The organism is Pseudomonas sp. C9D1 (genome assembly GCF_056491235.1).
The window spans coordinates 1,009,443-1,062,477 of the sequence record NZ_JBSZIE010000001.1 but is presented as its reverse complement, the minus strand read 5'-3'; the positions used below and the strand labels follow the sequence as shown (position 1 = coordinate 1,062,477).

The 53,035-nt window shown below is 67.3% G+C and carries 60 protein-coding genes and 2 pseudogenes (2 of these 62 only partly in view); 35 read left to right on the top strand and 27 right to left on the bottom strand.

Translation table 11 applies throughout. The features are described 5' to 3' along the window. The 3 genes in view from ACXI0U_RS05040 to ACXI0U_RS05030 are tightly spaced (at most 23 nt apart) and all read left to right on the top strand, a layout consistent with a single transcriptional unit that may run on beyond the window. Window positions 1-496, top strand: partial view of a TolC family outer membrane protein gene (locus tag ACXI0U_RS05040; protein ID WP_263403270.1) — the 3' portion only. 860 nt of this gene lie to the left of the window's left edge; only the last 496 of its 1,356 coding nucleotides appear in the window; its start codon lies beyond the left edge, outside the window; it ends in the stop codon at window positions 494-496. Window positions 497-519: 23 nt separating this feature from the next. Beyond that, window positions 520-2,679, top strand: a complete 2,160-nt coding sequence (locus ACXI0U_RS05035; RefSeq protein WP_479549850.1) for a type I secretion system permease/ATPase — start codon at window positions 520-522, stop codon at window positions 2,677-2,679. 9 nt (window positions 2,680-2,688) lie between these two features. Next, complete coding sequence (locus ACXI0U_RS05030) at window positions 2,689-4,044, top strand: HlyD family type I secretion periplasmic adaptor subunit (RefSeq protein ID WP_316926872.1); 1,356 nt, start codon at window positions 2,689-2,691, stop codon at window positions 4,042-4,044. 6 nt (window positions 4,045-4,050) lie between these two features. Here ACXI0U_RS05030 and ACXI0U_RS05025 read toward each other — a convergent pair whose 3' ends face one another. Further along, on the bottom strand, window positions 4,051-4,638 hold the full coding sequence (locus ACXI0U_RS05025) for an eCIS core domain-containing protein (protein WP_479549849.1): 588 nt from the start codon (window positions 4,636-4,638) through the stop codon (window positions 4,051-4,053). Window positions 4,639-5,298: 660 nt separating this feature from the next. Between ACXI0U_RS05025 and ACXI0U_RS05020 the strand changes: the two genes are divergently transcribed. From ACXI0U_RS05020 to ACXI0U_RS05000, 5 genes are all read left to right on the top strand, one after another. Further along, window positions 5,299-5,580, top strand: coding sequence for a peptidylprolyl isomerase (locus ACXI0U_RS05020; protein WP_111264017.1), 282 nt, complete (start codon window positions 5,299-5,301; stop codon window positions 5,578-5,580). A gap of 182 nt (window positions 5,581-5,762) precedes the next feature. Then, entirely contained in the window at window positions 5,763-6,890 is a 1,128-nt protein-coding gene (locus tag ACXI0U_RS05015; RefSeq protein WP_479549848.1) for a PilT/PilU family type 4a pilus ATPase, read from the top strand. 105 nt (window positions 6,891-6,995) lie between these two features. Beyond that, a complete protein-coding gene (locus ACXI0U_RS05010) occupies window positions 6,996-7,718 on the top strand; it encodes a hypothetical protein (protein WP_479549847.1) in 723 nt (240 codons plus the stop codon). 63 nt (window positions 7,719-7,781) lie between these two features. Continuing rightward, window positions 7,782-8,120, top strand: coding sequence for an FKBP-type peptidyl-prolyl cis-trans isomerase (locus tag ACXI0U_RS05005; protein WP_111264020.1), 339 nt, complete (start codon window positions 7,782-7,784; stop codon window positions 8,118-8,120). A gap of 23 nt (window positions 8,121-8,143) precedes the next feature. Continuing rightward, entirely contained in the window at window positions 8,144-9,037 is an 894-nt protein-coding gene (locus ACXI0U_RS05000; RefSeq protein WP_479549846.1) for an aminoglycoside phosphotransferase family protein, read from the top strand. Between the two features lie 413 nt (window positions 9,038-9,450). Here the strand turns inward: ACXI0U_RS05000 and ACXI0U_RS04995 are convergent, their stop codons facing one another. From ACXI0U_RS04995 to ACXI0U_RS04985, 3 genes are all read right to left on the bottom strand, one after another. Further along, window positions 9,451-10,800, bottom strand: coding sequence for a choice-of-anchor Q domain-containing protein (locus ACXI0U_RS04995; RefSeq protein WP_479549845.1), 1,350 nt, complete (start codon window positions 10,798-10,800; stop codon window positions 9,451-9,453). A 123-nt stretch (window positions 10,801-10,923) separates the two neighbouring features. Beyond that, window positions 10,924-11,097, bottom strand: coding sequence for a hypothetical protein (locus ACXI0U_RS04990; RefSeq protein WP_479549844.1), 174 nt, complete (start codon window positions 11,095-11,097; stop codon window positions 10,924-10,926). A gap of 63 nt (window positions 11,098-11,160) precedes the next feature. Continuing rightward, window positions 11,161-11,724, bottom strand: a complete 564-nt coding sequence (locus ACXI0U_RS04985) for a MarR family winged helix-turn-helix transcriptional regulator (RefSeq protein WP_043245904.1) — start codon at window positions 11,722-11,724, stop codon at window positions 11,161-11,163. Between the two features lie 110 nt (window positions 11,725-11,834). Between ACXI0U_RS04985 and ACXI0U_RS04980 the strand changes: the two genes are divergently transcribed. Genes ACXI0U_RS04980 through ACXI0U_RS04970 form a run of 3 tightly spaced genes read left to right on the top strand, consistent with a single transcriptional unit; the run spans window position 11,835 to window position 12,657 of the window. Further along, window positions 11,835-12,065 (top strand): thioredoxin family protein, encoded by a 231-nt coding sequence (locus ACXI0U_RS04980; RefSeq protein ID WP_479549843.1) that lies wholly within the window; start codon window positions 11,835-11,837, stop codon window positions 12,063-12,065. A gap of 56 nt (window positions 12,066-12,121) precedes the next feature. Beyond that, on the top strand, window positions 12,122-12,388 hold the full coding sequence (locus ACXI0U_RS04975; RefSeq protein ID WP_431483810.1) for a DUF2024 family protein: 267 nt from the start codon (window positions 12,122-12,124) through the stop codon (window positions 12,386-12,388). Continuing rightward, the gene (locus tag ACXI0U_RS04970) at window positions 12,385-12,657 is read left to right on the top strand and encodes a Rho-binding antiterminator (RefSeq protein ID WP_271660378.1); all 273 of its coding nucleotides are present in this window, start codon (window positions 12,385-12,387) and stop codon (window positions 12,655-12,657) included. The genes ACXI0U_RS04975 and ACXI0U_RS04970 overlap by 4 nt, the downstream gene beginning before the upstream one ends. A gap of 47 nt (window positions 12,658-12,704) precedes the next feature. On the opposite strand, the gene ACXI0U_RS04965 is transcribed toward ACXI0U_RS04970, so the two are convergent. Then, window positions 12,705-13,928 (bottom strand): diaminopropionate ammonia-lyase, encoded by a 1,224-nt coding sequence (locus tag ACXI0U_RS04965; protein WP_479550031.1) that lies wholly within the window; start codon window positions 13,926-13,928, stop codon window positions 12,705-12,707. Between the two features lie 66 nt (window positions 13,929-13,994). Next, window positions 13,995-15,245, bottom strand: a pseudogene (locus ACXI0U_RS04960) (allantoate amidohydrolase); the annotation flags it as partial. Between the two features lie 140 nt (window positions 15,246-15,385). On the opposite strand from ACXI0U_RS04960, the gene ACXI0U_RS04955 reads away from it, so the two are divergent. After that, window positions 15,386-15,877, top strand: coding sequence for an Lrp/AsnC family transcriptional regulator (locus tag ACXI0U_RS04955; RefSeq protein WP_021216894.1), 492 nt, complete (start codon window positions 15,386-15,388; stop codon window positions 15,875-15,877). Here the strand turns inward: ACXI0U_RS04955 and ACXI0U_RS04950 are convergent. Further along, complete coding sequence (locus ACXI0U_RS04950; protein WP_431483809.1) at window positions 15,856-17,190, bottom strand: choice-of-anchor Q domain-containing protein; 1,335 nt, start codon at window positions 17,188-17,190, stop codon at window positions 15,856-15,858. The genes ACXI0U_RS04955 and ACXI0U_RS04950 overlap by 22 nt on opposite strands. A gap of 215 nt (window positions 17,191-17,405) precedes the next feature. On the opposite strand from ACXI0U_RS04950, the gene ACXI0U_RS04945 reads away from it, so the two are divergent. Continuing rightward, window positions 17,406-18,671, top strand: a complete 1,266-nt coding sequence (locus ACXI0U_RS04945; protein ID WP_265167901.1) for an OprD family porin — start codon at window positions 17,406-17,408, stop codon at window positions 18,669-18,671. 544 nt (window positions 18,672-19,215) lie between these two features. Next, window positions 19,216-19,608 (top strand): hypothetical protein, encoded by a 393-nt coding sequence (locus ACXI0U_RS04940; protein WP_043244418.1) that lies wholly within the window; start codon window positions 19,216-19,218, stop codon window positions 19,606-19,608. Between the two features lie 54 nt (window positions 19,609-19,662). On the opposite strand, the gene ACXI0U_RS04935 is transcribed toward ACXI0U_RS04940, so the two are convergent. Then, the gene (locus ACXI0U_RS04935) at window positions 19,663-20,553 is read right to left on the bottom strand and encodes a LysR substrate-binding domain-containing protein (RefSeq protein WP_431483808.1); all 891 of its coding nucleotides are present in this window, start codon (window positions 20,551-20,553) and stop codon (window positions 19,663-19,665) included. Between the two features lie 127 nt (window positions 20,554-20,680). On the opposite strand from ACXI0U_RS04935, the gene ACXI0U_RS04930 reads away from it, so the two are divergent. The 4 genes from ACXI0U_RS04930 (at window position 20,681) to ACXI0U_RS04915 (ending at window position 22,385) form a co-directional block, all read left to right on the top strand. Then, window positions 20,681-21,286: a glutathione S-transferase gene (locus ACXI0U_RS04930; protein ID WP_431483807.1), complete on the top strand. Its 606-nt coding sequence runs from the start codon at window positions 20,681-20,683 to the stop codon at window positions 21,284-21,286. Window positions 21,287-21,407: 121 nt separating this feature from the next. Next, complete coding sequence (locus tag ACXI0U_RS04925; RefSeq protein WP_184490746.1) at window positions 21,408-21,653, top strand: hypothetical protein; 246 nt, start codon at window positions 21,408-21,410, stop codon at window positions 21,651-21,653. A gap of 19 nt (window positions 21,654-21,672) precedes the next feature. Next, a complete protein-coding gene (locus ACXI0U_RS04920) occupies window positions 21,673-21,969 on the top strand; it encodes a hypothetical protein (protein ID WP_431483806.1) in 297 nt (98 codons plus the stop codon). Next, window positions 21,966-22,385 carry a DUF4019 domain-containing protein gene (locus ACXI0U_RS04915; protein WP_052351362.1) on the top strand — a complete coding sequence of 140 codons (420 nt, stop codon included), beginning with the start codon at window positions 21,966-21,968 and terminating at the stop codon, window positions 22,383-22,385. The genes ACXI0U_RS04920 and ACXI0U_RS04915 overlap by 4 nt, the downstream gene beginning before the upstream one ends. A gap of 26 nt (window positions 22,386-22,411) precedes the next feature. Here the strand turns inward: ACXI0U_RS04915 and ACXI0U_RS04910 are convergent, their stop codons facing one another. The 3 genes from ACXI0U_RS04910 to ACXI0U_RS04900 all read right to left on the bottom strand — a co-directional run bounded on the left by ACXI0U_RS04910 (window position 22,412) and on the right by ACXI0U_RS04900 (window position 25,710). After that, window positions 22,412-23,266 carry an FHA domain-containing protein gene (locus ACXI0U_RS04910; RefSeq protein ID WP_431483805.1) on the bottom strand — a complete coding sequence of 285 codons (855 nt, stop codon included), beginning with the start codon at window positions 23,264-23,266 and terminating at the stop codon, window positions 22,412-22,414. Window positions 23,267-23,327: 61 nt separating this feature from the next. Next, on the bottom strand, window positions 23,328-24,884 hold the full coding sequence (locus ACXI0U_RS04905) for a serine/threonine-protein kinase (RefSeq protein ID WP_431483804.1): 1,557 nt from the start codon (window positions 24,882-24,884) through the stop codon (window positions 23,328-23,330). Window positions 24,885-24,906: 22 nt separating this feature from the next. Further along, window positions 24,907-25,710, bottom strand: coding sequence for a PP2C family protein-serine/threonine phosphatase (locus tag ACXI0U_RS04900; RefSeq protein ID WP_374980201.1), 804 nt, complete (start codon window positions 25,708-25,710; stop codon window positions 24,907-24,909). 296 nt (window positions 25,711-26,006) lie between these two features. On the opposite strand from ACXI0U_RS04900, the gene ACXI0U_RS04895 reads away from it, so the two are divergent. The 3 genes from ACXI0U_RS04895 to ACXI0U_RS04885 all read left to right on the top strand — a co-directional run bounded on the left by ACXI0U_RS04895 (window position 26,007) and on the right by ACXI0U_RS04885 (window position 27,342). Continuing rightward, entirely contained in the window at window positions 26,007-26,138 is a 132-nt protein-coding gene (locus ACXI0U_RS04895; RefSeq protein ID WP_021216910.1) for a hypothetical protein, read from the top strand. Between the two features lie 173 nt (window positions 26,139-26,311). Then, the gene (locus ACXI0U_RS04890; protein WP_374980200.1) at window positions 26,312-26,845 is read left to right on the top strand and encodes a hypothetical protein; all 534 of its coding nucleotides are present in this window, start codon (window positions 26,312-26,314) and stop codon (window positions 26,843-26,845) included. Window positions 26,846-27,003: 158 nt separating this feature from the next. Further along, complete coding sequence (locus ACXI0U_RS04885) at window positions 27,004-27,342, top strand: DUF2025 family protein (RefSeq protein WP_021216912.1); 339 nt, start codon at window positions 27,004-27,006, stop codon at window positions 27,340-27,342. Window positions 27,343-27,357: 15 nt separating this feature from the next. Here the strand turns inward: ACXI0U_RS04885 and ACXI0U_RS04880 are convergent, their stop codons facing one another. From ACXI0U_RS04880 to def, 3 genes are all read right to left on the bottom strand, one after another. Further along, window positions 27,358-27,543 (bottom strand): hypothetical protein, encoded by a 186-nt coding sequence (locus ACXI0U_RS04880; protein WP_479550030.1) that lies wholly within the window; start codon window positions 27,541-27,543, stop codon window positions 27,358-27,360. A 30-nt stretch (window positions 27,544-27,573) separates the two neighbouring features. Continuing rightward, on the bottom strand, window positions 27,574-29,127 hold the full coding sequence (locus ACXI0U_RS04875; RefSeq protein WP_479549842.1) for a ComEC/Rec2 family competence protein: 1,554 nt from the start codon (window positions 29,125-29,127) through the stop codon (window positions 27,574-27,576). 104 nt (window positions 29,128-29,231) lie between these two features. After that, complete coding sequence (def, locus tag ACXI0U_RS04870; protein WP_043244388.1) at window positions 29,232-29,771, bottom strand: peptide deformylase; 540 nt, start codon at window positions 29,769-29,771, stop codon at window positions 29,232-29,234. A 297-nt stretch (window positions 29,772-30,068) separates the two neighbouring features. Here def and ACXI0U_RS04865 point away from each other — a divergent pair, with 297 nt between their 5' ends. Both ACXI0U_RS04865 and ACXI0U_RS04860 read left to right on the top strand, forming a co-directional pair. Beyond that, a complete protein-coding gene (locus ACXI0U_RS04865; protein ID WP_021216916.1) occupies window positions 30,069-30,278 on the top strand; it encodes a cold-shock protein in 210 nt (69 codons plus the stop codon). Window positions 30,279-30,378: 100 nt separating this feature from the next. Beyond that, on the top strand, window positions 30,379-30,555 hold the full coding sequence (locus tag ACXI0U_RS04860; protein ID WP_021216917.1) for a hypothetical protein: 177 nt from the start codon (window positions 30,379-30,381) through the stop codon (window positions 30,553-30,555). Window positions 30,556-30,667: 112 nt separating this feature from the next. Here ACXI0U_RS04860 and ACXI0U_RS04855 read toward each other — a convergent pair whose 3' ends face one another. Beyond that, the gene (locus tag ACXI0U_RS04855; RefSeq protein WP_374980198.1) at window positions 30,668-31,582 is read right to left on the bottom strand and encodes a LysR substrate-binding domain-containing protein; all 915 of its coding nucleotides are present in this window, start codon (window positions 31,580-31,582) and stop codon (window positions 30,668-30,670) included. Between the two features lie 123 nt (window positions 31,583-31,705). Between ACXI0U_RS04855 and ACXI0U_RS04850 the strand changes: the two genes are divergently transcribed. The 3 genes from ACXI0U_RS04850 to ACXI0U_RS04840 all read left to right on the top strand — a co-directional run bounded on the left by ACXI0U_RS04850 (window position 31,706) and on the right by ACXI0U_RS04840 (window position 33,776). After that, window positions 31,706-32,641, top strand: coding sequence for a DMT family transporter (locus tag ACXI0U_RS04850; protein ID WP_021216919.1), 936 nt, complete (start codon window positions 31,706-31,708; stop codon window positions 32,639-32,641). A gap of 86 nt (window positions 32,642-32,727) precedes the next feature. After that, window positions 32,728-33,186 carry a DUF4124 domain-containing protein gene (locus ACXI0U_RS04845; RefSeq protein WP_021216920.1) on the top strand — a complete coding sequence of 153 codons (459 nt, stop codon included), beginning with the start codon at window positions 32,728-32,730 and terminating at the stop codon, window positions 33,184-33,186. 275 nt (window positions 33,187-33,461) lie between these two features. Continuing rightward, complete coding sequence (locus ACXI0U_RS04840) at window positions 33,462-33,776, top strand: hypothetical protein (RefSeq protein WP_479549841.1); 315 nt, start codon at window positions 33,462-33,464, stop codon at window positions 33,774-33,776. A 174-nt stretch (window positions 33,777-33,950) separates the two neighbouring features. On the opposite strand, the gene ACXI0U_RS04835 is transcribed toward ACXI0U_RS04840, so the two are convergent. Both ACXI0U_RS04835 and ACXI0U_RS04830 read right to left on the bottom strand, forming a co-directional pair. Continuing rightward, window positions 33,951-34,220: a DUF3509 domain-containing protein gene (locus tag ACXI0U_RS04835; protein WP_021216922.1), complete on the bottom strand. Its 270-nt coding sequence runs from the start codon at window positions 34,218-34,220 to the stop codon at window positions 33,951-33,953. Window positions 34,221-34,410: 190 nt separating this feature from the next. Next, window positions 34,411-35,250 carry a CvfB family protein gene (locus tag ACXI0U_RS04830; protein ID WP_021216923.1) on the bottom strand — a complete coding sequence of 280 codons (840 nt, stop codon included), beginning with the start codon at window positions 35,248-35,250 and terminating at the stop codon, window positions 34,411-34,413. Between the two features lie 256 nt (window positions 35,251-35,506). On the opposite strand from ACXI0U_RS04830, the gene ACXI0U_RS04825 reads away from it, so the two are divergent. Both ACXI0U_RS04825 and ACXI0U_RS04820 read left to right on the top strand, forming a co-directional pair. After that, window positions 35,507-37,831 carry an LTA synthase family protein gene (locus ACXI0U_RS04825; protein WP_479549840.1) on the top strand — a complete coding sequence of 775 codons (2,325 nt, stop codon included), beginning with the start codon at window positions 35,507-35,509 and terminating at the stop codon, window positions 37,829-37,831. 130 nt (window positions 37,832-37,961) lie between these two features. After that, window positions 37,962-38,678 (top strand): rRNA pseudouridine synthase, encoded by a 717-nt coding sequence (locus tag ACXI0U_RS04820; RefSeq protein ID WP_021216925.1) that lies wholly within the window; start codon window positions 37,962-37,964, stop codon window positions 38,676-38,678. Between the two features lie 3 nt (window positions 38,679-38,681). Here the strand turns inward: ACXI0U_RS04820 and ACXI0U_RS04815 are convergent, their stop codons facing one another. Then, complete coding sequence (locus ACXI0U_RS04815; protein ID WP_021216926.1) at window positions 38,682-39,305, bottom strand: hypothetical protein; 624 nt, start codon at window positions 39,303-39,305, stop codon at window positions 38,682-38,684. 126 nt (window positions 39,306-39,431) lie between these two features. Then, window positions 39,432-40,721, bottom strand: coding sequence for a phospholipase (locus tag ACXI0U_RS04810; RefSeq protein ID WP_479550029.1), 1,290 nt, complete (start codon window positions 40,719-40,721; stop codon window positions 39,432-39,434). Window positions 40,722-40,925: 204 nt separating this feature from the next. Between ACXI0U_RS04810 and ACXI0U_RS04805 the strand changes: the two genes are divergently transcribed. Continuing rightward, window positions 40,926-41,234, top strand: coding sequence for a hypothetical protein (locus ACXI0U_RS04805; RefSeq protein WP_431483797.1), 309 nt, complete (start codon window positions 40,926-40,928; stop codon window positions 41,232-41,234). A gap of 218 nt (window positions 41,235-41,452) precedes the next feature. Here ACXI0U_RS04805 and ACXI0U_RS04800 read toward each other — a convergent pair whose 3' ends face one another. Next, window positions 41,453-41,851, bottom strand: a complete 399-nt coding sequence (locus ACXI0U_RS04800) for a hypothetical protein (RefSeq protein WP_021216929.1) — start codon at window positions 41,849-41,851, stop codon at window positions 41,453-41,455. A 152-nt stretch (window positions 41,852-42,003) separates the two neighbouring features. Here ACXI0U_RS04800 and ACXI0U_RS04795 point away from each other — a divergent pair, with 152 nt between their 5' ends. After that, entirely contained in the window at window positions 42,004-43,776 is a 1,773-nt protein-coding gene (locus tag ACXI0U_RS04795; RefSeq protein WP_479549839.1) for a S8/S53 family peptidase, read from the top strand. 68 nt (window positions 43,777-43,844) lie between these two features. After that, window positions 43,845-44,138, top strand: coding sequence for a hypothetical protein (locus ACXI0U_RS04790; protein ID WP_265167892.1), 294 nt, complete (start codon window positions 43,845-43,847; stop codon window positions 44,136-44,138). 9 nt (window positions 44,139-44,147) lie between these two features. Here the strand turns inward: ACXI0U_RS04790 and ACXI0U_RS04785 are convergent, their stop codons facing one another. The 4 genes and pseudogenes from ACXI0U_RS04785 to ACXI0U_RS04770 all read right to left on the bottom strand — a co-directional run bounded on the left by ACXI0U_RS04785 (window position 44,148) and on the right by ACXI0U_RS04770 (window position 47,977). Then, the gene (locus ACXI0U_RS04785; protein WP_037020943.1) at window positions 44,148-44,876 is read right to left on the bottom strand and encodes a substrate-binding periplasmic protein; all 729 of its coding nucleotides are present in this window, start codon (window positions 44,874-44,876) and stop codon (window positions 44,148-44,150) included. An 82-nt stretch (window positions 44,877-44,958) separates the two neighbouring features. Then, complete coding sequence (locus ACXI0U_RS04780) at window positions 44,959-46,014, bottom strand: HAD family hydrolase (protein WP_184490759.1); 1,056 nt, start codon at window positions 46,012-46,014, stop codon at window positions 44,959-44,961. Between the two features lie 173 nt (window positions 46,015-46,187). After that, a pseudogene (locus ACXI0U_RS04775) lies at window positions 46,188-46,463 on the bottom strand (DUF1294 domain-containing protein); the annotation flags it as partial. 179 nt (window positions 46,464-46,642) lie between these two features. Next, window positions 46,643-47,977 (bottom strand): DEAD/DEAH box helicase, encoded by a 1,335-nt coding sequence (locus tag ACXI0U_RS04770; protein WP_031286867.1) that lies wholly within the window; start codon window positions 47,975-47,977, stop codon window positions 46,643-46,645. Window positions 47,978-48,177: 200 nt separating this feature from the next. Between ACXI0U_RS04770 and ACXI0U_RS04765 the strand changes: the two genes are divergently transcribed. Next, window positions 48,178-48,723 carry a dihydrofolate reductase family protein gene (locus tag ACXI0U_RS04765; protein ID WP_479549838.1) on the top strand — a complete coding sequence of 182 codons (546 nt, stop codon included), beginning with the start codon at window positions 48,178-48,180 and terminating at the stop codon, window positions 48,721-48,723. Then, window positions 48,720-49,136 (top strand): NUDIX hydrolase, encoded by a 417-nt coding sequence (locus ACXI0U_RS04760; RefSeq protein ID WP_043244400.1) that lies wholly within the window; start codon window positions 48,720-48,722, stop codon window positions 49,134-49,136. Before ACXI0U_RS04765 ends, ACXI0U_RS04760 begins: the two co-directional genes overlap by 4 nt. Here the strand turns inward: ACXI0U_RS04760 and rarD are convergent. The 3 genes from rarD to ACXI0U_RS04745 all read right to left on the bottom strand — a co-directional run bounded on the left by rarD (window position 49,129) and on the right by ACXI0U_RS04745 (window position 51,704). Continuing rightward, window positions 49,129-50,043, bottom strand: coding sequence for an EamA family transporter RarD (rarD, locus tag ACXI0U_RS04755; RefSeq protein WP_479549837.1), 915 nt, complete (start codon window positions 50,041-50,043; stop codon window positions 49,129-49,131). The two genes, ACXI0U_RS04760 and rarD, sit on opposite strands and share 8 nt — an antisense overlap. 576 nt (window positions 50,044-50,619) lie before the next feature. Continuing rightward, window positions 50,620-51,219, bottom strand: a complete 600-nt coding sequence (locus ACXI0U_RS04750; RefSeq protein WP_043244404.1) for an FMN-dependent NADH-azoreductase — start codon at window positions 51,217-51,219, stop codon at window positions 50,620-50,622. A 170-nt stretch (window positions 51,220-51,389) separates the two neighbouring features. Next, window positions 51,390-51,704, bottom strand: a complete 315-nt coding sequence (locus ACXI0U_RS04745) for a hypothetical protein (RefSeq protein ID WP_031286869.1) — start codon at window positions 51,702-51,704, stop codon at window positions 51,390-51,392. A gap of 104 nt (window positions 51,705-51,808) precedes the next feature. Here ACXI0U_RS04745 and ACXI0U_RS04740 point away from each other — a divergent pair, with 104 nt between their 5' ends. Together ACXI0U_RS04740 and ACXI0U_RS04735 are read left to right on the top strand one after the other, a co-directional pair. Next, a complete protein-coding gene (locus tag ACXI0U_RS04740) occupies window positions 51,809-52,735 on the top strand; it encodes a PA3225 family LysR-type transcriptional regulator (protein ID WP_043244406.1) in 927 nt (308 codons plus the stop codon). Window positions 52,736-52,748: 13 nt separating this feature from the next. After that, on the top strand, window positions 52,749-53,035 hold the beginning of the coding sequence (locus tag ACXI0U_RS04735; RefSeq protein WP_479549836.1) for an alpha/beta fold hydrolase. It continues 514 nt past the right edge of the window; the window shows 287 of its 801 coding nt (coding positions 1-287); the start codon lies at window positions 52,749-52,751; its stop codon lies beyond the right edge, outside the window.

Below are 53,035 nucleotides of genomic sequence, written 5' to 3'. Positions count from 1 at the left end.
CGTGCAAGGCGATGAAGGCCACTACAACACCTGGCGAGCCGCCGTGGTGATGAACTACAACCTGTTCAACGGCATGCGCGACAAGGCCCGCCTGCAAGCGGCGGCGCACTCGATCAACCAGTCCATGGACATCCGCAACAACGCCCTGCGGGTGCTCAACGAGAACCTCTCGCTGGCCTGGAACGCCATGGAAAACGCCCGCCAGCAAACCCCCAAGGCGCGTGACTATGCCGACTACACCCAGCGCGTGCGCGAGGCGTACCAGCAGCAGTTCGGCCTCGGCCAACGCACCCTGCTCGACCTGCTCGACAGTGACAACGAACTCTTCACCGCCAACCGGCGTTACGTCGAGGTGCGCTACACCGAAGAGTTCGCCATGTTCCGCGTGATCTCCGCCATGGGCGATCTGCTGCGCCGGCAGAACGTCGTCGTCCCGGCTGAGGCCATCGCCGCTTCTGAAGTGAAGAGCGAAGCCCGTCTGCCGGAAATGAAGTAACCGCGGTTCGGGAGTAGCAGTAGATGACCACCATGGAAAGGGCGGGTGCCGCCGTCGACCCTCGGCAGAGCCACGACGACCCGTTGCTGGACGGCTTGCTGATCCTGTGCAGGCTGCATGAGTGCCCCGCCAGCCGGGGCAGCCTCACCGCCGGCCTGCCGCTGGCGAACCAGCGACTGACACCCGACCTGCTGGCCCGTGCCGCTGCACGGGTCGGCCTGCAAGGGCGCCTGTTGCGCCGGGAACTGGGGGCCATCTCACCGCTCAACCTGCCGGTGCTGCTGCTGTTGAAGGACGGCCGCAGCGCGGTGCTCAACCAGTGGGGCAAGGACGGCCGCGCGCTGATCCTGCCCTGCGAGTCCGACGGTGGCCAGCAGTGGATCGACCCCGAGCTGCTGGCCGCCGCGTACAGCGGCGAAGCCCTCTTCGCCCGCCCCCGCCATGAACTGGAAGAGACCCGCGCGCCCCTGGTGCCCCGGGTCAAATCCTGGTTCCGCGACACCTTGCGGCTGTCGCGCTGGCTCTACACCGATGCGGTACTGGCCAGCCTGCTGATCAACCTGCTGGGCATGCTGGTACCGCTGTTCGTCATGCAGACCTACGACCGCGTGGTGCCCAACCAGGCCACCTCCACCCTCTGGGTACTGACCATCGGCCTGCTCATCGGCACCGGCTTCGACCTGCTGCTGCGGGTGCTGCGCGCGCACCTGCTGGACACCGCCGGCAAGAAGACCGACGTGGTGCTCTCGGCCACGCTGTTCGAGCGCATCACCGGCATGTCGATGAAGGCGCGGCCCACCACCATCGGCGGCTTCGCCCAGAGCATCCACGACTTCCAGGGCCTGCGGGAATTCCTCACCGCGGTGACCCTCACCAGCCTCATCGACCTGCCCTTCTCCATCCTCATGCTGCTGGTGATCGGCCTGCTCGGCGGCTGGCTGGTGGTGATCCCGGTGCTCGCCTTCCCCCTCACCGCGATCTTCGCCTGGATCATCCAGACCCGCCTGCGCGACACCGTGCAGCGCAGCCTGGCCCTGGGCGCAGAACGCCAGGCACTGCTGATCGAAACCCTCTCGGGCCTGGAAACCCTCAAGGCCTGCAGCGCCGAGAGCGAGCGCCAGCACCGCTGGGAACGTACCCACGGCGCCCTCACCCGCCTGGACAGCCACGCGCGCTTCCTCTCCGCCGTGGTCACCAACGGCACCATGTTCCTGCAGCAGTTCGCCGGCCTGGCGATGATCATCGCCGGGGTCTACAGCATCATCGCCGGCAACCTCAGCGTCGGCGCCCTGGTGGCAAGCTACATGCTCAACAGCCGCGTGCTGGCGCCGCTGGGGCAGATCGCCGGGCTGATCACCCGCTACCAGCAGGCGCAGCTGACCATGAAGAGCACCGACTCGCTCATGGGCCTGCCCCAGGAACGGGAGAACAAGCAGCAACCGCTGGAGCGCACCCACATCAAGGGCGCCATCGACGTGCGCGGGGTGAGCTTCAGCTACCCCGACCAGGCCGCGCCCGCGCTGGCCAACGTCAGCCTGCGGCTGAACGCCGGCGAGCGGGTCGGCATCATCGGCCGCAGCGGCTCGGGCAAGAGCACCCTGGCGCGCCTGGTGATGAACTTCTACAGCCCCGAGCAGGGCCAGCTGCTGCTGGACGGCATCGACCTGCGCCAACTGGACGTCGCCGACCTGCGCCACCAGATCGGCTTCGTCACCCACGACATGCCGCTGATCTCCGGCAGCCTGCGCGACAACCTGACCCTCGGCGCGCGCTACGTGAACGACGCGCGGATGCTGGAAGTGGCCGAGCTGACCGGCGTCACCGAACTGGCCCGCCAGCACCCGCAAGGCTTCGACCGCCCGGTGGGCGAGCGCGGCCAGCTGCTCTCCGGCGGCCAGCGCCAGGCGGTGCTGCTGGCCCGCGCGCTGTTGCTGGACCCGCCCATCCTGCTGCTGGACGAACCCACCAGCGCCATGGACAACACCAGCGAAGACATCCTGCGCAACCGCCTGCATGGCTGGGCCCAGGGCAAGACCGTGCTGCTCATCACCCACCGCGCCTCCATGCTCAGCCTGGTGGAACGCCTGGTGGTGCTCGATGGCGGCCACATAGTCGCCGACGGTCCGAAGGACGCGGTGATCGAAGCCTTGCGCAAGGGCCGCGTCGGCCCGGCGGCCGTCTAGGAGCGGATCATGGAAAACACCCGTTCGGTCCGCGACTACTTCGGCGGCATGGGCAGCAAGCCCGACACCGAGTTCATGCCCGAGGTGGACGGCGCGGCACTGGAGGACTCCCCCACCGGCACCCGCATTACCGTCTGGGTGGCCTGCACGCTGCTGATCGTCGCCCTGGTCTGGGCCAAATTCGCCGTGCTGGAGGAGGTCACCACCGGTGAAGGCAAGGCCATCCCCTCCAGCAAGATCCAGGTGATCCAGAACCTGGAAGGCGGCATCGTCTCGGAAATCTTCGTGCGCGAAGGCCAGGTGGTCAGCAAGGGCGACGTGCTGCTGCGCCTCGACGACACCCGCTTCCTCTCCAACAAGGGCGAGACCGAAGCCGACCGTCTGGCACTCATGGCCCGTGTGCAGCGGCTCTCCGCCGAAGCCGAGGACCGCCCCTTCACGGTGCCGGCGGACATCGCCAAGGCCTCGCCGCAACTGGCCGAGGACGAGCTGGCGCTGTACCGCAAGCGCCTGCAGCGCCTGGACAGCGAGCAGCACATCCTCCAGGAACAGCTGCGCCAGAAGCAGCAGGAACTGGCCGAATTCCGCTCCAAGTCGCAGCAGTACGCCTCCAGCCTGGGGCTGCTGCAGCAGGAACTGAACATGTCCCAGCCGCTGGTGGGCACCGGCGCCATCTCCGAGGTGGAAATCCTGCGCCTGCGCCGCAGCGCGGTGGAAATGCGCGGCGAGCTCAACGGCACCAACCTGGCCATCCCCCGGGCCGAGGCGGCGGTGAAGGAAATCGAGCGGAAGATGGAAGAAAGCAAGCTGTCGTTCCAGTCCGATGCCTTCAAGGAGCTCAACGAAGCCCGCACCGAGCTGCAGAAGATCACCTCCACCGGCAAGGCCATCGACGACCGCGTCACCCGCACCACCGTGGTCTCCCCGGTCAACGGCGTGATCAAGCAGCTGAAGGTCAACACCATCGGCGGCGTGGTGCAGCCCGGCAACGACATGGTGGAAGTGGTGCCCCTGGAGGACAACCTGCTGATCGAGGCGCGCATCCGCCCGCAGGACGTGGCCTTCCTCCACCCGGGGCAGAAGGCGATGGTCAAGTTCAGCGCCTATGACTACACCATCTACGGCGGCCTCAAGGCCAAGCTGGAACTGATCGGTGCCGACACCATCACCGACGACAAGGGCAACAGCTTCTACCTGATCCAGGTGCGCACCGACAAAAGCCACTTGGGCAAGGACGACCACCCGCTGCTGATCATCCCCGGGATGATCGCCACGGTGGACATCATCACCGGCGAGAAGAGCGTGCTCGACTACCTGCTCAAGCCGGTGCTCAAGGCCCGCTCGGAAGCCATGCGCGAGCGTTGATCCGCCTCACTCGCCGCGCCGCAGGGCGCGGCTCACCTCCAGCTGCCGGGAATAGGCCGGCGCTTCCACCGCGTTGAAATCGCGGCTGTAGCGCTGGGCGAAACCGGCGCTGCCCCAGTCCCGGTACTGCTGCACGTGGAACAGCTCGTGGGCCCACAGCGCCACGTCGTGCAAGGCCGCGTCCTCGGTGCGGAAGACGATGATGTCCACCAGGGTCACCGCCTTGATATCGGGGTTCTGCAGCATGGTGCGCGCGGCGTTCATCTCGTCGCTGTCGCCCACCTTGTAGCGCACCGCATCCAGCAGCTCGGCCGGGTACCAGGGCAGCAGGCGCTGGCGTATCTCCGCCGGGATCGGCAAGGTGCCCTGCCGCGCCGCCGACTCCCGCGAACGCAGCAGCCAGCCCTCCAGCGCCGACGCCGCCACCGCGCCGGCCCGCTCCTGGTAAGGCGCCAGCACGCCATTGGGGTCGGGCACGCAGATGCAACCGCCGAGGCACACCTCGGTCTCCCCCTCCGCACAGGCGAACGCCAGGGGCGGGGCAGCGGTTACGAACAGGGCCAGCAACAGGGAAACGGGCAAGGCGCGGGGCATGGAGGGTTCTCGAAAGGCCAAGCGGCGATGGTGGTGGATAGGCGCCATTGAGACAACGGCAAACGGTGTTATTCGTCACCGTAGGCGCAACCCTACACCGCCCAGACGGTAGACCTGATTCGCCTATAACTCCGCGCGATGGGTTTCGCTTCGCTCTACCCATCCTACGAGGCGCCACATAGGGCGTGCCGCCCGCACGGAAAGGTGATGCGCACCCCGGCCTACCCGTTGAGGAATGGAGGCTGGGCAGCGACAAACGCCCCTTCCCAGGAGGCCGAGCGAATCGTCGTGGAAGGGGTTGAGCGACATGGATGTCGCGAGAGCCGCGATGGGCCAGGGATGGCCCTTCGCGGCGTGCCCCTGGAAGGACGATGGAGCGAGGGAAGTCTGGCTTCAGCCAGACCCATATGGAGGGGCAAGCTCTTTTGGTTACTTTTGGAGCGACTGCGACTGCGAAAAGTGACTCGCCCGGGGGGGCGAAACCAGAAGCACCAGCAAAGCTCGGAAATCAGCTGAGCTCAAAATACTCCACCAATACGCCAATTCATCTGCCGGGTTTCACCCGACCTCCATCCCTGCGCCATACCACCCACGCCACCGGCCGTTGACGGCTCATTCGATTCCGGTAGGCTCTGCGCTTTCTTCAAGAGGAGTCCTGCCATGCCCCGCGCAACCGCCCGCCACATCCTGGTTTCCAGCGAAGCCAAGTGCAACGAACTGAAAGCCGCCATCGAAGGGGGCGCCGACTTCGCCCAGGTCGCCAAGGACAACTCCACCTGCCCGTCCAGCCGTGACGGCGGCAACCTCGGTTCCTTCGGCCCCGGCCAGATGGTTCGCGAGTTCGACACGGTGGTCTTCAGCGCCCCGGTCAACGTCGTACAAGGCCCGGTGAAGACCCAGTTCGGCTACCACCTGGTGGAAGTCACCAGCCGCCAGGATTGATTCCCGGCCAGGGCGTCGTCATCGCGGCGCCCTTCCCTTCCCCGTTACACCTCCGCTCCCCCCAACTTCACGGCCACACGGCAGGATTGCCCCCGACCAGGTCGCGAACCTGCGGCAATTTCCCCTAATAGCCTCCTGGCCGGAACCACTGCTAGGCTTGCCCCTCGATGAAAGGAGGCAGGATGAGCGACCCGAACGAGACGACGCCCAGCGTCTTCCCCTACCTGGAGCTGCTGCACCAGCACGCCGGCTCGGACATGTTCTTCAGCGTCGGCGCACCGCCGCACATCAAGATCGAGGGCCACGCGCGTCCCGTGGGCGAGCGTGTACTGCAGGCGGGCGAAGTGCGCCAGCTGGCCGCGCAGCTAATCAGCCCACGCCAGCAGGAAGAGTTCGACCGCGAGCTGGAACTCAACCTGGCCATCAGCCTGCCGGGCAGCGGCCGCTTCCGCCTCAACCTCTACCTGCAGCGCGGCGAGGTCTCGATGGTGGTGCGCCTGATCAAGACCACCATCCCCAGCCTGGAAAGCCTCGGCCTGCCGCCGCTGCTGGAGAAACTCGCCCTGCAGGATCGCGGCCTGATCCTGGTGGTGGGCGCCGCCGGCTCCGGCAAGTCCACCACGTTGGCGGCGATGCTCGACCACCGCAACGCCCAGCGCAGCGGCCATATCGTCTGCATCGAAGATCCCATCGAATTCCTCCACAGCCACCGCCGCTCGATCATCGACCAGCGCGAGGTCGGCCTGGACACCCACAGTTTCTCCGCCGCCCTGCGCAACGTGCTGCGCGAGGCGCCGGACGTGATCATGCTCGGCGAGGTGCGCGACGCCGAAACCATGCAGCACGCCCTGCACTACGCCGAGACCGGCCACCTGTGCGTGGCCACCCTGCACGGCACCAGCGCACGCCACGCGGTGGAACGCATCACCCGCTTCTTCCCCGACGAGGCGCGGCGCCAGGTGCTCGGCGACCTCTCGCAGAACCTCCTGGCCATGGTCGGCCAGCGCCTGGTACCGGGCATCGACCACAAGCGCGTGGCGGCGGTGGAGCTGATGCTGGGCACGCCCCACGTGCGTGACCTGATCCTGCGTGACGAGCTGCATGAGCTGAAGAGCGCCATCGAGAACGCCCTGGAAAGCGGCTCCTGCAGCTTCGACCAGAGCCTGTTCAAGCTGGTGGAGGCCGGGCGCATCAGCCTCTCCGAAGCGCTGAAGTTCGCCGACTCGCGCACCGACCTGTCGCTGAAGATCAAGCTCGAACGCGGCTTCGCCCCCCAGGACAGCGAGCGCAAGGTGCTGCGCGACCATTGATGGCCGCGCTTTACTACACTCAGCTCATCCGTTGACCCGCCCGGTCTCCGCCCCAAGCCCCCACATGGAGACTTTGAAATCGCCATCCGTCGACGCCTTCCAGCCGTGGCCGCCCTGCTGCTCCTGTTCCAATCCGGCTTCGGCGGCGCTGAGCCATCCCTGCCGTCGCTCCGGGTCAGCTTCATCGACGACTCCACGCTGTTCCAGAAGAACGACGGCAGTCGCGAAGAAATCCGGCACCTGTTCGCCAGTGCAGGCCTGGAGGTGGAACTGGTAACCCTGCCGGCCAAGCGCATCCTCTGGCAGATACAGAACGAGCACCGCGCCCATTGCTCGGTTGGCTGGATACGCACTGCGGAACGTGCGCGCTTCGCCCACTTCAGCCTGCCCATCCGCCCGCCCCTGAGCCTGGTCGTGGTCACCAGCCGCACCGCCCTGCCCCGGCTCGGCGGCTTCAAGAGCCTGCGCCAACTGATGGCGGACCCGCAGCTGCGCCTGGGCGTGTCCGAAGGCTTTTCCTATGGCGAGGAACTGGACCGACGGATCGCCGGCATGGGCAAGGCCGTGGTGCCCAGCAACCAGCCGCCCATCGACCAACTGCGCCTGCTGGCCTCCAACCGCTTCGACTACACCCTCACCGACCCCTACGACTTCCGCTGGGCCGCAGGCCAGCCCGGCTACGCCCTGCAGGAACTCGTCCGACTGGAATTCCCCGACATGCCCCCGGGTCGCCCGCGCCACCTGATGTGCAGCCATGCGGTGAGCGCCGACACACTGGAGCGGATCGACCAGGCCATCCAGCGCATCGGCAAAGGCAGAGACCACTGAGCCCCCTTGCCAAGCGCCGCGCTTCCTGCGAAAACGCGGCACCCCAACGGCGAGCGAGCAGCCATGAGCGACGAACTGAAGATCGAGGACATCCATCCGGGCGACGGCAAGGCCGTGGTCAAGGGTGCACTGATCACCACCCACTACAACGGCTGGCTGGAGGACGGCACCCTGTTCGACTCCTCCATCGAAAAAGGCCGCCCCTTCCAATGCGTCATCGGCACCGGCCGGGTGATCAAGGGCTGGGACCAGGGCCTGATGGGCATGCAGGTGGGCGGTAAACGCAAGCTGCAGGTCCCCGCGCACCTGGCCTACGGCGAACGCCAGGTGGGCAGGATCCCGCCGAACTCGAACCTGCTGTTCGAGATCGAGCTGCTGGAAGTGCTGACCCGGGACGATTGACCCCACCCTCACGAGACCACGCCATGCCCCCCGCCCCCTCCCTCGCCGAGGCCGAAGCCCTTTTCGCCCCCTACCTGCAACGCTGGCGGCTGACGCCGGACGGCGAGGCGCTGCTCACCCCCAGCGGCGCGCTGCTACCGGTGCGCCAGGATGGCCAGGCCGCGATGCTCAAGGTCAGCCAGAACGAGGACGAACGCCTCGGCGCCCAGGTGATGCAGGCCTGGAAGGGTGCAGGCTCGGCGAGGGTGCTGGAGATCGACGGCGATGGCCTGCTGCTGGAGCGCGGCGGCGACCCGTTGATCGCCATGGCCCAGGACGGTGACGACGACCTGGCCACCGCCCTGCTCTGCCGCGCCCTGGCCCGCCTCCACGCCTACGACGGCCCCCGGCCCAAAGGGCTGAAGGACCTGCACAGCTGGTTCGCCGACCTGGCACCTGCCGCACGCCGCCACGGCGGCTTCCTCGTCGAAGCCGATGCCCTGGCCCGCCAGCTGCTGGGCGCGCCTCGCGAACAGCGGCTGCTGCACGGCGACCTGCACCACGGCAACCTCCTCGACTTCGGCCCGCGCGGCTGGCTGGCCATCGACCCCAAGGGCCTGGTGGGCGACCGCGCGCTGGACTATGCGGTGATCTTCGCCAACCCCGACCTCTGCGACCCCAGCCGCCCGGTGGGCACCGACCCGGCCCGCTTCCAGCGGCGCCTGGCCATCGTCTGCCGCGAATCCGGCCTGGAACGCCAGCGCCTGCTGCAATGGCTGGTGGCCTGGTGCGGCCTCTCCGCCGCCTGGTTCCTCGACGACGATGACCCGAATGCCGATATCGACCTGGCGGTGGGGGCCATGGCGCTGGAGGCGCTGGCGACGCAGTCGCGTTTCTGTGCCGGAGATGGGCAGCCCTACGGGCTGCTTGGCGACTGAAGTCGCCCCTACAGGGACGGTGCATCCGGCGTGTTCGGTGCATCGAGGGCTGTAGGAGCGAATTCATTCGCGAAAAGTGCACCGCGGCCCAGGCGTCGGTCCAGCGCCATCACCCGCTCCGCCTGGTGGATGAGAAGAGCGTCATCCACCCTACACCCCGGCATGCACCGTGCGCTGTAGCACGGTGCTTCAGGCGAGCCCCTGCGTCGGAGATGAGCAGCCCTGCGGCTGCTTGGCGACTGAAGTCGCCCCTACAGGGACGGTGCATCCGGTGTGTTCGGTGCATCGAGGGCTGTAGGAGCGAATTCATTCGCGAAAGGCGCAGCGCGGCCCGGGCTTCGGTCCAGCGCCATCACCCGCTCCGCCTGGTGGATGAAAAGAGCGTCATCCACGCACCGGCACGCTTCGCCAACCTACGGTTTCGGCCGCTCGTACGAACCCAGGTCGCAGCGGGCTACGCCGTCGCCATCGCCGTCACGGGGGCGCTTGGAGCCGCGCTGGTCGTGGGCGGTGCAGCTGCCGATGCCGGCGTCCACCGCCGGGCTGCGCGGGCGCAGGGCGTGGGTCTGGGTCAGGCCGTTGTTGTCCGCCAGGGGGTAGAGCACCTTGGTGAAGACGTCGGTCTGTTCCACGTACAGGTCGCCGGTGCAGTTGCCGGGCCCGGTTCCCAGCAACAGGCCGATGGCCCTGTATTGCGCCTGGGCGCCCTGGTTGTCGCAGTTCATCGGCGTCTCCAGGCCCTCGTCGAGGTTGCCGGCGATGATGCTGTTGCGCAGGGTCACCGAGCCCGTGTTGATCAACCCGTAGCCACCGCTGTTGTTGGCGATGGTGACGTTGACCAGCAGCGCCTCCGGGCTTGCGCTGATCCAGGGCTGGCCGTTGTTCAGGGTGGCCTGGGCCCGGTAGTACTGGGTGTTGCCGCTGAGGGTCGAGTTGGCGAGGGTCAGCTTGCCGTCGTTGCCGATGGCCGAGCCGAAACTGGACCCGTTGCCGCTGAAGGTGGTCCGCGCCACGTCGGCCGTGCCACGGTTGTAGAGGCCGCCGCCGTAGCCGGCGTCATCGTCGTCGCTGGCGGAGTTGCCCTGCACGCTGCTGTCGCGCAACAGCAACTCGCCGGTGTTGTAGATGCCGCCACCCAGGCCGAAGTGGCCCTCTCCGGCCCCGGCGCGGTTGTTGGCGATGACCGAGCGGTGCACGGCCAGGCGCCCGTCGTTGGCGATGCCGCCGCCATTGCCGGGGCTGAAGGCACCGGTAGAGCTGTTGCGGCTCACCTCCACCTGGCGCAACACCACCTCGCCATGGTTCTCCAGGGCGCCGCCGTAGGTGGAGCTGTGGCCGCCGGTGAGGCGCAGGCGCTCCAGCACCACGCGGGCGCCGTCGAACACTTCCAGCAGGCGGTCGTTGGCCTGGGGGGTGCCGTTGATCACGGTGGCGGCCGGGCCCTGGCCGATGATTTCCAGGGCGTCGTGGATGTCGAGGTCGCCATTGAGGTTGTCGTCTTCGTCGACGACGTCGCCCTCCTCGTCGCGGCCGGCCGGCAGGCTCAGGCGGTAGGTCTGCGCCTGCAGGACGATACGGTCCGGGCCCGGTGCGGCGTTGGCGGCGGAGATGGCGTCGCGCAGCGAGCAGTGGGCATCGCAGACGCCGTCGTAGCTGTCTTCGGTCTGGTTGACGATGAAGTCGGCGGCGTGGGCGGCCTGGCTGCCCAGTACCAGGGCGACGAGGGTGGCAGTGGCGAGGGGGGAGATGAGCGGCTTGTGCATGAGCTGTCCTGCGTGTCGAGGACAGGGCGTCCACGGGACGCACGGCGGCCCTGCCCTGTCGATTCCTTGGGGCGCGGACACGACGCGGCTTCCGCTCCAGCCGCGCAACGCCTCGTTACGCGGCTAGTGATGGACCGGGCGTTTTCGACCTTGGTTCCGGTGGATTTCGCCCACTGGTCGCTCCGGGTCCTTGAGGAAGGGATCGGGCTCCGGGTCGCGGGCGCTGCCACCGTCGGGCAGGGTTTCGGGTGGGCGGCGGGCCGGGCGACGGCCGGCCTCGATGGGCGTGGGGTTCATGGCGCTCTCCTCGGGCTCACGGAGGGTGGAGTCCGCCGCTGCGCCCGGGGTCCAACCGCGCCGCTAGGCGGGCTCCTGGTGCTCGCGGCAGATCAGCGCCTCGTCGCCGGCGGCCAGGGGCTCCTCGGTCAGCCCGCAGAAGGGCAGGCCGTCCACCGTGCGGTGGAAGCGGCAGGTGCGGCACAGGCCGAACGAGGGCACGTCGACGCTGCGCTGCACGTTGCGCAGCAGGTCGCCCAGCAGCGCTTCCAGGTCCCCGGCGGCGGGGCCCATGCGCGCCGTGGCGGCGGCGAGGAAGTCCGGCGGCAGCACCGCCCCCAGCAGCTCGCGGGCCGGTGCGGTCAGCTCCAGGTGCACGCTGCGGCGGTCCTGCTGGTCCGGCCGCTTGACCAGCAGCCCCTTGGCTTCGAGGGCCTTGAGCGACTGGGACACGGTGCCCTTGGTCAGCCCCAGGTAGTCGGTCACCGCCAGGGGCGTGTCGGAATAGCGGTTGCAACGGGCCAGGTAGAGCAAGGCGCTGAACTGGATGGGCTGCAGCTCGGCCAGCAGCGGGTGCTGGCGGAACCAGACGCGGGTGAGGCTGGAGAGGCGTTCCAGCAGGTCGAACAGCACGGCATTTCCCTCCATTGATTTCGTCGATAGATAGTATCGAATAAAAACTATATCGACAAAACCTCATTGGTCGTAGCCTTGCTCTCTAACGGTATCGATCCGATACCAACTACCGGAGAAACGCCATGACCCAAGCTCGCTACTACCACGCTGGTTGCCCCGTCTGCGTCGAAGCCGAACGCACCCTCATCGGCCTGCTCGACCCGAAGGTAAAGGTCGAGATCGTCCACCTCGGCGATGTGCCGGCCCGCGTCGCCGAGGCGGAGGGCGCCGGCGTGAAATCGGTTCCCGCCCTGGTGGTGGACGGCCAGGTGCTGCACCTGAACTTCGGCGCCGCCATCGCCGACCTCAAGTAATCCGCCGGCGGGTCGCGGCCGCCATCGCGACCCGCTTCACCCAGGAGCAAGCCACCATGCAAATCAAGGTATTCGACACCCACGTGCGCACCCGCGACGGGCGCTACCTGCACTTCGACGTGCTCATCGACTCGGCCGAGCAACACCGCGCCGAACGCTTCGCCCGCGACTGGCTCGGCAGCCTCGGCCTGGCCGACGCCGATATCGCCCAGAGCCAGTGCCTGTACTGCCACAGCGAGTCGGCCCCGGAGCCGGTGGCCGCGGCCATGGCGCGGGACGGCTACTTCATCATCCCGCTGCAAGGCTTCGAGGCGGCATCGTGAACACCTACCGACCGCTGCACTGCGATCTCCACGACTACCTGGAGATCGCCTGCCTGCACGGCTACCGGCTGCGGGTGGAGCTGAGCGATGGCGAGCCCTTCGAAGCCCGCGCCCTGACCACTCGCACCGCCGCCAGCAAGGAGGAATTCCTCCGTTTCGACGACCAGCGCGAGGTGCGTCTCGACCGGCTGCTGGCGATCACCCCGCTGGACCCCGGCGCCCGTTTCGGCCGGGTGCTGCTGGCTGGTGCGGCCTGTTCGATTCCCTGATGCAAGGCCGCATCTCCCAGTAGGTCGGGTGCAACCCGACAGCCTCCTCAACGCCCCAGGTTGGCCGCCGCCCAGTCGCGCTGGCGGGCCAGCACCGAGGCGACGGGTTCGCCCACCAGTTCCTCGTAGACCGAGGGGGCGGTGGCGCCTTCGGTGTTGATCAGCAGCACCCGGGCGTTGGCGTCCAGGCCCAGTTCGGCAGCGCGCTCGGGTTCGGCCAGCAGGCGCAGCAGCCCGGCGAGACCAGCAGCGCCGGACTCGCCGGCGATCACCGGGATGTCCCGTGCGCTGCCGGTGGCGAGCACGCCCATGGCGGTGACCGCGTCGGCGTCCTCGACCTTGAGGAAGGCGTCGATGCTGCCCTCCAGGAAGCGCCAGGCCAGCGGCGAGGTGGCGCCGCAGGCGAGCCCGGCCATCACCGAATCCACCGAGCCCGTGGCCCGTGCCGGCGCTCCCGCGAGGGCGCTCTGGTAGAGGCAGTCGGCCTGGCTCGGTTCTACCACCAGCAGGGTCGGCCGGGTGGCGCCGCAGCGCTCCCAGTAGTAGCTGGCGATGCCCGCCGCCAGGCCGCCGACGCCGCCCTGCAGGATGATGTGGGTGTAGGCGTCGACGCCGGCGGTTTCGATCACTTCCTCGGCGATGATGCCGTAGCCCTGCATCACATCGCGGGGGATCTCCTCGTAGCCCTCCCAGGAGGTGTCGGCCACCACCTGCCAGCCATAGGCCAGCGCCAGGGAGGCGGCCTCTTCCACCGAATCGTCGTAGTTGCCGGTGATGCGCCGCACCTGTGCGCCGTAGGCGGCGATGGCGCGCTCGCGCTCCTCGCTGACGTTGGCGTGGAGCACGATCACGCAGTCGCAGCCGATGCTGCGGGCGGCGGCGGCCAGGGCGCGACCATGGTTGCCGTCGGTGGCGCTGACCACGGTGAAGCCGGCCAGACGCGAACGGTGCTCGCCGGCCAGAAGGCTGGCGGCGTCGAAGTCCTGGGCGGGGAAACGCCGCAGGATCAGGCGCACCAGGGCGATGGGTGCGCCCAGGGCCTTGAAGCTGGCGAGCGGCGAGCGCAGGGATTCGTCCTTGATGCACAACCGCGCGATGCCCAGGCGTGCGGCCAGGTCGGGCAGGCTCCACAGCGGCGTGGCGCGGGGGCTCAGTTCGGACCAGTTGGCGAGCCAGGCGCGGTCCTGGCTGGCCTGGTTGATGTTCATCAGCGCGCGCAGGTCGGTGGGGTAGCCGCCATGCACCGCGCGGCGGTTGAGCAGGAGTTCCAGTGGCGCGACCTGCTGCGGGTCCGGCAGCTCGGGGCCGGGGCTCCGGGCCGGGTGACGCTGGGCCTGGCGGGCAGCGCCGAGGCGGTCGATCACCACGTCCAGCAGCACCTGCGCGCCGGCCAGCAATTGCCCGTCCTCGGTGAACTCGCGGGGGTTATGGCTGACACCGCCACGGCTGGGCACGAAGATCATCGCCGCCGGGGCGATGCGCGCGATCATCTGCGCGTCGTGCCCGGCGCCGGAGGTCATGCGCCGGTAGCTGAGCCCCTGGCGCTGCACGGCGGCCTCGATCGCCGAGACCAGCTGCGGGTCGAACACCACCGGTTGGGTGCGGGCCAGGAGCTGGCTGTCGATCTGCACGCCACGGTGCTCGGCGAGGGTGGTGAGGTAGCCCTGCAGGCGCCGCTCCACGCTCTGCAGGCGCTGCTCGTCGGGGTCGCGCAGGTCGACGCTGAAGCTGGCCAGCCGTGGGATGACGTTGATCAGGTTGGGCTCGAAGCGCATGCAGCCGACCGTGGCCAGGGTGGTGCCGGCCTCGTCGGCGATCAGCCGCAGCTGCTGGACGACGGTGGCGGCCACCAGCCCGGCGTCGTAGCGCAGGCGGGTCGGTGTGGTGCCGGCGTGGTTGGCGTGGCCGCGCACCGTGACCTGCTGCCAGGAAATGCCCTGGAGGTTTTCCACCACGCCGATCTCGAGGTCTTCCGCCTCCAGCACCGGGCCCTGCTCGATGTGCAGCTCCAGGTACTCGTGCACGGGGATGGCGCCGGGCTCCATGTCGCCGGCATAGCCGATGCGGCGCAGTTCGTCGCCCAGGCGGCTGCCGTCGCTGCCGGTGATGTCCAGCGCCTGCTCCACGGGCAGGCCGCCGGCGTAGACCAGGGAGCCGAGCATGTCCGGCTGGTAGCGCACGCCTTCCTCGTTGGTGAAGGCGGCCACGGTGATCGGCCGCACCGGCTCGATTCCCGCTTCGCGGAAGGCCCGCGCCACCGCCAGCCCGGCAAGCACGCCGTAGCAGCCGTCGAGGGCACCGGCGTTGGCGACGCTGTCGATGTGCGAGCCGATCATCAATGTCGGCGTCCCCGCCGCACCGCCCGGCAGGGTGCCGAAGATATTGCCGATGCGATCGATGCGCACCTCCAGCTCCAGCTCGCGCATCCAGCCCACCACCCGGTCACGGCCGGCCTTTTCCGTGTCGCTGAGGGCGATGCGGGTACGGCCGCCGCTGTCGTCCGCGCCCACCTCCCCCAGTTCGGCCAGTTGTGCCAGGAGCCGCTCGCCATCGAGGCGGGGCAAGGGGGCTTCGCGGTGTGCTGCCATGTGTGGGTGCTCCGGGTTGGGTGGGAAATACCGAGGTGGTGAAATAATATTTCCCACTCGCCGCCGTTCTTTTGCGTTATCAGCCGCTCAAGTGGAATTTCATTTCACCTGCCGGCGCTTCCTGACTAGGGAATTGCAACATGACCCTCGATGACTATGACCACCGCCTGCTCGCGGAAATCCAGCGCGATGCGACGCTGCCGCAAAGCGAGCTGGGCGAGCGGGTGAACCTCTCCGCCGCGGCGGTGAACCGACGCCTGAAGCGCTACCGCGACGAGGGCATCGTGCGCCGCCAGGTGGCGCTGGTGGAGCCGGAGCAACTGGGCCACCCGCTGACCCTGGTGGTGCAGGTGGAGGTCGAGAGCGAGCGCATCGACCTGCTCGATGCGATGAAGCGCAGCTTCGCCCGCTGCCCCCAGGTGCAGCAGTGCTACTACACCGCCGGCGAGTGGGATTTCGTGCTGATCCTGGCGGTGCGCACCATGGAGCAGTACACCGAGCTGACCCGCAGCCTGTTCTTCGAGAGCAACAACGTACGGCGCTTCAAGACCCTGGTCTCCATGAGCAACGTCAAGGTGGGGCTGGAGATACCCACTGGGTTCGACGCGCCTCAGGGCGCCGCGCGCTCGTAGGCGCCCAGGTCGCAGCCGGCGACGCCGTCGCCATTGCCGTCCTGGGGCCGCGGGAGCTTGCGCTGGTCGCTGGCGGTGCAGGTGCCGACCCCGGCGTCGATGGCCGGGCTGCCCGGGCGCAGCGGGTGCAGGGCCGGCGCCCCGGGTGCGGCGCTCAGCGCCTCGAGCACCTCGGTGAAGGTGCGCGCGTCGTCCAGCGGCAGGTCGGCACTGCAGCCGTGGCCGTCGCTGCCCAGCATCAGCCCGCGCACGTTGAAGTAGCTGCCCTGGTTGAGGCAGTTGCGTACGAACACCTCGCTGTCGTCGTTGATGTAGCGGTTACCGGCCACCAGGCTGTTGCGCACCGCCATCGAGGCGAAGTTCATCAACCCGTAGTTGCCGTTGTTGGCGACAGTGACGTTGCCCAGCAGCGCCTGGGCGCCCTCCCCGCCCTGGCCCTGAGGCCGGCCGTTGACCAGCACGCCGCGGCCGAAATAGGTCTGGTTGGCGCTGAGGGTGCTGTTGACCAGGCGCAGCACCCCGGTATTGAGGATGGCCGCGCCAAGCCCGCCTTCGCCCTGGCTGTTGCGCACCAGGGCGCTGCGGGCGATGTCGGCGTAGCCCTGGTTGTAGAGGCCACCGCCAAAGCCGTTGTCGACGCCGTTGGAGCTGCTGTTGTGCTCCAGGGTTGAGTTGCGCATGCGCAGCTGGCCGGCGTTGTAGAGGCCGCCGCCCCGGACTTCATCGGTGGTTTCGGAGAAGGCCTGGTTGTCGATGAGCCGCGAGGAGCGGATGTCCAGCCAGCCGTAGTTGGCGATGGCGCCGCCCCAGCCATGGTCGGGGCCGGAGTCGATGGCGTAGACGTGGTTGTCGCGCAACTCGACGTGCTCCAGGGTCGTTTCGCCCTGGTTGAGCAGCGCGCCGCCCCGGCTGGCGCTGCGGCCGTTGCGCAGGCTCAGTTGCTCCAGGTGCAGGCGCGCGCCCTCGGTGACGCTGAACAGGCGGCCGTTGCTGCCGCCGTCGATCATGGTGCTGCCGGTGCCGGCGCCGATAAGGGTCAGCTCGCCGCTGACCACCAGCCCCTCGTCGGCAGTGCCCCGGGCCGCATCAATGGCGTCGAGCACGTAGCGCCCTTCCGCCAGCTGGATGCGGTGGCTGCCGGGTTGCGCGGCGGCGTAGGCGATGGCCTCGCGCAGGGAGCAATCGGCGTTGCAGACGCCGTCGTCGCTGTCGCCGGTCTTGCTGACGCGAATGTCTTCGGCCAGGGCCGCCGGGGAAGCGAGGCCAAGGAGCAGGGAGAGGAACGCGGTGCGGGTGGACGGATCGGTCGCCATGGAGGAGTCCTTCTTCAGGGGCTGGAATCGTGCGGAGCCGCCCTTCCCTGGGCCGACCTGGAATGGACCGCGCGACGCTGCGGTTATCCCCCCTGCTGGTGCGACGCGCCGACGACAGGTCGTCACGTGCACGCCACCCGGCTCCTAGACGGTCTTGAACCCACCGTGCGACTTGTTCAGAATCGCCGCCTTTCGAAAACCGAGCAGTACCTACAATGAAAAAAAACCTGAGCCTGATCGCCCTCTGCATCGCTGCCTCTGCCCCCGCCTTCGCCAATGAGCAGGCGCAATCCAAGGGCTTCGTCGAAGACAGCAGCCTGAACGTGCTGCTGCGCAACGCCTACATGAACCGTGACTACAAGCACACCAAGTCCGACCGCATGGAGTGGGGCCAAGGCTTCATCGGTAACTTCAGCTCCGGCTTCACCCAAGGCACCGTAGGCTTCGGCGTCGACGCCTTCGGCCTGTACGCCCTGCGCCTGGACGGTGGCAAAGGCCGCGTCGGCGCTGCCGGCATCGACTTCTTCAAGCCCGGTGACAGCGGCCACGCCCAGGACGACATCGCCCGTGCCGGCGCCGCCATCAAGGCCCGCATCTCCAACACCGTGATCAAGGTCGGCGACCAGATGCCCGCCCTGCCGGTACTGAGCTACGACGACTCCCGCCTGCTGCCGGAAAGCTACACCGGCACCCTGATCACCTCGAAGGAGATCGAAGGCCTGGAACTGAACGTCGGCCGCTTCAACGCCGAAGCCCAGAAGAGCGCCGAGGCCCGCGACAGCGGCGGCCTGAAGCGCATCGACGTGTACGGCGGCAGCTACAAGTTCAACGACCAGTTCAGCACCTCGCTCTACGCCTCCGACGTGAAGGACGTGCTGAAGAAGCAGTACCTGAACCTGAACTACATCATCCCGGTGGCCGACGACCAGTCCGTGACCCTGGACTTCAACGGCTACAAGACCCGCCTGGACAAGGAGTTCGCCGCCAGCGACGCGCGCGACAACCGCATCTGGAGCCTGGCAGCCACCTACGCCCTGGGCGGCCACTCCTTCACCCTGGCGCACCAGCGCAGCAGCGGTGACATCGGCTACCTGTACGGCGGCTACCAGAGCGGCGACTACATCGGCGACGGCGGCACCACCATCTGGCTGGCCAACTCCTACTGGTCCGACTTCAACGGCAAGGACGAGAACTCCTGGCAGGTTGCCTACGGCCTGGACTTCGCCGAATACGGCGTACCCGGCCTGAGCTACCGCGTGGCCTACGTGCGCGGCGACAACATCGACGCCGGCCAGGGCGGCCGCGGCCAAGAGCGCGAAATCTTCAACCAGGTGCAGTACGTGGTCCAGGAAGGCCCGGCCAAGGACCTGAAGATGAAGCTGCGCGGCTCCATGCTGCGTGCCTCCAACAACATCAGCACCTACGTCGACGACGGCAACGAAGTCCGCGTATTCGTCGAGTACCCGGTCAACATCTTCTGATCGAGCCCTCGTGAACAAGAAGCCCCGGCGTGAAAGCGCCGGGGCTTTTTTGTGGAGGTGGGAGCGCCAGGCAAGTGTGCTACCTGCACCACCCTCTTCCAGTGGGAGCGAATTCATTGGCGATCAGCTCTTCGCGGTTGAAACCGCTCCCACCGGGCCGGCGGAGCTTCGCTTTCGTAGGTCGGGTGCAACCCGGCATGGGTGCAGGGGGATGCTCCGGCAATAGGCTGATGCTCCGATAAGCGGTGGGCTGAAGCCCACCCTACGCACCACCCTACGCGCCACCCTACGCCCCCCCTACGCTCCACCCGATGCATGTCCCTTGAAAGCATCGCGGATGAATCCGCTCACACAAAAGCGCGGAGGTCGGCGCAGCGGGGCTTGCGGCTCCCCGCTTCAACCTCGACCGACGCACAAAAAAGCGGCCGATCGGCGGCGCAACCGACTAATGGCCTGGCGCCATCAGCGAAAGATGGGCAACATGCGCGCCCGGCGGCCTGGCCGCCCTGGATGAAGTCGTACCCATAAAGGAATGGATGTGAAGATGTTCAAGCGCACGGCCGCCATCGTCGCGGTGGCCCTGGTCGCGGGGGGTTGCTCCACCCGTACCTATTTCAAGCTCCCGGAAGACACCAAGGTTTCCGTCTACGAGCGTCCCCAGCAGTTCAGCCAGGGCATGGTCACCACCCGCCCGTTCTTCTGGAGCTCCGCCGGCGGCATCCCCTACAAGCTGACCGACAGCCACGGCACGCTGGTTCAGCAGGGCAAGCTGCGCGCGCGCTTCCGCGTGGCGTCGATCTTCTGGCCGCCCTTCGCCATCATTTACTGGCCCATGGGCTTCGGTCAGCGTTGCTACGACCTGACCTCCACCCAGCCGCAGCAGTGCACCAAGGGTGACCTGCTGCAGCTGCGCCGCGACCAGCGCCTGGCGGACTGACGCCCCGCGCTACGCAAAAGGGAGCCCCAGGGCTCCCTTTTTATTGCACGCCGATCATTCGATGGACGCGCGATAGAGCGCCGCCTCCTCGTCCAGCCAGGTGCCGAAATCCTCGTGCTTCTGGCCCACGCCTTCGCCCGGTTGCCACACCAGCCAATAAGGAAAGGCGTAGGGCACGCTGATGCCGGTGAGCTGCACCAGTTCGCCACGGGCCAGCGCGCCCTGCACCAGGCTGCGCCGTTCGAGGGCGATGCCCTGGCACAGGCGCAGGGCTTCCAGCACCAGGTTGGAATCGTTTATCCACAGGCCCAGGTCGGCTGGCGGCTCCTCCACCCCGGCGGCCTGGCACCAGCGCAGCCAGGGTTCGGCGGTGCGGATCAGCGGCAAGTGCAGGGCTTGCTGGGGCGTCTGTGGCAGGTCGCCGCCGTTGAAGCGCGGCGAGGCCACCAGCAGCAGTTCGTCATCGAAGAGCCGGCGTCGCTCCAGCCCCTCCCAGTTGCCCTGGCCCATGCGGATAGCCAGGTCGATGCCCGACTGGCGCAGGTCCTGCAACCCGAGGCTGGCCTGCAGGTGGATGCGGTAGAGCGGGTGGCGCGCCTGGAAACGCGGCAGGCGCGGCAGCAGCCACTGGGCGCCGAATGATGGCATCACCGCGATGGTCAGCGCCTCGCGCTCGGGGCGATCACGCACCAGGCGGGTGGCTTCGCCGATGTCCTCCAGCGCCCGGCGGATCTGCAGGGCATAGAGGCGGCCGTCCTCGTTGAGGCGCAGCCCGCGCCCTTCGCGAACGAAGAGCACCAGGCCCAGCAACTGCTCCAGCTGCTTGATCTGCTGGCTGATGGCCGAGTGGGTGACGTGCAGTTCGGCGGCGGCCCGGGTGATGCTGCCCAGGCGCGCCACCGCCTCGAAGCTGCGCAACGAGGCCAGGGGAGGCAGGTTTTTCATGTAAGCGAAACTAACAGGAAACAGCAGAAACTATCGATATTCGCGGCGCCTGCGAGCGGCTATTTTTCAGCTCCTGGCCCGTCCCAACGGCCACTGGACTCCCCGCCACCCGCCAAGGAACCTGTTAATGAAACTGATCGGCATGCTGGATTCACCCTATGTCCGCCGGGTCGCCATCAGCCTGCACCTGTTGGACATCCCCTTCGAGCACGAGGCGGTTTCGGTGTTTCGCCACCTCGATGCCTTCAAGGCGATCAACCCGGTGGTGAAGGCGCCCACCCTGGTGCTCGACGACGGCACCGTGCTGATGGACTCGGGCCTGATCCTCGACTACCTGGAAACCCTCGCCGGCCGCAGCCTGCTGCCCGCCGCAGCGGCGCCGCGCGCCCAGGCCCTGCGCGTGGTAGGCCTGGCCCTGGCGCTGTGCGAGAAGGCGGTGCAGATCGTCTACGAGAAGGAACTGCGCCCCCAGGAGAAGCAGCACGCGCCCTGGCTGGAGCGGGTGCGCTACCAGCTGCACGCGGCCTGCCGCGAACTGGAGGCAGAGCTGGCCCGGCGCCCCCTGGCGGAAGGCCGCGAGATGGGCCAGGACGGCATCAGCCTGGCGGTGGCCTGGGGCTTCGCGCGCCTGGTAATCGCCGAGGAACTGGAGCCCGCGGGCTACCCATTGCTGGCGAACTTCGCCGAACGCGCCGAGCGCCTGCCGGCCTTCGTCGCTACTCCCATGACTTAACAAAGCTTCACAGTTCCCCGACAAAGCAGGCAATATTCCCCCGCCGTGGCGGCCTAGGATTGGCAGCTCCGGCGGCCTGCCGTTCGTGCAGGCGACCACCATTCCGACAGGGACAGTCGCCATGACCCTCACCCGCGCTTTCGACCTGCTGCTGGCCATCGCCGGCCTGGCAGCGCTTACCGGCACCTTGGCCGCCGCCGATTGGCAGGCCCTGGCCCGCCTCGACAAGGGCCACGCCCAGGACCTGTATCTGCCCACCACCACGACGCAAAGCCCCGCCCCCGTGCTGCCGTTGAGCCTGGAGTTGCCCCAACCCGGCCCGCTGGCACGGACACTGCTTGGCAGTCCCGCGCGCTATGTCTTCTGAGCCCCGGCCCGGAGGCCCCATGGCGCGAAAACCGGAACATGGCCTGGCGGACCTCGGTCAACTGCTGGGAGAGATCAGGAACTGGCCGCGCATCAGCGAGCCGCGCCCCGGCAGCTTCTACCTGGGGCAGCAGCCGTTCTGCCATTTCCGCATTCGTAACGGCCGGCACTGGGCGGACATCCGCTCGCGGCGTGCCTGGCTACCCCGCTTCGACCTGCCCCGGGACGACGCACAAAGCCGCCTGGCGCTGCGCATCGTGCTGCACCAGGTGTATCGCATCGGCGGGCAAGCCGCCGGCTCAAGGAGAGAAGGATGAAGATGTTACGCAGCGCCCTGTTGGCCTTCGGCCTGCTGGCCTGCACCCTGGCCCAGGCCTCGGAAGCGCAGAAGATCGAGCAGGCCAAGGCCGCCGCGCGCGCCTGGCTGGTGATCGCCGACCGGGAGGATTACCTGAGCAGCTGGCAGCAGGCGGCGAGCCTGTTCCGTCACTCGGTGACGCGTTACGACTGGATCAACCTGGCGGTGGACCTGCGCTCGCCGCTGGGCCCGGTGCGCGCCCGCATCCTGCAGTCGGCCAAGTACGCGACCCAGTTGCCGGGCCTGCCGGACGGCGAGTACGTGATCCTGGAATACCGCAGCAATTTCGAGCACCACAGTGATGCGGTGGAGACGGTGACGCCGATGCGTGACACCGACGGCACCTGGCGGGTGGCCGGCTACTACGTCGACTGAAGGTCGCGCAGGCCGGCCAGCGGGCCTTACAGCAGGAACTTGGCAGCCACGGCGGCAGCGCCGAGCACGGCCAGGACGATGCCGCCGATCAGCACCAGGCGCCCGGTGCGCTCGTCATCACTGGCCGTCGCGGCCGGGGCCTCGGCGGCGGGTGCAGCGGCGTGCAGCGGGTTGGCCACCGCCGGCTGGCTGGCCGGGCGCGGTGTGGCAACGGGCTTGGGCAGGTCGATCACACGGACGAACTGGGTGGCGTCTTCGTCGGCAGCCTGGCGCACCTCCACCTTGGGCCCGATCACCAGCAGGGTGACCGAGGCCATGCGCACCTGGTCGCCCGGCGCCAGCACGGCGGTGCCGACCTTCTGCTGGTTGACGAACACGCCGTTGGCCGAGGCCAGGTCCTTGATCTCCAGCACGTCGTCCTTGAGGAAGAACTCGGCATGGCGGCGGGACAGCTCCAGGTCGCTGAAGCACAGCTCGCACTTCACCGAACGGCCAAAGGTCATGGAACCGGTGACGTGATACTTCTGCCCTTCGTGCTCGCCCTTGATCACCTGCAGGAACCAGCGCGCGGTGGGTGCGGCCTTGGGCTTGACCTTGGCCGGGTCTACCAGCAGCAGTTCCAGGGTGCCGATGCGCACGCGGTCGTCGGAGCGCAGCTGGTAGCGCGCGCCGATGCGCTCGCCGTTGACGAAGGTGCCGCTGCGGGTGCCGCAGTCGGTGAGGTAGTAGAGGCCGTGGTCCTGGCGGATTTCCGCGTGGAAGGGGCTGACCTCGACCTCGTTCAGTACCAGGTTGTTGCGCGCGTCCTGGCCGATGGTGAAGCGTTCGTCCACCAGCCAGACCGGCTCCTGGCGATTGTCTGCGAAGTGAATCCTGAGCATGTCCGAAATCCTTGATCCTGGTTGCGCCAAGCCGATCGCCCAGCTGACCTGTTAACGCGCATCAGTCGAAGATGCGATTCCATAAACGCTTGACCGGGTTGGCGGTCTGTTGCTGCTGCCGCGCCTGGCTGGCGTTGCGTACCACCTGGGCCTTGCGCACGCGCTTGTCGTGGTCGGCCTGCAGCTGCAACAGCTGCGGGTCTTCCGGCGCCACCGCAAGGCCGCCCTTGATGTATTCCTGGGCCAGGGTGAATTCACGGTGGCCGTAGGCGTCCTCGGCCAGCAGGGCGAAGCGCCGCGCCACCTGCTCGAGGCCCGCGAAGGCGCGCGAGTTCTCGGGCTGCAGGGCCAGCGCCTGCTGGTAGTAGGCCACCGCGCTGTCGCCCTCGGGCTGTAGCAGACGGTCTTCGGCCAGGCGCTGGTCACCCAGGGCCACCAGGCCGTCGACCCGCGCTTGCAGCACACGGGCCAGGCCGGCGGTGGCGGCGGCGTTACCGGCATCCAGGGCCAGCACCTGGTTGAAGTAGTGCTCGGCGCTGTCACCGGCCGGCTCCACCAGGCTGCCGGCGCCCAGGCGCAGTTCGCCCTGGGCCAGCAGGTCGTCGATCTTCTTCTGTTGCAGCAGGTGGTAGCCGAAGCCGCTGCCGACCGCGAGCAGGATCACCCCCAGCAGCGCCCAGCCCCACACCGGCAGGCCACGGCGCGGCGCGGGTTGCGCGGCAGCCTGCGGCGTGGTCGCTGCGGCCTTGCGCGGGCGCGTGGCACGCTCACGGGTATCGGGCTTGTGCGTCGGGGTCAGGCGCGTGTGGTCCATCTCGCCCTCGTTGAGCTCGGCCAGGCTGGCCAGCAGCACGCGGCAGTCGACGAAGCGCTCTTCGGGGTCCTTGGCCAGCATGCGGTCGAGGAGGAACTGATAAGGCTCCAGGGCACCGACCAGGCGCGGCAGTTCGAGCTGCACGTGGTTCATCACCGTCTGGGTGTAGCTGGAGCCACGATAGGGGTTGGCGCCGGTGAGCATCTCCAGAAGGATCACGCCCAGGCTGTAGATGTCGCTGCGCGCATCCAGCGGCTGGCACTGGGCCTGCTCGGGGCTGCTGTAGGCGGGGCTGCCGACGGCGACGTTGTATTGGGTCAGCTCGCTGTCGAGCTCCAGCTCCTTGGCGATGCCGAAGTCGCTGAGCACCGCGGTGCCGTCCTCGCGGAAGAGGATGTTGGCCGGCTTGATGTCGCGGTGGACCATGCCCTTGTCGTGCACCACCACCAGCGCGGCGGCGATCTGCCGGACGATGTCCAGCGCCCGCTGCGGCTCGAAGCGCTCGCCACGGTACTGGGCCAGGTCGCCACCAGCGACGAATTCCATGGCGATGTAGTAGCGCCCGTCGGCGAGCTGGCCGATGTCGTGGATGGTGATGATGGAGGGGTGATGCAGGGAAGCGACCAGGTGCGCTTCCTTGACGAAGCGCTTGCTGAAGGATTCGTCGTCGAGGCGCTGCAGCACCTTGACCGCCACCTGGCGATGCAGCGACTCCTGGGTCGCGAGGTAGACCTCGGCCATGCCGCCCTTGCCCAACCGGCCGTGCACGCTGTAGCCGGGTATTTCTAGCAAGCTGTCATTCATAGGGAGTCGATGCGCGTCGGATTCATCGTTGTTTTCGGGGGTTGAACAAGCGGCTGAGGAAGGAGCGCGGCGGGGGTTCCGGCGGCGCTTCCTGCTCCTGCGCGGGCAGGCCCAGCACGATGCAGGTGATATTGTCCCTGCCGCCATGGCTATTGGCTAGCACGATCAGCTGATCGACCATGCCGTCCAGCGTCCGGGCCTTGTTGCACTGGGCGTGGATCTCCCCGTCCTCCAGCTCGCCGCTGAGGCCGTCGCTGCACAGCAGCAGCAATTCGCCGGGCTGCAGGCTGCCGTTGAGCAGGCCCACTTCCAGCTCTTGGTCGTCACGCCCCAGGCATTGGGTGATGACGTTGCGGCGGGCGTCGACACGGGCCTCCGCCGGCGTCATCTGGCCGGCATCCACCAGGGCCTGGACCCAGCTGTGGTCGCGGCTGATCTGGTGGATGCCGGCGGCATCGATGCGGTAGGCGCGGCTGTCACCGACCCAGGCCAGCTCGAAGTCGCTGCCCTGGAAGCGCACGGCCACCAGGGTGGTGCCCATGCCCCGGCGTTCGTCGTCGAGGCCGGCGGCGGCCTCCAGCACGGCACGGTTGGCGCCGTGCACGGCCACTTCCAGGGGCAGGCCGGCGGCCAGTTCGCGCTCCAGGGTTTCCAGGGCGATGGCGCTGGCCACCTCGCCGCAGCTGTGGCCGCCCATGCCGTCGGCGACCGCCCAGAGGCCGAGCGCCGGCCTGCACAGCAGTGCATCTTCGTTGTGATCGCGAACCCGACCTGCGACCGATTGCGCCGCATAGCCCAGGGGTTCCTGGCCAGGCGTCATTCCCATGCTGTTCCGTCCGTACTGCCGCCGCGTGAAGTCATCCGGCGCGGTTCCGAGAGGCTCGCCCCCGGCCCGCCACCGCAACCCGGCATGATGCGACCCCGGGCGGGCGCTGTCGCGGCTTTCCATGCCCAAGTGTTAAACAGTCGAGGCTTTGTCGCGGCCTGCAGAGCGCCACTTCCCGACTATGCTTTCTGGGTGTAGCAGCAAATGGCCGGCTCGGGCAGCCGAAGGAGGTGCGGGTGATCAAGAGCGTTCCATTGCACGGATGCGTCACCCCGACCACCTGACGGAGAAGCGACATGAGCAAAGGCATGAATGCGAAGAAGGAAAGCAAGAAGAAGCCGCTGAAGAGCGCCCATGAGAAGCGCATGGCCAAACGCGACAAGAAGCATGGTGACGGCCTCCTGGGCAGCCATGCGGCGTTGCCTTAGGCAGCCAGCGGACAGGGGGACGGCGGGCTGAACCAACAGGGCCGCCATCCAGTGGATCAACTTCTATCAGCGCTCGGTACCGGAACTCCGGTGCCGGGCGCTTTCGCATGGCGGCGAACCCAGCGCGGCGGCGGGGGTCGAAGCACCTATTCTCCGGGGTCCGAGGACGATCGATGGTCTACCAACGTGTCAACGCATGGATGCTCGCGCTGGGCCTGCCGCTGCTGGCCGGCTGCGCTTCCCAGTCCTGTGATGAGCCGATGTCCGGCGAGCAGTGCCGCGAAGAGCGCCTGCTGTACCAGAACGACATGCTGCAGGCGAAGATCCTGGTCGCCTCCGGCGAGCCGGACAGCTTCGAGCTGGCCTCGGCCCTGCTCAGCCGTGCAGAGGCCGAAGACCGGCGCGGCGAGGTGCCCTTCTACCAGGCGGTGCTGAAGATCCACGAAGGCCCGCAGGTGGACGAGGTGCTGGGCCTGCTGGAACAGGCGGCGGCGAAGCACCACCCCCATGCCACGGCGCTGCTTTACAAGATCTACGCCGAGCCCTTCCTGATCACCGAGGCCGACCCGCTGAAGGCCGAGCTGTACCGTGCCGACTACGCCAACCTGGATGTCGCCAAGAGCGGCTACCCCTCCTTCGAGAAAGCCCTGGCGGTGGTCAATGCCCTGGTTGCCCCGCCGCCGCCCGCAGCGTCGCCGGAAGAATGAGCCCCGGCCGGACGGCAGCCTGCGGCAATACGCCGTCCTCCCGCCTGGCCTTTCCTGCTGCACAATCCCTCGCCGAGCCCGGCGCCAGACCGGGCCATCGCTTCGCCTGCGCGTGTAGACCAGACCCGGGTCCAAGGACCCTCCAGCGAGGTTTACCCATGAGCATCACCTCCAGCGGCATCTGCGCCGCCGCCGATCAGCTGGCCGGCTTCGTCGGCTTCAACACCAAGACCGGGCACCACATCGTGCGTTTCAGCGAAGACTCCTTCGGCATGGACGTGGACAACGACAGCATCATGCCGGCCTGCGAATTCGTCTGGCAGCCCCACGGCGACCGCACCATGACCCTCAAGCGCGAGCTGATCCAGCTGCTGCTGGAGCAGAACATCGACGACCGCCTCAATGTCACCGAGCCGCTGCGCGTGTACATGCGCCGCAAGGACCTGCCGGAAATCACCGCCGAGCGCTGCCTCAAGCCCACCACTCTGGAGGCCTGAAGCCCCCGTCCCGGCTCAGGCGCAGCGCTTTTCCGCCCGTCGCTGTTCCAGCCAGGCACAGAGCCGCGCGGCGATGCGTTCGCTGGCGTGGCCATCGCCATAGGGGGTGAAGGGCCGGCTCATGCGCTCGTGCAGCTCGGCATCCTCCAGCAGCAACGCCGTCTGGTCGACGATGCGGTGCACATCGGTGCCCACCAGCAGCGCGGTGCCGCCCTCCCCCCAGATCCCGGCCTAGACCTTGATCACCACCGCCGGCCGGGGCACGCCCTCGGCGTCCAGCTCGTAGCAATAGGCCTCCTTGAGCTCAGCCTTGCCGCTGTCGGTGTAGACCAGCAGGCGCTTGCCGTCGGTGCGGGTCTTGACCAGGCCATAGGCGCTGCGGCTGAAGGCATAGAAGTCGCCGCGCTTCTCCGCCTTTTCCTTGTCGCTGAGGTGCGCCCAGCCCTCCAGGCGGAAGAAGGCCACCAGCTCGGTGACGAACACCAGCGGCTCGTCCACCCGCGAGTAGCGCCCCAGGGCGCCCATCAGGGTGGCGCGGGGGTGGATGTATTCGTTCATCGGGTCGTCGCCGCTGGAGACGATGTTGACGATGGGCTCGACGCGCTTGAAGAAGCCGCCGGAGAAATCCGCCGAGCCGTGGTGGGGCACCTTGAATAGTTCGGCGCGCAGGCTGATCTCGCCCTTGTCGTGCTGCCGCGCCAGGGTACGCCCGGCCTCGTCATTGAGGTCGCCGCAGAACAGGTAGCTGAAGCCGCCGTAGCGCAGGCGGAAGACGATGGAGTGGCCGTTGATGGTGTGGGACGCGGAATAGCCGGCGAAGCCCTCGGCGCCGATGTCCAGCGACTCGTGGCCGATACGCGGGCCGGAGGGCGGGCTGCCGAGAAAGGGCAGGCCACTGGCGCCGCCGGCCTCGCTGAGCAGGGGGCCGAGCACCTGCACGTCCAGCCCCTCGTCACGGAGGAAGTCGAAGGCATCGTGCTGCCCCTGGGACAACCGGCGGAACTCGATGGGAGCACGCCCCAGCCGCTCGGCCCGCGCCTGCCAGGCCTCCAGCGCCTTGCGCCAGGCGCGGAAGTCGGTGTTCATCTCCTCCGCCGGCACCTGCAATGGGCTGTCCAGCAGCGGGGTGAGCAGCTTGAGGCCGTCGGCGTCCAGGGTCGGGCCGAGTAGTTCGGTTTCCTTGCGCCCGCTCTTCGAACGCTTCACCAGGCCGTTGTGGTAGATGCGCCGGGGCTCGATGAACAGCCGCTTGCGCGGCTCGGCGTTGGTTTCGGAACGCTGGATCTGGGTCAGGCCGGAGAAGTGATCGGCATCGCCGTGGGTCACCAGGATGCAATCGATCGGCCGCGGCGCATCATCGGAGGTGCCGCGATAACGCGCCGCCAGGTAACGGGCGAACATCTGGTTGTCGCCGCCATCCACCAGCATCACCTTGCCGCCGGGGCTCTCGACCACCGCGCCATCACCCTGCTGCACGTCGACGAAGTTGACCTTGAGTACGCGGTTTTCCGCGCGCGGCAGCACCAGGTCGGCCGGCTTGAGGCGACCACCGTTCGCCCGTCGCGCGGATTTCGGCGGCACCAGCCAGGCCTCCGTGGCCACCGGCAGGATGCTGCCGTCGGAACGCTCCTGGTAGGTGTGGGTGGCGATGCGCAGGTGGGTGTCGGTGACCTCCAGCACATCGACGAAGTCACCCCAGGCCAGGGTGTAGAGCAGCTTGCCGCCCTTGGGGGCGTCGTAGACGTTGGCCAGGTCGACGGCAAGCACGGCAGCGGTGGTGGTCATGCTCAGGCTCCTTTTGCGCATGGTCGGGCGCGCAGGAGCATAGAAGAGGTCACGCCGGGTTGCCGGGCGCAGCGGCGCTTCCCGACCAAGGTCGGGCGGCGCGGTCAGTCGTCGGCGGCGGGATCGAGCCCGGGGAACAGCACCTCGGTGAAACCGAACTTGGCGAAGTCGGTGATGCGCGACGGATAGAGGCGGCCGATCAGGTGGTCGCATTCGTGCTGCACCACCCGCGCATGGAAGCCTTCGACGCGGCGGTCGATGACATTGCCCTGCGGGTCGACGCCCTGGTAGCGGATGGCCCGGTAGCGGTTCACCGCGCCGCGCAGGCCGGGAACCGACAGGCAGCCCTCCCAACCCTCCTCCAGTTCCTCGCCCAGGGGCGTGATCACCGGGTTGATGAGGATGGTCGGCGGCACCGCCGGCGCATCGGGGTAGCGCTCGCTGCGCTCGAATCCGAAGATCACCAGCTGCAGGTCGACACCGATCTGCGGCGCGGCCAGGCCCACCCCGCCGACGTGGTGCATGGTCTCGAACATGTCGTCGATCAGGCGTTGCAGTTCATCGCTGCCGAAGAGTTCGGCGGGGACCGGAGGCGCCACGCGCAACAGGCGCGGGTCCCCCATCTTGAGGATTTCTCGGATCATCGGTGAGCGCTCGACGAGGTCAGGGCAAAAGTGGATGAAGCCTGTAACCACGCGGCGTTGCAAGGCATCCGCGAAGCGCGGCGGGAAAGCGGAGCGACAGACGGAAGGAGCCTTTTTCGCCGATGCGAATAAAACGATAGGCAATCCCCGCGCGGACGGGTATGGTGTTGCGCACTGTGCTGCATGTGTCACCGTAAATCGATCCACGGTTTCAAGCCTTCGATTTATCCACTCTTTGCGCTCAGTCCGGCCTGGAAAGTTCCAACGCCGTGTCAACTTTGTTCAAGGAGTTTCAAAATGGCTGATCGTCAAACTGGCACCGTCAAGTGGTTCAACGATGAAAAAGGCTTCGGCTTCATCACCACCGATAACGGCCCGGACCTGTTCGTTCACTACCGCTCCATCCAGAGCGCCGGCTTCAAAAGCCTGAAGGAAGGCCAAAAGGTTTCCTTCATCGCTGTGCAGGGCCAGAAAGGCATGCAAGCCGACGAAGTACAAGTGATCTAATCACTGCCGTACAAAGAAACCGGCCTTCGGGCCGGTTTTTTTTTCAGGGTATTTATTCCACCGCCGAGCCCTGCGGCACTGTCCTGATAAGGAGCCCCCAATGCGCATCAAGAACTCCCACAGCAGCAAGCCCAAGCCTCCGCCCGCCGTCGAAACCAGCGAATCGATCGCCGAGCAGGTTTCCGCCTTCCTGAAGTCCGGTGGCGAAATCCAGAAGATCGCCAAGGGTGTCAGTGGCCAGGCCGCTCCCAGCCGCCACATCCGCATCGGCAAGTAACGCCCTCCGCGCCCCCTGGCGAGTGAGATGACTCATTCGCCGGGCGCAGCTCCACCCCCGCAGTTCCTCCCTCGCCTCTCTCGCCTTTCCTGCCTGCCGCGACCCGCCTGGGTCAGATATCGGCGGCGCTGCTGCGTGCCTCTGCCACAAGCCAATCGATCAGCCGCCGCAGCCGCTCACCGGGCGTGGCCTTGCGGCTCCAGGCCAGGCGGTATTCCCAGGGCGTGGTGATGCGGCACGCCTTGCCGAAGGGCAGCACCAGGCGTCCCTGGGCGATGTCATCCCCCGCCAGGGCCGTGGAGCCCAGGGCGAACCCCTGGCCGGCGACCGCCCCCTGGATCGCATGGCCGATCAGGCCGAAACGCATGCCCGCCGACGCGTCCACGCCGGGGCCGACATGCTGGTCGAACCAATCCCCCCAGCTGGGGATGCTCAGCTTCGACGCGCTCTTCCAGGTGGCGTGGATGAGCCGCGCCCCCACCAGGTCGGCAGGTTCGCGCAGCGGGTGCTGTTGCAGATAGGTCGGGCTGCACACCGGGAAGAACGCCTCGCGAAACAGCAGCTCGCTCGACGGCAAGCGAGTGCCGGCGGTTACGAAGCGGATGGCCAGGCTGGCCTCGCCCCGCTCCAGGTCGATGAGTTCCTCGGTGGACTCCAGGCTGAGGGTCACGTCCGGGTGCACGGTGGAAAACTGGTTCAGGCGCTTCATCAGCCAATGGGTGGCGATGGAGGGCGCGCAGGTGATGTGCACCGGTCCCTCGCGCTGCCCACGCAACGCATCGGCGCCGTGCGCCAGCAGTGCAAAGGCTTCAGACACGGTGGCCGCCAGGCGCCGGCCATTGTCGTTGAGGGTCACCGTGTTGCGGGTGCGGTCGAACAGGCTGACGCCGAGCTCTTCCTCGAGCAGGCGGATCTGCCGGCTGACGGCGCCGGGGGTGACCGAAAGCTCGCTGGCCGCCTCGGTGAAATTACGGCAACGGGCAGCGACCTCGAAGGCGCGCAAGGCGATGAGCGATGGCGTACGCATGGATTCTGCTTTGAGTTGAAGTCAAAGCATGATGACAAAACATCGTTTGAATGCAAGGCGGCGTGAAGCGATTCTGCCCGCCTTGGCCGCCTGCTTCGCGGCCCCTGCCTTGCGAGACCATCGATGAAAGCCCGCCGCCTGCCCCTGGATCTGTTCGCCTGCAGCCTGATGCTGGTGCTGTGCCTGATCTGGGGCTTCCAGCAGGTGTCGATCAAGCTGGTGGACGACGACGTCTCCTCGATCATGCAACTGGCCATCCGCTCCGGCGTCGCCGCCCTGGTGCTCGGCCTCATCACCCTGTGGCGCGAAGGCCGTGGCGCCTTCAGTGACGGCACCCTGCTGCCGGGCCTGGGCGTGGGCCTGCTGTTCGCCCTGGAATTCCTCTTCATCTCCGAAGGCCTGGTGCGCAGCACCGCCTCGCACATCGGCGTGTTCCTCTACACCGCCCCGATCTTCGCCGCCCTCGGCCTGCACCTGATCCTGCCGGAGGAACGTCTCTCGCCGGTGCAATGGCTCGGCGTAATGGTGGCCTTCGGCGGCATCGCCCTGGCCTTTCTCGGCAACCCCGGAAACGACAGCGGCGCCACCCTGCTGGGCGATGCCATGGGCGTGATCGCCGCCATTGCCTGGGGGGCCACCACCGTGCTGATCCGTGGCTCCTCGCTGTCCGAGGCGGCACCGGTGAAAACCCTCTTCTATCAGCTCGCCGGCGCCGTGGTGCTGCTGCTCAGCGTGGCCTTCGCCACCGGCAAGACGCAGCTGCACCTGAGCGACAGGGCCCTGCTCAGCCTCGGTTTCCAGGTGCTGGTGGTAGCGCTGTTCAGTTACGTCGCCTGGTTCTGGCTGCTGCGTCGCTACCTGGCCTCGCGCCTGTCGATGCTGTCGTTCATGACCCCGCTCTTCGGCGTCGGCTTCGGCGTGCTGGTGCTCAACGAGCCGCTGACCTCCAGCTTCGTCTTCGGCGCTGCGCTGGTGCTGGCCGGGCTGCTGCTGGTCAGCGGCGCCGAGCTGCTGCGCGAGCGCCTGGCCCGGCGCCGGGCGGCGAACGCCGGCGCCTGAGCCCTTGCGGCGAGTTGCCACCTCTTTCGTGCGCATCGGCCGGCTGCTAGCCTGTCGGCCGTTTCGAACGAAGTGAGGGAAGCACTTTGAGATCCGCCCTGTTCGGCCTCTGCCTGCTGCCGGTCCTGGCACAGGCCCAGGTCTTCAAATGCGTCGGCAACGACGGCACCACCAGCTACTCCGCCGTTCCCTGCCCGGCCAGCGAAGGCCAGTCCACCCGCATCATCGAACCCGCTGCGCCCTCCGGCGTGGCGCCGCCCCCGGTCAACCTGCCCCAGGTCGATATCCAGGGCAGCGCCGAACAACCGCGCCCGCGCAACGAAGAGCGCGACGAAGGCAGCCACTCCTCGGGCCGGGGCTCACGCGTCACCGTGATCGAAGACAGCGCCAGCAGCAGCCGCGATGCGCGGGTCAGCGAGATGCGCGAAAGAGCCGAGCGGGAAAAGCGCGAAAGCTATGACCGCGACTACGACCGCAAGCGCATGCAACAGATGGAACAGCAGATCCGTCAGTTGCAGGAGCAGAACAAGAACAACCCGCGCTGAGCGACCGCCACAGAGCGGCTGATTGGCGCTCGTTGGGAACCTTCCCCGTCGCCCGCCGGTCAGTGAGTACGAGGCCGGCTGACCGACGGCCTCAAAGCCTCGGGCCCAATACAGTCGCCGCTGGGGGCCCGAGGCTTGTTCCACCCTCCCCGCCTGTCATCTCCGCACACAGTTTCCCCGCAGCGGGGCGTTCCAACGCGAGCCGTCCTGTTCGATCATGCCGCGCGTCCATGGGCCACGTTCACCGGGCCCGGCCACCACGGAGTAGTACCCAGATGAGATCCGCTTCCCGCCTCACCTCCTTCGCCCTGGGCGGCGCCCTGCTGCTGGCCCTGGGCGGCTGCGACCTGGCCGAAGAGTCGGCCAACAAGCTCGCCGACAAGGCCCAGCAAGCCGCCGAAAACGTTGCCCGCGAAGCGGTGGATCAGGTCAACAAGCAGGTGGACGAGGCCCAGAAGTCCACCCAGGACTGGCTCGGCAAGCCAAAGCAGGAACAGGGTCAGCAGGACCAACCGCCGCAGCAGGCCGACAAGCGCGAACCCGGGGAAGACGAACAGATGATGCCGCCCGTGCAGGGCGTCGAGACCTGATCGAACGGGAAGGCCATTGGCGCGTGAGCTCCTCTGTGGGACAGCGGCGCTGCGCGCCGTGGGCGACTGAAGTCGCCCCTACACCCCAACGCCGCCCTTCCCTCTTGGAGAAAACGCAGGCACAAAAAAACGGCCATCAACAGAAGTTGATGGCCGTTTTCGCGCCGCTGGTGATCAGGCGTTGAAGTAACGCGGCAGGGGCGTCTTGCGCAGGCTCTTGAGCGACTCCACCGGCGGCACCTCACCCAGTTCCAGGGCCATGTCGCGCTTGATGGTGCTGATGGTCCACTCCAGTTGCTCGGGCACCTTCAGTGCCGGAACGACCCGCTGAAAACGCGTGCCGTCCTTTTCCAGCGCAACCACGTAGCCGCCATCGGGGCGCAGCTGCGCACTGAACTCGTAGTCCGGAAAGGCCTTGGCCAACTTCTTGATGTCGAGACCCATATCGTTCACTCCCAGTGAGCTTTTTTATCCTGAGGGGGTTCATTGCAGTCATCGTGCCAGCTCTCTGACAACGGCAATCCCAGATAAATCAATGGGTTGAGCGAATTGAAGCGCAGCGGTTTCGTGCATATCGCCCGATCGAGCAGAAATCGACCGGGCGAAATGCAATGCCGCGAAGGGTGGGCGGGGTTCAGCCGACCAGTTCGATGCGGTCGTCGTGGATGCGGATCAGGCCCTGCTTGTACAGGCCGCCGATGGCCTTCTTGAAGTTGCCCTTGCTCACGCCGAACAGTCGCGAGATCACCTCAGGCGGGCTCTTGTCGCTCACCGCCAGGGAGCCGCCTTCTTCGCGCAGCTTGGCGATGATCTGTTCGTTGAGGCCCGTGGCCAGTTGCTCGCCCACCGGTTGCAGGCTGAGGGCGATCTTGCCGTCGGCGCGCACTTCGCGGATGAAGCCCTTCTCGCGCATGCCGCTGCGCAGGAACTTGAAGATCTCGTTGCGGTGGATCAGGCCCCAATGGCGGTCATTGATGATGGCCTTGAAGCCCATGTCGGTCTCATCGGCCACCAGCAGGTCGACTTCCTGGCCAACGCTGTAGCGCGCCGGGGTGGTGTCGAGGTAGCGGTCCAGCCGCGCGGTGGCGGTGATGCGACGGGTACGGCGATCGAGGTAGACGTGCACCACGCAATAGTCGCCGACCTGTAGCGGGCGCTTCTCTTCCGAGTGCGGCAGCAGCAGGTCCTTGGGCAGGCCCCAATCGAGGAACAGGCCGATGCGGTTGATCTCCACCACCTTGAGGCTGGCGAAGCCGCCCACCTGCACCTTGGGCTTCTGCGTGGTCGCGATCAGGCGGTCCTCGCTGTCCAGGTAGACGAAGACGTTGAGCCAGTCACCGATCTCGGTGGGCTGATCTTTCGGGATATAGCGCTTGGGCAGGAGGATTTCGCCGTCCTGGTCGCCGTCCAGATACAGGCCGAATTCGGTGTGCTTCACCACCGGCAGGGAATTGAATCGCCCGATCAGAGCCATCTTGCTTACCTCAATGAACAAGGCCGGCATTCTACAGGCGGGCGCGCCACCGGGCCATGCACGCCGCCCACCGGCCTTTCCCCACCACTCGTCGCCAGGTTGCAGAAACGACTCGGCACACAGAATTCGATGCGCGGCCGATTGTCTACTGGCCGTAAGCACAACGATGTTTCAGAATCATGTCGGCGAACCACCATCGCCTCTTTTTCTGTCCATCACCCCCATGGATTCTCGCTGTCTGATCTCAGGAGTTCCTGTGCGCCCTTCCAGCCGCTGGCTGTCTTCACCGCTGCACCTTTTGCCCCTTGGCGTTCTATTCCTGATCATTCCGCTCGCCGCCCGCTGGTGGCTGGGCTGGAGCGACGGCTTCGGCTACCTGTCGGACCTTGCCATCGGCTCGCTGCTGATCGCCCTGCTCTACCGGCGCCCGCTGTGGCTGGCGCTGCCGGTGATGGTCGCCTCCAGCCTGATCACCCTCGGCACCGCCGAACTGGTCGGCGCCGTGGGCCGCATGCCCGAGCCCAGCGACCTCAAATACCTGATGGACCCGCAATTCGTCGGCCATTCGACCCAGGGCGGCGGCCTCACCTACCCCTGGCTGGCGATCGCCCTCGCCGTCGCGCTGCTGGCCTGCGCCCTGCTCTGGCGCCGCCCGCAACAGCGCCCCTCGCGCGCCTGGCTGGCCGTGCCCGTGGCCCTGCTGGCCAGCCATGCCGCCATCCAGTACCTGCGGCCGAGCGAAGCCGAGCAGTGGCAGCAGTTCAACCTGCCCCACAAGCTGCTGGCCGGTGCCCTCAACAGCGGCCAACTGGCGGTGGAAGACTGGCTCGATGGTGACCAGCCCGACGCGCCGCCGGATATCGCCGGCCTCGCCCGCCTCGACCTCGACGGCGCCCCGCTGCTGGCCGAGGCCGGCCGCGCACGCAACGTGCTGGTGATCACCCTGGAAGGCATCCCCGGTGCCTACATCGCCGCCAACCGCGCGGCGATCAACAGCCGCTACCAGGAATCGCTGATGCCGCGCCTCAGCCAATGGGCCGAGCGCGCCATGACCACGCCGGACTACGTGCTGCACAGCCACCAGACCATCCGCGGCCTCTACTCGATGCTCTGCGGCGACTACAGCAAGCTGGACTCCGGCACGCCCAAGGGCCTGGAGCTGCTGAACAACCCCTCGCGGGCCAAGGACTGCCTGCCCGCCCAGTTGCACCGCCACGGCTTCGCCACCCACTTCCTGCAGGGTGCCGGGCTGCGCTTCATGGCCAAGGACAAGATCATGCCGGCCACGGGCTTCGACAAGACCCTCGGCCGCGACTGGTTCCGCAACAAGGCCTACCTGGAATTCCCCTGGGGCATGGACGACAAGGCCTTCTTCGAAGGCGCGCTGGGCTACGTGAAGCAGATCCGCCAGCAGAAGAAACCCTGGATGCTGACCCTGCTCACCGTCGGCACCCACCAGCCCTATTCGGCACCCGATGAGTACCTGGCGCGCTACCCCGACGCCAAGAAGGCCGCCATCGCCTACCTCGACGACGCCGTCGACGCCTTCCTCACCGGCCTGGAGAAACAGGGCGTGCTCAAGGACACCCTGGTGATCATCACCTCGGACGAGTCCCACGGCATCGACAAGGTCCGCCTCGCCTCCGCCTGGGGCTTCAACCTGGTGCTGGCGCCGGAACAGGCCTCGCTGCCGCCGATCAAGAGCGGCGTGTACGGCCACGTCGACCTGACCACCTCGATCCTCGACTACTTCGGCTACAAGGTGCCGCAGAACCTGGCCGGCCGCTCGCTGTTCCGCGACTACGAACGCGGCCGCGAAATGATCTCCTACACCAACGGCATGCTGCGCCAGCACGACGGCCGCGGCACCTTCACCGAGTGCGACTTCCAGCAGGTCTGCCGCCGTTATCAAAGCGAGGGCTTCATCGCCGACGAAGCGCGCTTCCTCGGTCGCTTCAGCGGCAAGCAGGCGCGCCTGGTCAGCCAGCGCGCGGCCCTGCTCGACCAATCACTGCTGGGCGGTGCCCTCGGCCAGGAATACCAGTTCGCCACCCGCGAGCGCATCCGCCTGAAGGACAAGGCCCGCGACGACTGGGCCGACAACCTGATCGGCGCCCAGTACATGGAACTGCCGAAGAACAGCCGGACCACGGTACGCCTGGGCATCAACGTGCTGCAGATGGACCGCCAGGGCGCGCAGCTGCAACTGAAGACCAAGGAGTTCGAGCGTGACGTGGCCCTGCCCATCCCCGAGCTGCCCGTGCTGAAAAAGGGCAAGCCGGTGTCCATCACCTTCGCCTTCGACAACCCGCAGGCGCGCAAGGCGTTCTCCTTCCACCTGCTGGCGGCCGGGCGCGGCACCATCCAGATCACCGACTTCAAGGTGGTCACCGAAATGCTGCCCGAGCCGGTGGAAGCCGTGGAAGGCGGTGCCCAGCTCGCCGAAGGCGCCAAGCCCCATCACCCGATGTCGCGCCTGCTGGGGCTGTTCGCCAACCAGCCGGAAAGCGCCGAGAGCGCCATCGAGGGCGACCTGGAAACGCTCGACGTGCCCCAGGAAGTGGAAATACGCGTGCACTGATCGCCTCCCCGCAGCACCCCATCGGGCCGGACTCTTCCGGCCCGATGCCATTCGGCCGCCCCGCCCGCATCGGCGCGCCGCCGCAGCGCTTCCGCGGTTACAATGGCCGCCCCTCTTCCGGTACCCCGTCATGTCCGAACCCGTGCGCCTGTCCAAACGCCTTGCCGAACTCGTGCCCTGCTCCCGTCGCGATGCCGAGCTGTATATCGAGAACGGCTGGGTGACGGTGAACGGCAAGGTGGTCGAGGAACCGCAATTCAAGGTGCTCGACGAACAGGTCGTGCTGCTGCCCAATGCCGTGGCGGCCACGGTGGAGCCGGTCACCCTGCTGCTCAACAAGCCCGCGGGCTATGGCATCGGCATGGGCGCCAACTCGGTGCTGCAACTGCTGGTGGCGGACAACCTCACCCCCGACCAGCCCGGCATGCGCCCGCTGAAGAAGCACTTCATCCGGCAGAACCTGCTCACCCCGCTGGAGACCGACGCCAGCGGCCTGATGGTCTTCACCCAGAACTGGGGCGTGACCCGTCGCCTGGATCACGCCAACAAGGTGGAGGAAGAGTTCATCGTCGAAGTTTCCGGGCAGATCATCGAGCACGGCCTCAAGCGCCTGTGCCACGGCCTCAGCTACAAAGGCCAGGCCCTGCCACCGATGAAGGTCAGCTGGCAGAACGAAACCCGCCTGCGCTTTGCCCTCAAGGGCTCCCAGCCGGGGCAGATCCGCCACATGTGCGAAGCGGTGGGGCTCACAGTGGTGGCGATGAAGCGCATCCGCATCGGCGGCGTGGCCATGGCCAAGCTGCAGCCGGGCCAGTGGCGCTACCTCAACGCCAACGAGAAGTTCTAGGGCTCAGAGCAGGGCGAGCATTTCCTTCAGGGTCACCGCCCAGGTGCCCTTGGCATTGATGTAGCGATAGCCGAAGCGCGAGCCATGGGCCTCGCTGGTGAGGATGGCGTTCCAGGCCAGGCCGGGCTGCAGCTCATGGGCCGGGTCGAGCAGGAAGAACGCATCGTCGCTCATGCCGATGGCCAGGCCCCAGTGGCGGATGTCGCTGCCCTTGTGGCCGTGGAAGCCCAGCAACACCGGGAAGTCGTCCTCCAGGTGGGCGCGGGCCTGGCGCACCATCTCCACCCCGCTGCCTGTCACCACCCGGTGCTCCTTGTCGTTCACCTCACGCAGCAGGGCCAGCAGGTCATGCCCGGTGGTGCCGACCCGCACCAGGGTCTCGTGGCGATTCAGCGCCTCCATCAGGCGCCCGTAGCGGGTGCGCGAGTCCACCCGTTCCAGCCCCTTGGCCTGGCGCCGGCTGAGCTGGTTGCGCGCCAGCATCGCCATCACCAGACAGTAGGGGCCGCAGGCGCCGTCCATATCGCCCTGGCGCAGGTGCACCTTCTCCCCGCGTTTGTTGCACAGGCCGCCGGAGCCACCGGGTTCGGTGCTCCACTGCAACCCCTCGATCAGCTTGATGCGCATGCCGGCCTCCATCGGTCACCTGGAGTTGTGACCGCTGGGCTTGGCACGGGGTTCGCCCACTCGCCAATGGCAGCCTAGGTCGGGGGCAACCCGACGAGCCGCCAGGCCCGGTGCGCCGCGCCCCTCTCAGGGGTTCTGCAGGGTGGTGCGCACCAGGTTGCGGCTGTGGCCGGCGAAGTGGCGGATCAGCTGCACCAGCACCGCATCCAGCTCGGGATCGGTGGCTGGCGGCTTCAACTGGTTGCCCTGGCTGAAGTCGGCACCGGGCTGCCCCTTGGCCAGCCAGGCGCCGATGCGATCGTCGAAGCCGTCGGCGGCGTCATAGGCCTCCAGGGACACCACATCCCGCAGGTAGCCCAGGTCGAAAGGCGGGTAGTCGGCGTCCACCGAGCGGTCGAGGTAGGCGGCCAGCAGCGGGCTGTCGTTGCTGCCTTCGCGCAGCAGGCGGCGCAACCAATCGGCCTGGTACTTCTCCACCTCGGTGTGGCGGGTGGCGACGCGCTCGATGGCCGCCTCCTTGTCGGCGGTGTCGCCGGCGGCGGCCTTGATCGCCGTCCACATCAGAGTGGCGGTGCTTTCGCCCGGCAGTGCCTTGGAGTGGTAGGGCTGGGTCAGGTCCTGGACGTAATGCAACGCCCAGCCGAGGAAGCGGTAGCCCCAGTAGTCGTGGCCGCTCTCGAAGGCGAAGCGTGCCAGGCCCAGGTACTGCTGCACGCGCATTTCCGGGTAGGTGCGGGTGAGGAAGGGCGCGGCGCGGAAGATCAGCTCTGACTCGTGGTAATAGCCGATGTGGAACGGCGCCTGGGAGGAGTACTCGAAGCGCGAATCGCCGAACGGCTGGGTGCCGAAGCCATAGCGCGCGCCCATCTCGCCCGGGTTGTCGCTGAACAGGTTGATGTCGTGGCCGTAGTCCGGCTCATCCGCCGCGCTGGCCAGCACCGCCAGCGGGCTGATGCGCTCACCGGGTTCAATAGCGATAAAGCGCCACTCATTCCACAGGTTGAGCTTGCGGAACACCAGCACCTGCTCGGCGGGCAGGAAGCGATGGTCCGGCAGCTGCAGCCCCGGCAGCGCCTGGACGAAACTGGCCAGGCGGATCTCCGGGTTGACCCGCAGTGCCATGAGGAAGGCGCGACGGCGATCACCGCCCGAGTCGGGCAGCCAGCGTAGGTCATCGGGGCGGGCCGGGTAGCCGGGGAAGTTATCCCGCGCATAGGCCTCCTGCTCGTCCAGCAGCTGCTCCAGCGCCACACCCTCGGCGGCGAGGAAGGCCTCCAGCGACTCCACCTGCACCGGCTCGGCCTGGCGCAGCTCCTGGAGATCGGACAGGGCCAGCCAGGTACCCAGGGAGTGATTGGACCAGGCCAGCAAGGTGGCGGGCGCGCAGGCGAACAGGCAGGACAGGGCGAGCAGCAGGCGTTTCATCGAAGCTCCGAAACCAGGAGCGCCGTCTTGCGCGGCGCTTGTCATCGAAGGGTAACAATCCCGGGGCGCGCTGGGCACTGTCCAGGCGGGACAGGCGACTCACCAAATCGGCCGCCTGCAGTTCGTCACCCCGGTGGAACCGCCTCCCCCCGTCCTGCTGTCCACCTAACTCATGCACTGCAGCCGGAGACTGCCATGACCACGCCAATCAGCCTGGACACTGCCATGCGCCTGGCCACCGAAGCCTTCCTCCCTTACGGTTGCAAGGCCCTGGCCCATGAGGAAGACGACAGCTTCAGCCTCACCGTGACCGACCTGCACGGGGAGAAGGTCCTGGATATCGGCCACATCCGCAGCACCCAGTACGCCAACCCGGTGCGTCTGGCCGGGGTGCTGGAGCAGGCGCGGATGGACCTCGCCCACCAGGGCCGCAACCTCGACCCCTGGGCCATGCCCTTCATCCCCGACCCGGAAGTGCTGCCGGAAACCCCGCCGATCTATTGATGTAGTCGCTGCAGGTTGGCGCGTAGGTTGGCGCCGAGCGCAGCGAGGCCCAACGGTTCGGCGTTTCCCCGACCGGAAATGCCCGAGCCACACCCATCGCGAATGAATTCGCACACAGGGGAAGCTCCGACGGCGTTTTTTGCAGGGGCGACTGTAGGGGCGACTTCAGTCGCCCAGCGGCGCGCAGCGCCGCCTCAGCACCGCCTAGGCCTAGGCAATCAAGCCCGCGCCGCCCTCGCCGACAATTCGTCGAACACTTCCGGCGTCAGCGCCGCCTGGCCCTTCTCGGCCAGTTGCTCGCGGAACTGCAGGTTGGCCGGCAGGCTGCTGTTGGTCAGCTCCAGCAGGCGGCTGCCGCGCTCGGTGAGGACAAAGTTCTCACCATTGCCGCCCTCGCTCTCCGGGCGGGACTCGATATAGCCGCCCTGCAACAGAATGCGTTCGTAGTCGGCGGCAAGCATCTTCAGGTGGTCGAGGGTGCCGCCAATCTGGCGCCCCGCAGCCTGGCGCTGCTCGGCCAGTTCGGCGGCGTATTCACGGGGCGCGAAGTTGACGTTGGCCGACTCCTGCACCTTGTGCAGCAGCAGTTCGATGAGCTCCCAGTCGTAGCTGTTCATGGCATTTCTCCAGGTGTGGGGGATGGGGCGTCCTGTGGTTTCCGACTGCTCGCGCGACGCCATGGTTCGACCTTATGGGTGAACGGTCAGCCTGAACGAAAGCCGGGGGCGGGCGGTCGGAACAGCAGGACAACCTCTACCAAGGCCCGCCCATGCCGCTGCACCACGCCCCCGTCACCGCCCTGCTCCTGGCCCTCGCCAGCCCCTTCGCCAGTGCCGAAGAACCTTTGCGCATGGAGGCCCTGCAACGCTGCGGCGACCTGCTGGAGCACAAGCGCCAGGACTGGTGCCTGCGGGTCAGCGGCCTGGGCGAGGCCACGCCCCGGCTGCTGCTGGACGGCAAGCCACTGCCCGCCGATAGCGTGACCCGCAACAAGGGCGGCCTGAAACTGCGCCTGGACCACCGCGAGCACGAAAGCGGCCCGCTCTGGCTCGAGGACGGCGAGCGCACCAGCAACCCGGTGTGGCTGTCGCTGAACGGCAGCCATGTGCTGGCGGCCGGCCCCGCCGAAGTGGCGAAGAATATGGATGGGCTGACCACCTACGTCGACCTGGTCAGCCTGCTGATCGAGGAAAGCCACGACGGCCGCAAGGAGGCCGAGCGCCTGGCCGGCAAGTACGGTGCCAAGGTGGTGGGCGCCATCCCGCCGCTGAACATCTACCAGCTGCGCCTGCCGGTGAAGAACCTCACCGAGCGCGACGCGCTGATCCTGCGCATCGGCAGCGAGACCAGCGTCGACGCGGTGGTGGTGGAGGAATCCGCTCCCGAGAAGGGCGAGGAGGCCGAGGCCGCGCGGGAGGAGCCGAGCAAGCCCGGCAAGGACTCGGACGAGTGGGCCGCCAACCGCTTCATGGATGCGGTGAACTACTACCAACGGCGCATCCCCGCACGCCAGGCGCCGGTGGACACACGCCCGCTGCGCATCGGCGTGATCGAGCGCAACGTCGACTTCGACGCCCCCGACTTCGCCGACTACCTCGGCGGCTGCAAGGGCGAGCAACCACGCACCTGCCTCTACGCCCGTGATGCGGCCAAGCCCGACAACCATGGCTCCACCGTCGCCGGCATCCTCGCCGCGCGCTGGGACCAGGGCGGCAACACCGGCTTCCTACGCGGGCTGGACAAGGCCAGCAACGGCTTCGAGGTGATAGTGGAGCGCAACTCCGACGCCGGCATCACCGCCAACGTCGCCGCCTCGGTGAACCTGGTGGAGGACGGTGTGCGCGTCCTCAACTGGAGCTGGGGCATCCACCGCGTCGGCGCCAAGAACGTCAAGGGCGACGAAGTGGACTCCCTGGTGCGCTCGGGCATCGCCATGAGCGGCTACGAGGAACTGCTGGAAGAGTTCTTCCTCTGGCTGCGCAAGGAACACCCGGACGTGCTGGTGATCAACTCCGCCGGCAACGGCGCCTCCTTCTCCGGCACCGACGAGTACCGCCTGCCCTCCTCCTTCATTACCGACCAGTTGCTGGTGGTGGGCGGGCACCAGCGCAGCGAGCGCGACGACGTGGGCATCGACGACCCGGCCTATGTGGTCAAGCGCGACTCCTCGAACATCGACATGCGCGTGGACATCACCGCCGCCGCCTGCGCCCGCGCTTCCACCCGGGGCGAGAACGAGACCGGCGAGGTGCATTGCGGCACCTCCTACGCCACGCCCATGGTCACCGGCATAGTCGCCGCCATGCTCTCGATCAACCCGCGCCTGCAACCCGAGCAGGTACGCATGCTGCTGCGCCGCAGCGCCATGACCATCGGTGGCGACTACGACTTCGAACCCATGGACGCCGAGGACCTCACCGCGCCCATCCTGCCGTCGGAACGCAACTACCAGCTCAACGACAAGGACGTGGGCCGCTCGGCGCGGCTGGACATGCAAAAGGCCCTGGACCTGGCCGTGCAGAGCCGCGACCGGGTGCGCTGAGAGCCTGAACTTTTGTCCCGCGCGGGCGCTCCACCCTAAGGAGTGCGATTCACCCGAAGGAGAACACCATGAACCGCTTACTGGCATTGAGCGCCACCCTTGCCCTGCTCGCCCCCCTGCCGGCCCTGGCCGTGTGCAGCGCCGAGGAGGCCACCGCCAAGCGCGAGCAACTGGCGGCCGAAGTGCACCAGGCCACCGAGAGCGACCCGCAGAAGGCCAAGCAGGTCAACGAAGAGCTCAAGCAGGACAAGCTCAAGACCGATGCCCGCGAGGGTGACGACGAGTGCAACGTCACCGAGCAGCGCAAGCAGGAAGTCGACAAGGCCGGCGACGAAAGCGATGCCAAGCAGAAGCAGGAGTGAGCGGGCGCCTCAGTAGTGCTCGTACTTCTTCTCGATGGCGCGGTATTCGCCGCTGTCGCGGATCATCTGCAACCCCTTGTTGAAACGGTCGCGCTGGTTGGCGTGGAGGAAGCCGACCTTGTAGGGGGTGGGCGGGAACAGGTCATACCAGATGATCGGCTGGCTGATGTCCACCTGGCTGACCACCTCGCGGTTGAGGTAGTCGATGATGCGCTTGTCGCCGATCACCACCTCGATGCGGCCTGAGTAGAGCAGGCGATTGCGGGTGATCTGCTGAGCTTCCTCGCGGTAACGCGGGTTTCCCTCCACCATGGCTTGGAACTCGTCGCCCAGCAGGTAGCGCGCCCGCTGGAAGGCACTGACCGAGTGCTTGCCCAGATCGGCAATGCTTTCCAGGCGGAAACCGTTTCGGGCCAAGGCGATGGCGTAGTTGTGGTACTGGATATAGGGCTCGGAATAGAAGGCCGGCACACCGCTGTGCTCGCTGGTGGTGGCGATGCCATCCAGTTCGCCGCGCCCCAGCAGCAGGTGCAGGCGCTCCGCCGGCAGGTAGTGGTACTGCAAGGTGAAGCCCGCCGCCTTGGCGGCAGCGGTGATGATCTCCAACTCCAGGCCACGCTCCTCGCCCTCATAGACATAGGGCGGTTTCTGGGTACCGAAACCGAAGCGCAACTCCTCCCCCAAGGCCAGCCAGGGAAGCCCGAGCAACAACACGCCACATAGCAGCCTTCTGCCCATGCCACCCCCTTGCGTTACAGCTCGCAGCATAGCCGCTGACGGGGCGGTTGCGCAGGGGGATGGCAGCGTGGCGGATGGCCGGCTACTGGATTTCCTCCGGCGTCACCACCACCCAGTTGCGGTCGGCGGTGACCGGCAGGCCGAGCTTCGCCTGGGCCTCGGCGTTCTTCTTCTGCATGGCGGTGATCTGGTCCATGTACTTGGCCTTGCGGTTCACCCACACGCGCAGCCCGCCCTTCTCCACGTCGGTGCCGTGGAAGAGCATGTAGCCATCGCTGTCCGGCGTGTCACCGCCCACCAGGATGGGCTTCTTCCATTCATCGATGTAGGTGAGGATGGCCGCCTGCTTGCCCGCCATCCAGGTGGCCGGGGTCCACAGGTAGGGGGTGATCTCCAGGTCGAGGTTGGCCTTCTCGTCGTACTTGCCTTCCTCGATCTGCTTGCGCGCGGTGGTCAGGGCGCCGGTCTTGCGGTCCTTGAGCAGCGTGGTGACGCCGATGACATTCTCCGGTTTGACGTTGTAGCCGTACTTCGGATCGGCGGCGACCATGCGCACCAGTTCCTCCAGCGCAGCGGTCATGATGTACACCTCGATGCCGTTCTCCCGCAGCTTGTTCATCAGCTCCTGCTGGCCGGTGAACAGCTTGGGCGGGTTGATCTCGATGGTCTTGACCTCGTCGCCTTCGTAATAGGTGGCCGGCACCGGCTTGCCGGAGGCCAGCAGCTCGTCGACGTAGCCCTTCAGCTCACGCAGGGTGAAGCCGGAGAACACCTGGGCCACCCAGGGGTAGCAGACCAGGTCGTCGAGTTCGCAGAGGCGGTAGTAGTAGCTGTTGAGGCTTTCCTTGTGGCCCTTCACGTCCTTGAAGGGAATCAGCTTGAGCGAGGGGTCGAGCTTCTCGCGGGTCAGCACGCCCTTGGCTTCGAGGAAGGGCAGCAGGGACTCCTCCAGGTCGTAGCGGTAGCTGGTGTTGTCCATGTCGAACACCGCGTAGGCGCCCTTGTTGGCGTTGGCCGCGATCAGCGCGTCGAGCTGCTTGGCGGCCGGCGCCGGCCAGTGCTTGAGTTCGGTGGCGAGGGTGGTGCCGGCCAGGCCCATGCACAGCGCGGCGGCGAGAATCGTCTGGGTAAGCTTCATCGGGTGGGGGTCCCTACGGTTGATGAGCGGGTGGGGAGCAGCCTTGCTCCAGCTCATCGACCCTAGCAAAGCCTGGCAAGCTTGCACGGGCCAATCCCGACCTTGACCGTCCTCGCAGCGGCGGCCTAGTGGGCGCCTCAGTGTCCCAGTAGCCACCAGCCGAGCACGCCCAGGTGCAGGGCGACGATCAGCCAGAACTTCACCTGGTAGGACAGCTTACGGTTCTTGTGGCGGATCAGCCGCTGCGCCAGCAGGCCGCCCGGCCAGCCACCGAGCAGCTCGTACAGGTGCAGCCGCGACTCCGGTGTGCGCTGGGCACCGGCCACGGCGAAGCGCTTGTCACGCCAGTAGGCGATGAAGCAGACCAGGCTCATCGCCAGGTAAACCAGCGCCAGCAGTTGCCAGAGGCTGAGGCCGTAGGGGATGAACGCCGGGGCGGCGTCCAGGAGGGAATGCAGGGAGGGCAGGCCGTCGACCAACCCGCCCGAGCGGGAGGGTTCGAGGGTTCCGCAACCGCGGTCGGTGAACTCCACCCCGCCGTCGGCCCGGGTGCAGCGGTACACCTGGGCCTCGGCTGTGGCCAGCCACGGCAGCAACGCCACCGGCAGGCCACGCGCTAACGGACGGATCACTCGGCCGCGGGCTTCTTGCGCTTCAGCGGCGCCAGGCCGTCGGCGCTGACCACCTTGGACTCGTCGCGGCGCGGGCCGGACGGCTTGCGCTTGGCGGCCGGCTTGGCCGAGGCCTTCTTGTCGCCGGCTTTCTTGTCGGTCTTTTTCTTCTTAACGCCGGCCGCCTTGCCGGAGGCCTTGACCTTCTTCGGGCCGCTGTAGCTGCCCTTGAGCTCCTTGATCACACGGCGCTCGAAGCTCTGCTTGAGGTAGCGCTCGACGCTGGACATCAGGTTCCAGTCGTTGTGGCAGATCAGCGAAATGGCGGTGCCTTCGCCACCGGCACGGCCGGTACGGCCGACACGGTGCACGTACTCGTCACCGGAGCGCGGCATGTCGAAGTTGATCACCAGGTCCATGCCCTGGATGTCCAGGCCACGGGCTGCCACGTCGGTGGCCACCAGCACCTTGGTGCCGCCCTCGCGCACTCGGTCGATGGCCATCTTGCGGTCCTTCTGGTCCTTGTCGCCATGGAGCACGAAGGCCTTGTAACCGGCCGCCACCAGGTGGCCGTAGAAACGGTCGGCCTGGGCACGGGTGTTGGTGAAGACGATGGCCTTCTGGTAGTCCTCGTTGGCCAGCAGCCAGCGCGCGATGGCCTCTTTGTGGGCGATGTCGTCGGCCGTGATGATCTGCTGGCGGGTCGACTCGTTGAGCTGCTCGACGCCGTTCAGGCGCAGGTGCAGCGGGTCGTTCAGCACCTTGGCCGAGACGTCGCGCAGCGCAGCGCCACCGGTGGTGGCGGAGAACAGCAGGGTCTGCTTGCGGTTGGCGCACTCGGCGGTGATGCGCTGCATGTCCTCGGCGAAGCCCATGTCGAGCATGCGGTCGGCTTCGTCCAGCACCAGCACTTCGACTTCCTTGAGGTCGACGGTGCCGGCATTGAGGTGCTCGATCAGGCGGCCCGGGGTGCTCACCAGCACGTCGGGCAGCTTGCGCATCATGGCGGCCTGCACCTTGAAGTCCTCACCGCCGGTGACGATGCCGGACTTGATGAAGGTAAACTGGGAGAAACGCTCCACTTCCTTCAGGGTCTGCTGGGCCAGCTCGCGGGTCGGCAGCAGGATCAGCGAACGGATGCGCTCGCGCGGCTTGGCCTCGCCGATCAGGCGATTGAGCAGCGGCAGCACGAAGGCGGCGGTCTTGCCGCTGCCGGTCTGCGCGGTCACGCGCAGGTCGCGCCCTTCCAGCGCCGGGGGAATGGCCGCCTGCTGCACGGGCGTCGGTTCGGCAAATTTCAGCTCGGCCACGGCCTTGAGCAGACGTTCGTGCAGGGCGAATTGGGAGAACACGGGTGCTACCTCGATCGAAAGCTTGAAAACAGCTGCATAGGTTACCGGTTGTCGCGCCCGAACACCCGAATTCTGTGCGCCCCACGCTGATTTCCCGACGTTGCGGCGATTGCTGAACCCACAGGGCCGTGCTCCACTCCAACAGCTTCAGTCCCCGACGGATTTCACCGCCGGCCACAGCCCACCCGTCGGAGCCCTGCATGAGCGCATCGCTGATCTACTACGTCGCCGCCACCCTGGACGGCTACATCGCCCGCCCCGACGGCAGCGTCGACTGGCTGCAGCCGCTGGAGCAATCCGGCGATGACCACGGCTACAGCGCCTTCTACGACAGCATCGATGGCCTGCTGATGGGTCGCGGCACCTACGAAACCGTGCTGGCCATGGGCGGCGCCTGGCCCTACCCGGGCAAGCCCTGTACCGTGCTCACCCGCGCGGAGCTCGAACCCGCAGCGCCCCAGGTCCGCATCGCCCATAGCACCCCGGCCGAAGCCCTGGCGGAGCTGGCCGAGGCCGGCTGCAAACGCGTCTGGCTGGTGGGCGGTGGCTCCCTGGCCGGTACCTGCTACGCGGCCGGGCTGATCGACGAGCTGATCGTCAGCGTCGTCCCGCACCTGCTCGGCGCCGGCATCCAGATGTTCGCTACCGGGCTGGAGCGACGCCTGCAACTCCACGAACAACGCAGCTTCGCCACCGGCGTGGTGCAGCTGCACTACAAACTGCTGCCGGAAGCCCCCAATCCATGACCACCCTGATCCTCTCCGCCGCCTGCCTGCTCGACGCCGACCAGCGCCTGCTGCTGGTACGCAAACGCGGCACGCGCGCCTTCATGCTGCCCGGCGGCAAGCGCGAACCCGGCGAAACCGCCCTCGCCGCCCTGCAGCGGGAGCTGCTCGAAGAACTCGACCTGGAGATGGACGCCAGCGCGCTGCAGCCCCTCGGCCGCTTCCGCGCGCCCGCGGCCAACGAACCCGATACCTGGGTGGATGCAGAAATCTTCATCGGTCGCCTGTCGCAGCCGGTGGCCGCGGCAGCCGAACTGGAAGAACTGGCCTGGCTGGCCCCGGGCGCCACCCCGCCCGCCGACCTCGCCCCGCTGCTGCGCGACCAGGTGCTGGCCGCGCTGGCCGATCACCCGGGCGCTACGGCCCTCAGTTGAGGGCGCGAGCAGCCCGTTCCTGGCGCGCCTGCTTGCGCAGCAGCTGTGCGCTGTCCCAGCCGATCAGCAGCACCGCCAGCCAGATCGGCAGGTAGGTCCAGAACTGCGCCGGGTCGAAGGCCTCGCCCAGGAACGCCACCGCCACCGCGAACAGCAGCACCGGCTCCACATAGCTGAGGATGCCGAACAACCCCAGCGGCAGCAGCCGGCTGGAAGCCATCATCGCGGCGAAGGCCAGGGTGCCGAGCAGGCCCAGGCCGGGAATCAGCCACCACAGCTGCGGTGACTGGACGAAAGCCCCCTCCGGGCCATGGGCGATGATCAGCCAGGCCGCCAGCGGCGCCAGCACCGCCATCTCCAGGATGAAACCGGACAGCGCGTCCAGGCGCATCCAGCGGCGCAGCATGAAATACGGCGGGTAGCCCAGCGCGGTGACCAGGGTCAGCCAGGAGAAGGCGCGGGTCATCCACAGCTCGTGGAGCACGCCGGCCACGGCACAGAGCACCGCCAGCAGCTGCAGCGGGCGCAGGCGCTCGTTATAGAAAAGGCGCCCGCAGAGCACCATCACCAGGGGAAGCAGGAAGTAGCCGAGGGACACCTCCAGCATCCGCCCCTGCAACGGCGCCCAGAGGAACAGGCCCCACTGCAGCCCGATCAACAGCGCGGCCAATGGTAAGGCCGCCAGCAGCAACGGCTCCCGGCGCAGGCGCACGAGCACATCACGCAATACCGCCCATTGCCTCATCAACGCCACCAGCAACAACACCGCCGGAATCGACCAAAGCACCCGCTGGGCGAAGATCTGCACGCCATCCAGCGGCGCCAGCTCACGCACGTAGCCAGGCATCAGGGCGAACAGCACCGACGCGGTAAGGGATAGCGCGACACCGCGCCCGGACAGCCTCATGGCCGCACCGCAACGCGTGGAGAAATGAACGAAGACATGGCAGGCCTCTGATTGCAGCCGGCGAAAATACCCGCTCGCCGCCACCAGGGAAAGCTTACCCACCCGCCGGCGGGCCCGCTGGGACCAACCCGGCATCGGCAGGCCTGAAAGCGGCACCTTCCTACCAGGAGCCCTTCCGACGAGAGCCCGTAAGGCACGCCAAGACCAGTGCGCACTCCAATCCACAGCCAAACGAAAGCCCGTAGGATGGGTAGAGCTCCGCGAAACCCATGCTGCCAGGTCCGCCCCAACTCCTGACCGGAAAAGAGCGGTGGGCTGAAGCCCACCCTACGCCCCCCTACACCCGCCCAGCCCCCCGTGGATGAGTCGGGCGGCGTTCCGCGAGCGCAGCGAAACCCATGCTGCCAAACCCGAGCCCACGCTGAAGCTCAGCCTGTAAAAGCATCGCGAATGAATTCGCTCCTACAGCTTCGCGAGCAGAGCTCGCTCCTACGGGAAGCGAGCGGCCATAAAAAAGCCCGGCCATGGGGCCGGGCAAGGGATGAGCACAAAGGAGTGGAGCGAAGCGGTGTGGCGTCAGGCGACCTTGGCCACCAGGGCCTTGGCCTGGGCGATGCCCTTTTCCTGGAACTCGGCGCCCATGTTCATGCCCTCGGCATGGATGAACGACACATCGTGGATGCCGATGAAGCCCAGGGCCTGGCGCAGATAGGGCTCCTGATGGTCGAACGGGCCGCCGGCGTAGACGCCGCCACGGGCGGTCAGCACATAGGCGCGCTTGCCGGTGAGCAGGCCCTGGGGACCGGTCTCGGTGTACTTGAAGGTGACGCCGGCCCGCAGCACATGGTCCAGCCAGGCCTTCAGGGTGCTGGGGATGGCGAAGTTGTACATGGGCGCGGCCAGTACCAGCACGTCGGCGGCCAGCAGTTCCTCGGTCAGCAGGTTGGAGCGCTGCAGGGCGGCCTGTTCGGTTTCGCTGTGCTGGTCGGCGGGCTTCATCCAGCCACCCAGCAGGTCGGCATCCAGGTGCGGCACCTGCTCCACGGCCAGGTCGCGGACCTTGACCTGGTCGGCTGGGTGCGCGGCCTGCCACTGGGCGATGAAGGCCTGGGTCAGGTCGCGGGACACGGAACCCTGCTGGCGGGCGCTGCTTTCGATCACGAGGACGTTGGACATGTTTGCTGCTCCATCGATAAGTGGGGTGGGATTCGATGGAGCGCAGGTTATCCAGACACAATTCGATAAAAAAGCGAATTAATCCGCTACTAACAATCGACAAAATTGATTTATAAGGAAGCCCTCACTAGGCTGGAGCCCAGTGCTGACTTCTCTATGGGATATTTCGCTCAGGCAGGCTTACAGGTGAGGCCAATGCGCAAGCGGATGATGCTGCGGTTGAACTTGGCGGTGAGGTAGACGCTCTTGCCGCCGTCGATCACGGCGCGGCGTATCTTCGGCGTCTCCGGTCCGTTGACGAAGCGCACCGTGCACTCGGCGCGGGCCTCGCCCAGGTTGTAGACGTTGATCGAGCCCATGTTGTGATCGATATCGTCGGTCGTATAGGAGATCTCGCTGCCGTTGTACTGCTTCTCCACCTCGATGGGGTAGGCGAAGGCGGCGACGGGCAGGCAGGCCAGGACGGCACAGAGCATTCTTTTCATTGGGGGTCTCCAGCGCGGGACCGCCAGCTTACACAGAGCGTCAGGCGAGGTCATCGGCACGGCCGCATGTTTCCTGACCGATACACAAGAAGAAGGAGCAAGGCATGAAAGCGCCCCGGGTAACCCTGGATCAGTGGCGGACCCTGCAAGCGGTGGTCGACCATGGCGGCTTCGCCCAGGCGGCGGAAGCCACCCACCGTTCGCAATCCTCGGTCAGCTACACCGTGGCCCGCATGCAGGAACAACTGGGCGTGCCGCTGCTGCGCATCGACGGGCGCAAGGCGGTGCTCACCGAAGCCGGCGAAGTGTTGCTGCGGCGCTCGCGGCAACTGGTGAAGTCCGCCAGCCAGCTGGAAGAGCTCGCCCACCACATGGAGCAGGGCTGGGAGGCCGAGGTGCGCCTGGTGGTCGACGCCGCCTACCCCACCGCGCGCCTGCTGCGTGCCCTGGCCGCCTTCATGCCGCAGAGCCGCGGCTGCCGCGTGCGCCTGCGCGAGGAGGTGCTCTCCGGCGTGGAGGAAGTGCTGCTCGAAGGCACCGCCGACCTCGCCATCACCGGCCTCAACATCCCCGGCTACCTCGGCACCGAGCTGTGCAACGTCGAGTTCGTCGCCGTCGCCCACCCCGACCACCCGCTGCACCGCCTGCAGCGCGACGTCACCTTCCATGACCTGGAAACCCAGCTGCAGGTGGTGATCCGCGACTCCGGCCGCACCCAGCCCCGCGATGTCGGCTGGCTCGGCGCCGAGCAGCGCTGGACGGTGGGCAGCCTGGCCACCGCCGCCAACTTCGTCAGCAACGGCCTGGGCTTCGCCTGGCTGCCGCGCCACATCATCGAGCGCGAATTAAAAGACGGCCTGCTCAAGCCGCTGCCCATGGACCAGGGCGCCACCCGCCACCCCGGGTTCTTCCTCTATGCCAACAAGGAAAAGGCCCTCGGCCCGGCCTCGCAGATACTCGTCGAGCTGATCAAGACCTTCGACTCGGCGCCGCTCAACGCGCCCTTCGCCGCCCCCCTGCCCAACGCCTGAGGGAGAGACGACCATGTCCTGGTTCGATAACGACGACTGTCAGCTGCACTACGAGGAATACGGCCACGGCGCGCCCCTGCTGCTGGTGCATGGCCTCGGCTCCAGCACCCGCGACTGGGAATACCAGATACCGGTGCTGGCCGCGCATTACCGGGTGATCGCCCTCGACGTGCGCGGCCACGGCCGCTCCGACAAGCCCGAGGGCCCCTACGCCATCGCCGATTTCGCCGATGACGTCGCCGCCCTCATCGAACACCTGCAACTGCCGCCGGTGCACCTGGTGGGCATCAGCATGGGCGG

Bases quoted from the DNA above. Each gene is read 5' to 3' on its own strand.
- ACXI0U_RS04940 (WP_043244418.1), top strand. From the start codon at position 19,216: ATGTTCAAGCGCACGGCCGCCATCGTCGCGGTGGCCCTGGTCGCGGGG.
- ACXI0U_RS05030 (WP_316926872.1), top strand. From the start codon at position 2,689: ATGGAAAACACCCGTTCGGTCCGCGACTACTTCGGCGGCATGGGCAGC.
- ACXI0U_RS04800 (WP_021216929.1), bottom strand. From the start codon at position 41,851: ATGAACAGCTACGACTGGGAGCTCATCGAACTGCTGCTGCACAAGGTG.
- ACXI0U_RS04895 (WP_021216910.1), top strand. From the start codon at position 26,007: ATGAGCAAAGGCATGAATGCGAAGAAGGAAAGCAAGAAGAAGCCGCTG.
- ACXI0U_RS04835 (WP_021216922.1), bottom strand. From the start codon at position 34,220: ATGGGTCTCGACATCAAGAAGTTGGCCAAGGCCTTTCCGGACTACGAG.
- ACXI0U_RS04890 (WP_374980200.1), top strand. From the start codon at position 26,312: ATGGTCTACCAACGTGTCAACGCATGGATGCTCGCGCTGGGCCTGCCG.
- ACXI0U_RS04875 (WP_479549842.1), bottom strand. From the start codon at position 29,127: ATGACCACCACCGCTGCCGTGCTTGCCGTCGACCTGGCCAACGTCTAC.
- ACXI0U_RS04865 (WP_021216916.1), top strand. From the start codon at position 30,069: ATGGCTGATCGTCAAACTGGCACCGTCAAGTGGTTCAACGATGAAAAA.
- ACXI0U_RS04905 (WP_431483804.1), bottom strand. From the start codon at position 24,884: ATGAATGACAGCTTGCTAGAAATACCCGGCTACAGCGTGCACGGCCGG.
- ACXI0U_RS04840 (WP_479549841.1), top strand. From the start codon at position 33,462: ATGAGATCCGCTTCCCGCCTCACCTCCTTCGCCCTGGGCGGCGCCCTG.
- ACXI0U_RS05025 (WP_479549849.1), bottom strand. From the start codon at position 4,638: ATGCCCCGCGCCTTGCCCGTTTCCCTGTTGCTGGCCCTGTTCGTAACC.
- ACXI0U_RS04830 (WP_021216923.1), bottom strand. From the start codon at position 35,250: ATGGCTCTGATCGGGCGATTCAATTCCCTGCCGGTGGTGAAGCACACC.
- ACXI0U_RS04760 (WP_043244400.1), top strand. From the start codon at position 48,720: ATGACCACCCTGATCCTCTCCGCCGCCTGCCTGCTCGACGCCGACCAG.
- ACXI0U_RS04855 (WP_374980198.1), bottom strand. From the start codon at position 31,582: ATGCGTACGCCATCGCTCATCGCCTTGCGCGCCTTCGAGGTCGCTGCC.
- ACXI0U_RS04815 (WP_021216926.1), bottom strand. From the start codon at position 39,305: ATGCGCATCAAGCTGATCGAGGGGTTGCAGTGGAGCACCGAACCCGGT.
- ACXI0U_RS04915 (WP_052351362.1), top strand. From the start codon at position 21,966: ATGAAGATGTTACGCAGCGCCCTGTTGGCCTTCGGCCTGCTGGCCTGC.
- ACXI0U_RS04910 (WP_431483805.1), bottom strand. From the start codon at position 23,266: ATGCTCAGGATTCACTTCGCAGACAATCGCCAGGAGCCGGTCTGGCTG.
- ACXI0U_RS04750 (WP_043244404.1), bottom strand. From the start codon at position 51,219: ATGTCCAACGTCCTCGTGATCGAAAGCAGCGCCCGCCAGCAGGGTTCC.
- ACXI0U_RS04745 (WP_031286869.1), bottom strand. From the start codon at position 51,704: ATGAAAAGAATGCTCTGTGCCGTCCTGGCCTGCCTGCCCGTCGCCGCC.
- ACXI0U_RS05000 (WP_479549846.1), top strand. From the start codon at position 8,144: ATGCCCCCCGCCCCCTCCCTCGCCGAGGCCGAAGCCCTTTTCGCCCCC.
- ACXI0U_RS04820 (WP_021216925.1), top strand. From the start codon at position 37,962: ATGTCCGAACCCGTGCGCCTGTCCAAACGCCTTGCCGAACTCGTGCCC.
- ACXI0U_RS04935 (WP_431483808.1), bottom strand. From the start codon at position 20,553: ATGAAAAACCTGCCTCCCCTGGCCTCGTTGCGCAGCTTCGAGGCGGTG.
- ACXI0U_RS04930 (WP_431483807.1), top strand. From the start codon at position 20,681: ATGAAACTGATCGGCATGCTGGATTCACCCTATGTCCGCCGGGTCGCC.
- ACXI0U_RS04765 (WP_479549838.1), top strand. From the start codon at position 48,178: ATGAGCGCATCGCTGATCTACTACGTCGCCGCCACCCTGGACGGCTAC.
- ACXI0U_RS04955 (WP_021216894.1), top strand. From the start codon at position 15,386: ATGACCCTCGATGACTATGACCACCGCCTGCTCGCGGAAATCCAGCGC.
- ACXI0U_RS05020 (WP_111264017.1), top strand. From the start codon at position 5,299: ATGCCCCGCGCAACCGCCCGCCACATCCTGGTTTCCAGCGAAGCCAAG.
- def (WP_043244388.1), bottom strand. From the start codon at position 29,771: ATGATCCGAGAAATCCTCAAGATGGGGGACCCGCGCCTGTTGCGCGTG.
- ACXI0U_RS04985 (WP_043245904.1), bottom strand. From the start codon at position 11,724: ATGGAGGGAAATGCCGTGCTGTTCGACCTGCTGGAACGCCTCTCCAGC.
- ACXI0U_RS04860 (WP_021216917.1), top strand. From the start codon at position 30,379: ATGCGCATCAAGAACTCCCACAGCAGCAAGCCCAAGCCTCCGCCCGCC.
- ACXI0U_RS04885 (WP_021216912.1), top strand. From the start codon at position 27,004: ATGAGCATCACCTCCAGCGGCATCTGCGCCGCCGCCGATCAGCTGGCC.
- ACXI0U_RS04780 (WP_184490759.1), bottom strand. From the start codon at position 46,014: ATGAAGCTTACCCAGACGATTCTCGCCGCCGCGCTGTGCATGGGCCTG.
- ACXI0U_RS04795 (WP_479549839.1), top strand. From the start codon at position 42,004: ATGCCGCTGCACCACGCCCCCGTCACCGCCCTGCTCCTGGCCCTCGCC.
- ACXI0U_RS04790 (WP_265167892.1), top strand. From the start codon at position 43,845: ATGAACCGCTTACTGGCATTGAGCGCCACCCTTGCCCTGCTCGCCCCC.
- ACXI0U_RS04945 (WP_265167901.1), top strand. From the start codon at position 17,406: ATGAAAAAAAACCTGAGCCTGATCGCCCTCTGCATCGCTGCCTCTGCC.
- ACXI0U_RS04805 (WP_431483797.1), top strand. From the start codon at position 40,926: ATGACCACGCCAATCAGCCTGGACACTGCCATGCGCCTGGCCACCGAA.
- ACXI0U_RS05035 (WP_479549850.1), top strand. From the start codon at position 520: ATGACCACCATGGAAAGGGCGGGTGCCGCCGTCGACCCTCGGCAGAGC.
- ACXI0U_RS04995 (WP_479549845.1), bottom strand. From the start codon at position 10,800: ATGCACAAGCCGCTCATCTCCCCCCTCGCCACTGCCACCCTCGTCGCC.
- ACXI0U_RS05015 (WP_479549848.1), top strand. From the start codon at position 5,763: ATGAGCGACCCGAACGAGACGACGCCCAGCGTCTTCCCCTACCTGGAG.
- ACXI0U_RS04785 (WP_037020943.1), bottom strand. From the start codon at position 44,876: ATGGGCAGAAGGCTGCTATGTGGCGTGTTGTTGCTCGGGCTTCCCTGG.
- ACXI0U_RS04990 (WP_479549844.1), bottom strand. From the start codon at position 11,097: ATGAACCCCACGCCCATCGAGGCCGGCCGTCGCCCGGCCCGCCGCCCA.
- ACXI0U_RS04850 (WP_021216919.1), top strand. From the start codon at position 31,706: ATGAAAGCCCGCCGCCTGCCCCTGGATCTGTTCGCCTGCAGCCTGATG.
- ACXI0U_RS05005 (WP_111264020.1), top strand. From the start codon at position 7,782: ATGAGCGACGAACTGAAGATCGAGGACATCCATCCGGGCGACGGCAAG.
- ACXI0U_RS04975 (WP_431483810.1), top strand. From the start codon at position 12,122: ATGCAAATCAAGGTATTCGACACCCACGTGCGCACCCGCGACGGGCGC.
- ACXI0U_RS04950 (WP_431483809.1), bottom strand. From the start codon at position 17,190: ATGGCGACCGATCCGTCCACCCGCACCGCGTTCCTCTCCCTGCTCCTT.
- ACXI0U_RS04740 (WP_043244406.1), top strand. From the start codon at position 51,809: ATGAAAGCGCCCCGGGTAACCCTGGATCAGTGGCGGACCCTGCAAGCG.
- ACXI0U_RS04920 (WP_431483806.1), top strand. From the start codon at position 21,673: ATGGCGCGAAAACCGGAACATGGCCTGGCGGACCTCGGTCAACTGCTG.
- ACXI0U_RS04980 (WP_479549843.1), top strand. From the start codon at position 11,835: ATGACCCAAGCTCGCTACTACCACGCTGGTTGCCCCGTCTGCGTCGAA.
- ACXI0U_RS04900 (WP_374980201.1), bottom strand. From the start codon at position 25,710: ATGGGAATGACGCCTGGCCAGGAACCCCTGGGCTATGCGGCGCAATCG.
- rarD (WP_479549837.1), bottom strand. From the start codon at position 50,043: ATGAGGCTGTCCGGGCGCGGTGTCGCGCTATCCCTTACCGCGTCGGTG.
- ACXI0U_RS04925 (WP_184490746.1), top strand. From the start codon at position 21,408: ATGACCCTCACCCGCGCTTTCGACCTGCTGCTGGCCATCGCCGGCCTG.